This window comes from Microvirga sp. 2YAF29, assembly GCF_052114605.1.
Taxonomy (GTDB): Bacteria; Pseudomonadota; Alphaproteobacteria; order Rhizobiales; family Beijerinckiaceae; genus Microvirga.
The window spans coordinates 1-57,671 of sequence record NZ_JBFRFB010000003.1 but is presented as its reverse complement, the minus strand read 5'-3'; the positions used below and the strand labels follow the sequence as shown (position 1 = coordinate 57,671).

General features: G+C 62.1%; 46 protein-coding genes and 1 other RNA gene (1 of these 47 running past the window's edge). 13 read left to right on the top strand and 34 right to left on the bottom strand.

Going from position 1 to position 57,671, the window contains the following annotated elements; all coding sequences use genetic code 11:
• Both AB4Y85_RS04970 and AB4Y85_RS04965 read right to left on the bottom strand, forming a co-directional pair.
• Nucleotides 1–88, bottom strand: the start of a protein-coding gene (locus tag AB4Y85_RS04970; protein WP_441983759.1) for an AsmA family protein. It extends 3,479 nt beyond the left edge of the window; the window shows 88 of its 3,567 coding nt (coding positions 1–88); the start codon lies at nt 86–88; its stop codon lies off the left edge, out of view.
• Between the two features lie 175 nt (nt 89–263).
• Nucleotides 264–1,679 (bottom strand): FAD-binding oxidoreductase, encoded by a 1,416-nt coding sequence (locus tag AB4Y85_RS04965; RefSeq protein WP_441983758.1) that lies wholly within the window; start codon nt 1,677–1,679, stop codon nt 264–266.
• A gap of 181 nt (nt 1,680–1,860) precedes the next feature.
• Here AB4Y85_RS04965 and AB4Y85_RS04960 point away from each other — a divergent pair, with 181 nt between their 5' ends.
• Entirely contained in the window at nt 1,861–2,403 is a 543-nt protein-coding gene (locus tag AB4Y85_RS04960; protein ID WP_441983757.1) for an acyl-CoA thioesterase, read from the top strand.
• Here the strand turns inward: AB4Y85_RS04960 and AB4Y85_RS04955 are convergent.
• Nucleotides 2,400–2,672 carry a hypothetical protein gene (locus AB4Y85_RS04955; protein WP_441983756.1) on the bottom strand — a complete coding sequence of 91 codons (273 nt, stop codon included), beginning with the start codon at nt 2,670–2,672 and terminating at the stop codon, nt 2,400–2,402. The genes AB4Y85_RS04960 and AB4Y85_RS04955 overlap by 4 nt on opposite strands.
• 148 nt (nt 2,673–2,820) lie before the next feature.
• Between AB4Y85_RS04955 and AB4Y85_RS04950 the strand changes: the two genes are divergently transcribed.
• From AB4Y85_RS04950 to AB4Y85_RS04935, 4 genes are all read left to right on the top strand, one after another.
• Nucleotides 2,821–5,196, top strand: coding sequence for an ATP-dependent helicase (locus AB4Y85_RS04950; protein ID WP_441983755.1), 2,376 nt, complete (start codon nt 2,821–2,823; stop codon nt 5,194–5,196).
• Between the two features lie 228 nt (nt 5,197–5,424).
• A complete protein-coding gene (locus AB4Y85_RS04945; protein WP_441983754.1) occupies nt 5,425–6,699 on the top strand; it encodes a class I SAM-dependent methyltransferase in 1,275 nt (424 codons plus the stop codon).
• A gap of 324 nt (nt 6,700–7,023) precedes the next feature.
• Nucleotides 7,024–8,706 (top strand): sensor domain-containing diguanylate cyclase, encoded by a 1,683-nt coding sequence (locus AB4Y85_RS04940; protein ID WP_441983753.1) that lies wholly within the window; start codon nt 7,024–7,026, stop codon nt 8,704–8,706.
• 48 nt (nt 8,707–8,754) lie between these two features.
• Entirely contained in the window at nt 8,755–9,672 is a 918-nt protein-coding gene (locus tag AB4Y85_RS04935) for a 50S ribosomal protein L11 methyltransferase (protein WP_441983752.1), read from the top strand.
• A 159-nt stretch (nt 9,673–9,831) separates the two neighbouring features.
• On the opposite strand, the gene AB4Y85_RS04930 is transcribed toward AB4Y85_RS04935, so the two are convergent.
• Nucleotides 9,832–10,056 carry a hypothetical protein gene (locus AB4Y85_RS04930; RefSeq protein ID WP_441983751.1) on the bottom strand — a complete coding sequence of 75 codons (225 nt, stop codon included), beginning with the start codon at nt 10,054–10,056 and terminating at the stop codon, nt 9,832–9,834.
• Between the two features lie 299 nt (nt 10,057–10,355).
• Here AB4Y85_RS04930 and AB4Y85_RS04925 point away from each other — a divergent pair, with 299 nt between their 5' ends.
• A complete protein-coding gene (locus tag AB4Y85_RS04925; protein ID WP_441983750.1) occupies nt 10,356–12,176 on the top strand; it encodes an aminopeptidase P family protein in 1,821 nt (606 codons plus the stop codon).
• Here the strand turns inward: AB4Y85_RS04925 and AB4Y85_RS04920 are convergent.
• From AB4Y85_RS04920 to AB4Y85_RS04800, 25 genes are all read right to left on the bottom strand, one after another.
• Nucleotides 12,173–12,472: an AzlD family protein gene (locus AB4Y85_RS04920; protein WP_441983749.1), complete on the bottom strand. Its 300-nt coding sequence runs from the start codon at nt 12,470–12,472 to the stop codon at nt 12,173–12,175. The two genes, AB4Y85_RS04925 and AB4Y85_RS04920, sit on opposite strands and share 4 nt — an antisense overlap.
• Nucleotides 12,469–13,176: an AzlC family ABC transporter permease gene (locus AB4Y85_RS04915; RefSeq protein WP_441983748.1), complete on the bottom strand. Its 708-nt coding sequence runs from the start codon at nt 13,174–13,176 to the stop codon at nt 12,469–12,471. The genes AB4Y85_RS04920 and AB4Y85_RS04915 overlap by 4 nt, the downstream gene beginning before the upstream one ends.
• Entirely contained in the window at nt 13,173–15,338 is a 2,166-nt protein-coding gene (gene ligA, locus AB4Y85_RS04910) for an NAD-dependent DNA ligase LigA (RefSeq protein WP_441983747.1), read from the bottom strand. Before ligA ends, AB4Y85_RS04915 begins: the two co-directional genes overlap by 4 nt.
• 82 nt (nt 15,339–15,420) lie before the next feature.
• Complete coding sequence (locus AB4Y85_RS04905) at nt 15,421–16,626, bottom strand: multidrug effflux MFS transporter (protein WP_441983746.1); 1,206 nt, start codon at nt 16,624–16,626, stop codon at nt 15,421–15,423.
• 269 nt (nt 16,627–16,895) lie between these two features.
• The gene (gene recN, locus AB4Y85_RS04900) at nt 16,896–18,572 is read right to left on the bottom strand and encodes a DNA repair protein RecN (protein WP_441983745.1); all 1,677 of its coding nucleotides are present in this window, start codon (nt 18,570–18,572) and stop codon (nt 16,896–16,898) included.
• Between the two features lie 12 nt (nt 18,573–18,584).
• Nucleotides 18,585–19,481 (bottom strand): outer membrane protein assembly factor BamD, encoded by an 897-nt coding sequence (locus tag AB4Y85_RS04895; protein WP_441983744.1) that lies wholly within the window; start codon nt 19,479–19,481, stop codon nt 18,585–18,587.
• Between the two features lie 224 nt (nt 19,482–19,705).
• Nucleotides 19,706–20,650 (bottom strand): UDP-3-O-acyl-N-acetylglucosamine deacetylase, encoded by a 945-nt coding sequence (gene lpxC, locus AB4Y85_RS04890; RefSeq protein WP_441983743.1) that lies wholly within the window; start codon nt 20,648–20,650, stop codon nt 19,706–19,708.
• Nucleotides 20,651–20,989: 339 nt separating this feature from the next.
• On the bottom strand, nt 20,990–22,660 hold the full coding sequence (gene ftsZ / locus AB4Y85_RS04885) for a cell division protein FtsZ (protein ID WP_441983742.1): 1,671 nt from the start codon (nt 22,658–22,660) through the stop codon (nt 20,990–20,992).
• Nucleotides 22,661–22,763: 103 nt separating this feature from the next.
• A complete protein-coding gene (gene ftsA / locus AB4Y85_RS04880; protein ID WP_441983741.1) occupies nt 22,764–24,086 on the bottom strand; it encodes a cell division protein FtsA in 1,323 nt (440 codons plus the stop codon).
• Complete coding sequence (locus AB4Y85_RS04875; protein ID WP_441983740.1) at nt 24,083–25,051, bottom strand: cell division protein FtsQ/DivIB; 969 nt, start codon at nt 25,049–25,051, stop codon at nt 24,083–24,085. Before AB4Y85_RS04875 ends, ftsA begins: the two co-directional genes overlap by 4 nt.
• The gene (locus AB4Y85_RS04870; protein ID WP_441983739.1) at nt 25,018–25,941 is read right to left on the bottom strand and encodes a D-alanine--D-alanine ligase; all 924 of its coding nucleotides are present in this window, start codon (nt 25,939–25,941) and stop codon (nt 25,018–25,020) included. Before AB4Y85_RS04870 ends, AB4Y85_RS04875 begins: the two co-directional genes overlap by 34 nt.
• A gap of 70 nt (nt 25,942–26,011) precedes the next feature.
• Complete coding sequence (murB, locus tag AB4Y85_RS04865; RefSeq protein ID WP_441983738.1) at nt 26,012–26,932, bottom strand: UDP-N-acetylmuramate dehydrogenase; 921 nt, start codon at nt 26,930–26,932, stop codon at nt 26,012–26,014.
• Nucleotides 26,932–28,347, bottom strand: coding sequence for a UDP-N-acetylmuramate--L-alanine ligase (gene murC / locus AB4Y85_RS04860; protein WP_441983737.1), 1,416 nt, complete (start codon nt 28,345–28,347; stop codon nt 26,932–26,934). Before murC ends, murB begins: the two co-directional genes overlap by 1 nt.
• Nucleotides 28,344–29,462 carry an undecaprenyldiphospho-muramoylpentapeptide beta-N-acetylglucosaminyltransferase gene (gene murG, locus AB4Y85_RS04855; RefSeq protein WP_441983736.1) on the bottom strand — a complete coding sequence of 373 codons (1,119 nt, stop codon included), beginning with the start codon at nt 29,460–29,462 and terminating at the stop codon, nt 28,344–28,346. Before murG ends, murC begins: the two co-directional genes overlap by 4 nt.
• Nucleotides 29,459–30,604, bottom strand: a complete 1,146-nt coding sequence (locus AB4Y85_RS04850) for an FtsW/RodA/SpoVE family cell cycle protein (RefSeq protein ID WP_441983735.1) — start codon at nt 30,602–30,604, stop codon at nt 29,459–29,461. The genes murG and AB4Y85_RS04850 overlap by 4 nt, the downstream gene beginning before the upstream one ends.
• Before the next feature lie 4 nt (nt 30,605–30,608).
• The gene (murD, locus tag AB4Y85_RS04845; protein WP_441983734.1) at nt 30,609–32,000 is read right to left on the bottom strand and encodes a UDP-N-acetylmuramoyl-L-alanine--D-glutamate ligase; all 1,392 of its coding nucleotides are present in this window, start codon (nt 31,998–32,000) and stop codon (nt 30,609–30,611) included.
• 4 nt (nt 32,001–32,004) lie between these two features.
• Complete coding sequence (mraY, locus tag AB4Y85_RS04840) at nt 32,005–33,090, bottom strand: phospho-N-acetylmuramoyl-pentapeptide-transferase (RefSeq protein ID WP_441983733.1); 1,086 nt, start codon at nt 33,088–33,090, stop codon at nt 32,005–32,007.
• Between the two features lie 6 nt (nt 33,091–33,096).
• On the bottom strand, nt 33,097–34,527 hold the full coding sequence (locus tag AB4Y85_RS04835) for a UDP-N-acetylmuramoylalanyl-D-glutamyl-2,6-diaminopimelate--D-alanyl-D-alanine ligase (protein ID WP_441983732.1): 1,431 nt from the start codon (nt 34,525–34,527) through the stop codon (nt 33,097–33,099).
• Nucleotides 34,524–35,987, bottom strand: a complete 1,464-nt coding sequence (locus AB4Y85_RS04830; RefSeq protein WP_441984008.1) for a UDP-N-acetylmuramoyl-L-alanyl-D-glutamate--2,6-diaminopimelate ligase — start codon at nt 35,985–35,987, stop codon at nt 34,524–34,526. The genes AB4Y85_RS04835 and AB4Y85_RS04830 overlap by 4 nt, the downstream gene beginning before the upstream one ends.
• Nucleotides 35,987–37,753: a peptidoglycan D,D-transpeptidase FtsI family protein gene (locus tag AB4Y85_RS04825; RefSeq protein WP_441983731.1), complete on the bottom strand. Its 1,767-nt coding sequence runs from the start codon at nt 37,751–37,753 to the stop codon at nt 35,987–35,989. Before AB4Y85_RS04825 ends, AB4Y85_RS04830 begins: the two co-directional genes overlap by 1 nt.
• 5 nt (nt 37,754–37,758) lie before the next feature.
• Nucleotides 37,759–38,154 carry a cell division protein FtsL gene (gene ftsL / locus AB4Y85_RS04820; protein ID WP_441983730.1) on the bottom strand — a complete coding sequence of 132 codons (396 nt, stop codon included), beginning with the start codon at nt 38,152–38,154 and terminating at the stop codon, nt 37,759–37,761.
• Nucleotides 38,151–39,200, bottom strand: coding sequence for a 16S rRNA (cytosine(1402)-N(4))-methyltransferase RsmH (gene rsmH / locus AB4Y85_RS04815; RefSeq protein ID WP_441983729.1), 1,050 nt, complete (start codon nt 39,198–39,200; stop codon nt 38,151–38,153). Before rsmH ends, ftsL begins: the two co-directional genes overlap by 4 nt.
• Nucleotides 39,197–39,694 (bottom strand): division/cell wall cluster transcriptional repressor MraZ, encoded by a 498-nt coding sequence (gene mraZ, locus AB4Y85_RS04810; protein ID WP_441983728.1) that lies wholly within the window; start codon nt 39,692–39,694, stop codon nt 39,197–39,199. The genes rsmH and mraZ overlap by 4 nt, the downstream gene beginning before the upstream one ends.
• 311 nt (nt 39,695–40,005) lie before the next feature.
• Nucleotides 40,006–40,433: RNase P RNA component class A (gene rnpB / locus AB4Y85_RS04805), an RNA gene on the bottom strand.
• Nucleotides 40,434–40,480: 47 nt separating this feature from the next.
• A complete protein-coding gene (locus AB4Y85_RS04800; RefSeq protein ID WP_441983727.1) occupies nt 40,481–41,275 on the bottom strand; it encodes a transglycosylase SLT domain-containing protein in 795 nt (264 codons plus the stop codon).
• A 291-nt stretch (nt 41,276–41,566) separates the two neighbouring features.
• Between AB4Y85_RS04800 and AB4Y85_RS04795 the strand changes: the two genes are divergently transcribed.
• The 6 genes from AB4Y85_RS04795 (at nt 41,567) to AB4Y85_RS04770 (ending at nt 46,909) form a co-directional block, all read left to right on the top strand.
• On the top strand, nt 41,567–41,845 hold the full coding sequence (locus AB4Y85_RS04795) for a hypothetical protein (RefSeq protein ID WP_441983726.1): 279 nt from the start codon (nt 41,567–41,569) through the stop codon (nt 41,843–41,845).
• Between the two features lie 106 nt (nt 41,846–41,951).
• A complete protein-coding gene (locus AB4Y85_RS04790; RefSeq protein WP_441983725.1) occupies nt 41,952–42,677 on the top strand; it encodes a TerB family tellurite resistance protein in 726 nt (241 codons plus the stop codon).
• Nucleotides 42,678–42,681: 4 nt separating this feature from the next.
• Complete coding sequence (locus AB4Y85_RS04785; RefSeq protein ID WP_441983724.1) at nt 42,682–43,449, top strand: N-acetylmuramoyl-L-alanine amidase; 768 nt, start codon at nt 42,682–42,684, stop codon at nt 43,447–43,449.
• Nucleotides 43,450–43,531: 82 nt separating this feature from the next.
• A complete protein-coding gene (locus tag AB4Y85_RS04780) occupies nt 43,532–44,944 on the top strand; it encodes an efflux RND transporter periplasmic adaptor subunit (protein WP_441983723.1) in 1,413 nt (470 codons plus the stop codon).
• A gap of 10 nt (nt 44,945–44,954) precedes the next feature.
• Nucleotides 44,955–45,680 carry an ABC transporter ATP-binding protein gene (locus AB4Y85_RS04775; RefSeq protein WP_441983722.1) on the top strand — a complete coding sequence of 242 codons (726 nt, stop codon included), beginning with the start codon at nt 44,955–44,957 and terminating at the stop codon, nt 45,678–45,680.
• Complete coding sequence (locus tag AB4Y85_RS04770) at nt 45,677–46,909, top strand: ABC transporter permease (RefSeq protein ID WP_441983721.1); 1,233 nt, start codon at nt 45,677–45,679, stop codon at nt 46,907–46,909. The genes AB4Y85_RS04775 and AB4Y85_RS04770 overlap by 4 nt, the downstream gene beginning before the upstream one ends.
• A gap of 14 nt (nt 46,910–46,923) precedes the next feature.
• On the opposite strand, the gene metH is transcribed toward AB4Y85_RS04770, so the two are convergent.
• The 4 genes from metH to AB4Y85_RS04750 all read right to left on the bottom strand — a co-directional run bounded on the left by metH (nt 46,924) and on the right by AB4Y85_RS04750 (nt 54,329).
• On the bottom strand, nt 46,924–50,679 hold the full coding sequence (metH, locus tag AB4Y85_RS04765) for a methionine synthase (protein WP_441983720.1): 3,756 nt from the start codon (nt 50,677–50,679) through the stop codon (nt 46,924–46,926).
• A gap of 99 nt (nt 50,680–50,778) precedes the next feature.
• The gene (gene metF, locus AB4Y85_RS04760; RefSeq protein WP_441983719.1) at nt 50,779–51,684 is read right to left on the bottom strand and encodes a methylenetetrahydrofolate reductase [NAD(P)H]; all 906 of its coding nucleotides are present in this window, start codon (nt 51,682–51,684) and stop codon (nt 50,779–50,781) included.
• A complete protein-coding gene (locus tag AB4Y85_RS04755; protein ID WP_441983718.1) occupies nt 51,684–52,697 on the bottom strand; it encodes an ArsR/SmtB family transcription factor in 1,014 nt (337 codons plus the stop codon). The genes metF and AB4Y85_RS04755 overlap by 1 nt, the downstream gene beginning before the upstream one ends.
• Nucleotides 52,698–52,850: 153 nt before the next feature.
• Entirely contained in the window at nt 52,851–54,329 is a 1,479-nt protein-coding gene (locus AB4Y85_RS04750; RefSeq protein WP_441983717.1) for an AMP nucleosidase, read from the bottom strand.
• A 238-nt stretch (nt 54,330–54,567) separates the two neighbouring features.
• On the opposite strand from AB4Y85_RS04750, the gene AB4Y85_RS04745 reads away from it, so the two are divergent.
• A complete protein-coding gene (locus AB4Y85_RS04745; protein WP_441983716.1) occupies nt 54,568–55,407 on the top strand; it encodes a restriction endonuclease in 840 nt (279 codons plus the stop codon).
• A 135-nt stretch (nt 55,408–55,542) separates the two neighbouring features.
• On the opposite strand, the gene ettA is transcribed toward AB4Y85_RS04745, so the two are convergent.
• Nucleotides 55,543–57,195, bottom strand: a complete 1,653-nt coding sequence (ettA, locus tag AB4Y85_RS04740) for an energy-dependent translational throttle protein EttA (protein WP_441983715.1) — start codon at nt 57,193–57,195, stop codon at nt 55,543–55,545.
• Nucleotides 57,196–57,671: the final 476 nt, after the last annotated feature.

Genomic DNA, 57,671 nt, shown 5'->3' with positions numbered 1-57,671 from the left:
CCTCCCAGCTGATGAGCGGAGGAGCCGCGACGGCGATCGCCAGGATCAGGATCATGACGGCTGCGATGATCGTCAGGATATCGCGCAAGAGGCTTAACGTCTCCGATTCATTAGAGCCGTTTCCATTGGCATGGAATCAGCTCTCGCTTTTGGTTACCGCATTTTTTGACGGTGAGCCGGATCCACCTCACCGAAAAATGCTCTAAGGGCTCTTTAGACCATGCCATATGCGAGCGGGAGCGTCCCGGGGGATCCTTCCACCGTCAAAGTGCAACGATCTTGCCGGGATTCATGATGTTGTGCGGGTCTATGGCCTGTTTCAAGACGCGCATCAGGCCCAGAGCAGCAGGGCCGTGCTCGAGTTCCAGGTACTTCATCTTCTTCTGGCCCACGCCATGCTCGCCCGTGCAGGTACCCTCCATGGCGACGGCCCGGCGCACCAGCCGGTCCACGAAAGCCTCGCAGGCGGCGATCTCAGCCGGATCGTCCGTGTTCACAAGGGGTTGAACGTGGAAGTTGCCGTCGCCCACATGGCCTACGATGGGAGCGATGAGGCCGCTTTCGAGGATATCCCGCTTGGTCTCGTCCACGCATTCGGCCAGACGCGAGATCGGCACGCACACATCTGTGGCCACCGATTGGGCGCCGGGGCGCAGGCCCTTTGCCGCCCAATAGGCGTCATGCCGGGCCTGCCAGAGGCGCGAGCGCTCCTCGGGCTTGGTCGCCCATTCGAACGGCCCGCCCTCGAACTCGACGGCGATCTCGCCGAAACGCTCCGCCTGCTCCTGAACCCCGGTGTCGGTGCCGTGGAATTCCAGAAGCAGCAGCGGACTTTCCGGCAGGGTGAGCTTGGAGTGCAGGTTGACCGCCCTCACCTGCACCTCGTCGAGCAGCTCTATGCGTGCGACCGGGATGCCGGACTGGATCGTCATGATCACCGCATCGCAGGCGGCCTTGACGCTCGGGAACGGGCAGATCCCGGCGGAGATGGCTTCCGGGATGCCGTTCAGCTTCAGGGTGATCTCGGTGATGATGCCGAGCGTACCCTCGGAGCCGATCATGAGGCGGGTGAGGTCATAGCCCGCCGAGCTTTTCTTGGCGCGGCTCGCGGTTTTCACGATCTCGCCGTTCGGCAGCACCACGGTCAGCGCCAGCACCACGTCCTTCATGGTTCCGTACCGCACCGCATTGGTGCCGGAGGCGCGGGTGGCCACCATGCCGCCGATGGAGGCATCGGCGCCGGGATCGATGGGGAAGAACAGACCCTTATCGCGTAAGGACTCGTTGAGTTCCTTGCGGGTCACACCCGCCTCGACCACGCAGTCCAGATCCTCCTCATGCACGGCGATGATGCGCTTCATAAGGCTCAGATCGATGGAAACACCGCCGTAAGGTGCGTTGATATGACCTTCCAGCGAGGTGCCTGTGCCAAAGGCGATGACCGGCACGTCGTTGCCTGAGCAAAGTTTGACGATCTCGGAGACCTCCTCCGTCGTCCTGGCATAGACTACGAGATCCGGCGGCTGGTTCTTCACCCAGGTCAAGGTGTGGCCGTGCTGCTCGCGGACAGTGGCCGAGGTTGCGACCCTGTCGCCGAAGCGCTGCGACAACTCGGACGAAAGGGCGGCAATAGCGGCTTCCGCGGCCCGGGGACGGCCGGAAGCAAGGGGGGCGTTCATATTGGCTTCAGTTCCGATTGTGATGCTCGTTATCCATACCTACCAAAACCTGCATGAACGCAATACTCTGGATGACACATCAAGCAACAACACGATTTACGAAGCCGATGAACGTGCTAACGTTCATGTCCTGCACAAGGAGGAGAGCCGTCGTGGCCACGGTTGAGGGAAAGAATTGACCATGAGGAAGCGAACTCCGGTGTTCTTTTTCGCTCCCTTCGTGTCGTCCACGATGAGGGTCGAGCCCGCCTGGATCGATTTCAACGGCCATTTGAACATGGCCTACTATCACGTGATCTTCGACCGGGCGATGGCTGAAGCGTTCGACCTTCTCGGCATCGGGCCGGATGATGCAGAGGAGCGGAAGGGCTCCTTCTTCACGGCCGAGGTCCACACCGTCTACAAGCGTGAGCTGAAGCTGAACGACCCGGTCCGCGTGACTTTCCAACTGGTCGATCATGACGAGAAACGCCTGCACTACTATCTGGAAATTCGCCATGCGACTGAGGGGTGGGTATCCGCCACGATGGAAGGCATGTCTCTCCATGTGAACCTGGAAACCCGCAAGGTCACCCCCTTCCCCGACGATATCGGCGCCAATCTCGCCGTCATGAAGGCAGCCCACGGCCGCCTCGCCAAGCCGCAGCCCTTGGGAAGGGTCATCGGCATTCCGGTCAAATCAGAGGCTCATGAAGCCCTGCTCGCCTTAGGCACGCGGCATTAACAGCCGATCGCACCTGCCGGACACCGTGGCCTGAAGGTCGAGGGCGCATTATCGAATGTCCTCTGCCGGTCGATATTCTGGCGGATCTGGTTGTTGTTCGTTTGAATCTGCTGCTCGATCCCGCGCACGCGCTGTTCCTGCTGCAGATTGCGGTTGATGTCCTCGACCTGACGCTCCGAACGGGTCTTGCGCGGCAGACGCGTCTGGGCTTCCGCCATGGAGGCCATGGCGAAGCTGAGGCAGAGGGCGGCGGCTATTGCTCGGCGCATAAGACATTTCCTTTGCGGCTTACAATCCCCATATGGGCGTGACACCCTTTTCCGGCAACGCCGGCGAGTTGAAGCCCTTATCCTCTAGGCCCCTTGGCAGGCATTTCCGGGCTCGACGCCGTTCGCCTTTTGATCCATGGTCGCGCCGATGAATCAGCCTGACAACAGCCCCGACCCGAGCGACGATCTTGCGCACCAGCCCTCCGCCGGTTCCTTGAGCGCCCGCGCGCGGGCCGCTGTAGCGCCTCAAACGCTTTATCTGAACGGCTTGAACCCGGAGCAGCGCGCCGCCGTGGAAGCCACGGAAGGCCCCGTTCTCGTGCTTGCCGGCGCGGGCACGGGCAAGACTCGGGTGCTCACGACCCGCATCGCTCACCTGATCGCCACCGGGAAAGCTTGGCCGTCGCAGATCCTGTCCGTGACCTTCACCAACAAGGCTGCCCGCGAGATGCGCGAGCGCATCGGCCGCGCCATCGGCGAGGTCGCCGAGGGCATGCAATGGCTCGGCACCTTCCACTCCATCGGCACCAAGATCCTGCGCCGACATGCCGAGCTGGTGGGCCTGCGCTCCGACTTCACCATTCTCGGCACCGACGACCAGCTGCGCCTGATGAAGCAGGTGATCGAGGCCGAGGGCATCGACGAGAAGCGCTGGCCCGCCCGCCAGCTCGCCGGTCTCATCGACAGCTGGAAGAACCGTGGCCTCGGCCCTGATCAGGTCGCCGCCGGTGAAGCAGGCGCTTATGCGAACGGCATGGGCGGCAAGCTCTATCGCGCTTATCAGGAGCGCCTGAAGGTTCTGAACGCGGTCGATTTCGGCGACCTGCTGCTCGAATGCCTGCGTCTCTGGCGCGAGCATCCGGACATTCTGGAGAGCTATCAGGAACGATTCCGCTACATGCTCGTGGACGAGTATCAGGACACGAACGTCGCGCAATATCTCTGGCTGCGCCTGCTCGCACAGAAGCGCAAGAACCTGTGCTGCGTCGGCGATGACGATCAGTCGATCTATGGCTGGCGCGGCGCGGAAGTGGACAACATCCTGCGCTTCGAACACGACTTCCCCGGCGCGACTGTGATCCGCCTCGAACGCAATTATCGCTCGACAGGACACATTCTTTCTGCGGCTTCCGTGCTGATCGCGAAGAACCAGGGCCGTCTCGGCAAGACGCTTCGCACCGAGGACGAACTCGGCGAAAAGGTCTCGATCACCGGCGCATGGGATTCCGAGGACGAGGCGCGCCTGATCGGCGAAGAGATCGAGGCACTTCATTCCAAGCAGCACCCGCTCTCGGAGGTTGCGATCCTCGTGCGCATCTCCGCGCAGATGCGCGAGATCGAAGATCGCCTCGTGCAGCTCGGCGTGCCCTATCGCGTCATCGGCGGCCCACGCTTCTACGAGCGCGCGGAAATTCGTGACGCGCTCGCTTATCTGCGCGTCGTCAACCAACCTGCCGACGATCTTGCCTTCGAGCGCATCGTGAATGTGCCCAAGCGCGGCCTCGGCGATGCCACCATCCAGGTGCTGCACAACCATGCGCGCGCAGCCCGCGTGCCGCTGGTGGAAGCCGCGCGCTTCATCGTCGAAACCGATGAGCTGAAACCGAAACCGCGCGCGACGCTGCGTGATCTGCTGATCTCGTTCGGACGCTGGTCGAAGCTGTCCGAGACCATGTCGCAATCTGAAGTCGCCCAGACGGTGCTGGAAGAATCCGGCTATACCGACATGTGGCAGAAGGACAAATCCGCCGATGCGGCGGGGCGCCTCGAAAACCTGAAAGAACTTGTGCGCTCCATGGAGGAGTTCCCGGATCTTCAGAGCTTCCTTGAGCATGTCTCTCTGGTGATGGAAGCCAACGAGAGCGACACGACGGAACGCGTAAGCCTGATGACGCTGCACGCGGCGAAGGGACTTGAGTTCAACACGGTATTCCTGCCCGGTTGGGAGGAGGGCCTGCTCCCCAATCAGCGTGCGCTCGACGAGAGCGGACGCGCAGGCCTGGAGGAAGAACGGCGCCTCGCGCATGTGGGCCTCACCCGCGCGCGCCGCAGCGCGAAGATCTACTTCGCCTCCAACCGCCGCATTCACGGCCTCTGGAACTCGACGGTGCCGAGCCGTTTCATCGACGATCTGCCCGAGGCCAATGTGGAGATCATGGAAGCGCCCGCGAACTTCTCCTATGGCGGCGGCTATGGGGGTTCACGCTTCGACCGCACGCAGCCTTTCAGCGGCTCGTCCTATCAGACGCCCGGCTGGCAGCGCGCGCAGGCTCATCGTGCGAGCACCGATGATGGCGGCTATTCCGCCCGCCGTTCGGGCGAGCGTCGTGGACCGATGATGATCGAAGGCGAGCTTGTGGCAAAATCCACCGGTAGCTCCGGCTTCGCCATCGGAGGCCGCGTGCTGCACACGAAGTTCGGCCCCGGCACGATTGAGGCCGTAGACGGCAACAAACTCACGGTCGAATTCGACAAGGCAGGACGAAAGATGGTGCTCGACAGTTTCGTCGAGGCATTGGGTTAAGATCACTGTTCTCATGGCCGCACTTGTTGCGGTCATCCATGCTTTCAACCGCACCATGGTCCAAAGACGCAGAATTTCACGCCTCCGCCATGGCCCTTCGGGTCCGGGACAAACCCGGGCATGACGCAGGAAATTACCTGGCAATAATCACCTTGTGACGCCCCACTAGCCATATGCCTGCAACTGTGGAACCATCCGCAGCAGATCGCTTAAGCTTGAGAGGCCTCAATGTTTCCCCTGTCCCACATGCTGAAATCCTTCATCCGCGCAGGCACCTTGAAGGTGATCGATGCCGAGGGCGGTGTGCATGTCTTCGGCGGGGAGAAGCCCGGCCCCAGCGTAACAATGCGGCTGACGGACAAATCGCTTTACCACAAGCTCTTCCTGAACCCCGAGCTTCATGCGGGCGAGGCCTATATGGACGGGCGCATGAGCTTCGAGGATGGATCGGGCCTGCGTGACTTTCTCAACCTGTTTTCGATGAACCGCTCGACGCTGGCGAATTATCCGCTGCAGAACGTGCTCAAGCGCATCTCGCGGACCGTGAAGCGCTTTCAGCAGGCCAATCCGGTCGGCAAGGCGCAACAAAATGTGGCGCATCACTATGATCTCGGCAACGACTTCTACAAACTCTTCCTCGACAAGGGCATGCAGTATTCCTGCGCCTATTTTGTCAACGATGACGATACGCTCGAAGAGGCTCAGCAGAACAAGCTTCGTCTCATCGCATCCAAGCTCCAGCTCAAGCCTGGCTTGAAGATCCTCGACATCGGAAGCGGCTGGGGTGATCTCGCGCTCTATCTCGCTTCCATGGAAGACGTAGACGTCACCGGCGTCACGCTTTCCAAGGAGCAATACGAATTGTCGAACGAGAAGGCGCGGCGTGCGGGCCTGTCGGATCGCGTACGCTTCGAATTGCTCGATTACCGCAAGATGGACAGGCGCTTCGACCGCATCGTGTCGGTCGGCATGTTCGAGCATGTGGGCGTTCATCATTACAACGAGTTCTTCGCCAAGGTGAATGCGCTGCTCGACGACGATGGCCTGATGGTGCTGCACTCCATCGGCAAGATGAGCCCGCCCGGCACCGCAAGCCCATGGCTGCGCAAGTACATCTTCCCAGGCGCCTATTCCCCCGCCCTGTCGGAAGTCTTCCCCGTCGTGGAGCAGAACCAGCTTTGGGTGACGGATCTTGAGTTCCTGCGCCTGCACTACGCCAAGACGCTCAACCATTGGCACCGCCGCTTTGAGGCGAACCGCGAGAAGATCGCGGCCATGTACGACGAGCGCTTCTGCCGCATGTTCGAGTTCTATCTCATCAGTGCGGAGACCATGTTCACGACAGGCAGCCAGCTCGTGTTCCACATGCAGCTTGCCCGCAAACGCGATGCCGCTCCCATCGTCCGCGACTACATCACCGATACGCAGCGCGCCTATAAGGACAAGGAAGCCGAGAGGCTAACAAGCCTCAAGGCTGCGGAAGCGGAATTGCAGGCCGGCTGACCGGCCCGCGGCACCACAAAGATGACTGGGTGCAGAACCGGCCCTCTCGAGCGATGCGGTCCTGCTCTCCTGCCCGGCGCGATAGACGGCCTGATGCGAGTATCACGAGCGGATTTCGTGAACCTTGGCCGTCAAGTCGTCATGGGGTCTTGCCGGGAAGACATCGCTCATACGAAACCCCGTGTATGAGCCCCTTCTCAGCGAGAACGTTGTTCTGTAAGAGTTGAGGGAAGGTCGCGATTGCGATCATTCGAGAGAGACGGCTCCCAAGAGAGGATCGCCGCTAAAAGTGAACGGGGCCTTCCAGCGATGAGAAAGATTGGGATGCGGCATCTGTCCTTGCAGAAGCAGATCTCGCTTCTGGTCGGCCTCTTGTGCCTGGGCCTTGTCTGCGGAGCCGCTATTGGTGCTGCCTATATCGCCCAGCAGCGCATCCGCGAGGCCGTGATGTCGGACGCCGCCCGCACGGCGGCGACCATGGCCTCCCTGCTCGACCGCGGCATGTTCGAACGCTTCCGCGAAGCCCGCAACATCGCCGCCATGGAGCCCCTGCGAGACATCTGGACGGGTGATCCTGCTCAGATTCGGCAGGTCATCGAGCAGCTTCAGAAGTCGTTTCCGGACTATGCCTGGATCGGATTCGCCACCAATGACGGAATCGTGAAGGCTGCGACGCAGGGAATGCTCGAAGGCCAATCCGTCCAGTCGCGGCCCTGGTTCCAGCATGGCCTTAAAGGGCCTGCCGTCGAAGACGTGCACGAGGCCAAGCTTCTGGCCGGCCTCCTCGGCGCGACGCCGAACAACGAACCCTTCCGCTTCGTGGATGTGGCGACCCCCGTGCAGGATGCGAGTGGCCGGATCATCGGCGTGCTCGGCGCCCACTTGAGCTGGACCTGGGCCGATGAGGCACGGCAGACCTTGCTCGATCACTCGAACCGGCAGGAAGAGTCGCTTTGGATCCTCGGGAGCGACGGCACCATGCTGCTCGGCCCCCGGGTCGGCCAGAAGCCGTTCTCCGACGAGAGCATCAAGCGGATGCGCGAGGCCAAACAGGGAGCGTTCGAGGACAATACCGGTGCGGACCAGTTCCTCACCGGCTACGCCGTCGCCTCGGGCTACCGGGATTATCCCGGCTTCAACTGGATCATCGTATCCCGCCAGCCGGACAGTGTCGCCTTCGCCGCCGCTTACGGAATCGTGTGGACGATCCTCGGGTTCGGCGTGGCCATGGCGCTCGTCGGTCTCGTCTGTGCCTTCTTCATTGCGCGCGGCATCGCGCGTCCCCTGTGGACGATCACGGAGGCCGCCGACCGGATCGGACGCGATCCGAACATGACCCTTCTTCCACGCGTGGAGGGATCTGCCGAGGTCACGCGCCTTTCGGCGGCCCTGCGCTCGCTTCTGCGCCGCGCGGGCGCAGCGGAGCAACGCGCGATCGATGCCTCCACCCAGCATGAGAAGAGTATCTCCGCCCTGCGCCAGCTGGCGGAAACCGATGCCTTGTCCGGCCTCCTCAACCGGCGCGGCTTCGACGCCATGGGCAATGATGCTTTCCATCAGTTCCACCAATACGGGCGCGGCTTTGCCGTGCTCGTGATCGATATCGACTTCTTCAAGAAGGTGAACGACACCTACGGCCACGCGGCCGGCGACGAGGTGATCCGCGCTGTCGGTGCGACGATGACCAAGGTCCTGCGCTCCACCGACATCATCGCCCGGTTCGGCGGCGAGGAATTCGTCGTTCTCCTGCGCGAGATTGGCCATGACGTGATCATGGGTGTGGCCCAGGATCTCCGCCGAGCGGTGGAGATCGCCGATATCTCCTACCAGGGGCAGCCCTTGTCCGTGACCGTGAGCATCGGCGGCGCCTATGCGCGCGACAGCGACCGGGACATCCAGGATCTGATCGAGCGTTCCGATACGGCGCTTTACAGGGCGAAGTCCTCAGGGCGAAACCGCGCCTCCATCGACGGCCTGCACCTTCAGATGGCAAGCGCTGCCGCCTGATCGACAAGGTGCGTGACCTTCGGCGAAAGCAGTGATAAGGCGATTTCCATGCTTGAAGGTCTGCACCCCAATCGCCCTACTCATGTCTTCCGGATCACCACCGACGAGCGCTCCGCGCGCGTGATGACGGATCTGATCGGAGAAATCTTCGACCCCGCCGAGACGGCCGTCGCCGCTTTCGAGACGGTGGAGGACGGCCCCTGGCTGCTGGAGGCTTATTTCGCCTATGAGCCGGACGAGGACGCAATCCGCGACCTTGTTCGCCCCATTATCGGCGAGGAGGCGGACCGGGGAGTGTTTCTGCCCCTGGAGCAGAAGGATTGGGTGAAGTCTTCGCTGGAAGGCCTCAAGCCGGTCCGCGCGGGCCGCGTTCTCGTGCATGGCTCGCATGATCGGAACGAGCGCCGGATCAACGATATCGCCATCGAGATCGAGGCCGGGCTTGCCTTCGGCACGGGCCATCACGGTACGACGCTGGGGTGCCTGCGCGCTTTCACGGATGAGCTGAAGATCCGCACCCCTCGCCATGTGCTGGATGTGGGCACGGGCACCGGCATCCTGGCCTTTGCCGCGGCAAAGGTTCTGAAGCGTCCGGTGGTTGCGGGAGATATCGACCCCGAGGCCGTCAGGGTGGCGAAGGAGAATGCGCGCCTCAACGGCATCGCACCCTGGATGAAGCTGTATGTCGGCCCCGGCACGCGCCATGCGGATGCCGACCGCCCCGGTCATTTCGACCTGATCTTCGCCAACATTCTGGCAAAGCCCCTAAGGATGCTGGCACCTTCGCTTGTCAGGGTAGCGTCTAACGATGGAACGCTCATTCTGTCAGGCCTTCTGGCCCATGACGTTCCCGGCGTGCTCTCAGCCTATGCGCATCATGGCTGGTATCTCCAGCGCCGCTACGATCTGGAAGGTTGGGCAGCCCTTGTGCTGAAGCAGGGCAGCGTACGTCCGCAACCTCGCTGAACAAAGAGCTTTCGTGAGACTTACTCGGCCATCAGGCCAGGATAGCGCTTTGCCAGTTCACGGCGGAGCTGAACGGCTTCGCCGAAGATGTCGCGGACGGCCTTGAGGGCAACGACGATGATCATGATTTTGGCTTTCTCTTAGCGGTAAAAACAGGTCTCAGACTTTGAAAGGCAGGGCCTCGTCCTGCATCAAGAAGAACGGGGAATGCTCTTGCTTGCGCTGCAGGTCGGCGATGTAAGCCTCGTGGCGGCGCAGCTCGATCGCTGCGGCACGGGTCCGGCTTTCGATCATCGCATCCAGGATTCTCCGCATCAAACCTGCGGGTTTTGACGGGGCCTCACTGGAACCGGCGAAGGCAGAAGCAAAAATGGCTGTGGTCATGGGGTCATCTCCAAAAGCTTGGCGGCGAGACCCTTCAGCTCAGCGTTCCTCTTTATTCTTGTTACGTTGGATATAAGCACTGATCGACTTTAGTAGCAGACAGAATTGTCGCATGCGAGCCATGCATAATTTGCAGCGCATCGCCACCAAGCATTAATGAATAGGCACTCGTTGCATAACACGTGAGCAACAGGGTTTCTTTCTGGGCAAATTTTCGGCCTTTGATTGCAGTTGCAGGCTCTGCCGCTCCAGCATAGCGTGCTGCCTTTCCTCAAACCTGACGATCGGTGCTGCTTCGGATGGCTCAGTTTCAATTCTTCGACGATACGACCTCTCCTGCCCAGGGGCCTGCCCATATCGCCAAGCTGCGGGCAGAGCTGAGCCGCCGGGGCTTCGACGGGTTCATTATCCCCCGCGCCGACGAACACCAGGGCGAGTACGTTCCGAGAAGCGCCGAGCGCCTGTCCTGGCTGACCGGATTCGCCGGCTCGGCCGGCACCGCCGTCATCCTGCAGGACAAGGCGGCTCTCGTAGTGGATGGGCGCTATACGGTTCAGGCTGCCGAGCAGGTGGACACCTCCGTCATCACACCCGTTCAGCTTGCCGACCAAACTCCGGAAGACTGGATTACGGCGAACCTGCCCGAGGGCGGCGTTCTGGCTTACGACCCCTGGCTGCACACGAGTGATGGCCTGAAGCGCCTGGAGAAGGCCGTCCAGCGGGCGGGTGGCAAGCTGGCCCCGGTGGATATGAACCTCGTCGACGTGATCTGGATCGACCGCCCTGCCCCGCCGCAAGCACCCGTGCGGCCCCATCCGCTCGATCATGCGGGCGAGACCTCCGAGGCGAAGCTGGAGCGCATCCGCAGGAAGATGACCGAGGCGAAGCTCGACGCGCTGGTGATCTCGGACCCCCACAACCTGGCCTGGGCTTTCAATCTGCGTGGCGGGGATGTGGGGTACACGCCCCTGCCCCTTGGCTATGCGGTGGTGCCGAAAACCGGCCGCGCAACTCTTTTCTTCGACCCGGCGAAGATCACCAACGAAGCGGGAGACGCAGTCGGCGATCTCGCGGAGTTCGCCCCGATGACTTCATTCCAGAGCGCACTCGATGCGCTGGGCCAGAAGGGCGGCAAGGTCCGCATCGATTCCACGACCGGTGCCGTCGCCCTGATCCGCCGCATAGAAGCGGCAGGAGGAACGGTGGATGTGGGAGCCGATCCTATCGCTCTCATGAAGGCCGTGAAGAACAACGCCGAGATTGCAGGCTCGCGCACGGCTCATCTGCGTGACGGGGTGGCGGTCGCTCGCTTCCTCGCCTGGCTCGACCGCGAAGCTCCGAAGGGCCAATTGACGGAAATCGACGTGGTCGAGGCGCTCGAAGCCAGCCGCGTAGAGACGGGCGCACTCAAGAACATCTCCTTCCCCAGCATCTCGGGCGCGGGCCCCAACGCTGCCCTGCCCCATTACCGGGTCACGAGCTCCAGCAACCGCAAGCTTGAACTCAACCAGATCTTCCTCATCGATTCCGGCGCGCAATACGAGGACGGCACCACCGACATCACACGCACAATCATCGTGGGCGAGCCCAGCCCTGAGATGAAGGACCGTTTCACCCGCGTGCTGCAGGGCCATATCGCCATTGCGCGGGCGGTGTTCCCGAAAGGCACGACAGGCGCGCAGATCGACGCTTTCGCGCGCAAGCCTCTCTGGGAAGCCGGTCTCGATTTCGATCACGGCACCGGCCACGGCATCGGCAGCTATCTCTCCGTCCATGAGGGTCCGCAGCGCATCGCGAAGACGGGGCACACGCCGCTCGAAATCGGCATGATGCTGTCGAATGAGCCGGGCTTCTACAAGGCTGGCGAATACGGCATCCGCATCGAGAACCTGATCCTCGTAGAGCCGCGCACGATCCCCGGCGGCGACCGCGAGATGTTCGGCTTCGAGACCCTCACCTTCACGCCAATCGATCTGCGCCTGGTGGAACCCTCCATCATGAACGCGCACGAGATCGCGTGGCTCAACACCTATCATGCCGCCGTGCGCGAGAAGATCGCGCCGCATCTCGATGCAGAGACGCGGGCGTGGCTGGAGAATGCGACGAAGCCTATCGCCTAGATCAGATTCCGCAACACCACGACCGACACCACACCGACGGCGATTGTCGCGAGCAGCGGCAACCGGAAAGCGACGATAGCAGTGATGGCGGCGGCCAATGCCTCCGCCCATCCCGTCGTCAGCGCAGTCGGCGCGATGACGGAAACGAGCACGGCGGGTGGAATAGCGTCGAATGCTGCTTTCGCGCGGCCCGTCAGCACGAGACGGTCCGCAACGAAGAGGCCGGCGACACGCGTGAAGTAGGTCACCACAGCCATGGCGATGATGGCGAGCAGCGTCGTCATGTCGAGGCTCATGACCGTGGTTCCTTCGGGGCCGCAAGATAGGCCGCCGCAATGCCGGCCAACGCGCCGGATGCCACATGCCATGGCGCGCCGATGAAATAATGCACGAGCGCCGCGACGGCTGCGCTGACCCCGACCGTGATCAATGTCACGCGGCTTCGCCCGAACCCGGCCACGAGCCCGATGAAGAGCGCGGTGAAAGCAAAATCCGCACCGATCCGCGCCGGATCGCCGAGGAATGAGCCGAGCACGGCACCAACGGTCGTGGACAGGGTCCAGTTCGCCCACAATAGGACGGCCATGGCGGCCCAATAAGCGCCTGTCACGGGGCGTTCGAGCGCACGGCGCTCCGACAAAGCCCAGGCCTCGTCGGTCAGGAAGAAGAAAGCGAGAAATTTCTGTGTCCGCGACATCTCCACCTTGGGCGAAAGAGATGCGCCCATCAGCACATGACGCGCATTGATGAGCAGCGTCGCGAAGGCCAATGCCGCAATGAGCGCCGGATGAGCCCAGGCCTCGATAGCCGCGAATTGCGCGCCCCCCGCGAAGACCGTAGCGGACATGATCATGACTTCGAGCCACGATAGGCCCTTGGAAGCAGCCACCGCGCCGAAGAGCAGCCCGATGGGAAGCGCCGCGACCATTATGGGCGCGATGTCGCGCAACCCGGCTTTCAGCTCACGGCGATATGTTTGCGATGGGCTTGACGGATTCACGCGCCATTCCTTCCGACGAGGGCGAACCATCCATCCTCATCCATGACCTGCACGCCAAGCTCTGCCGCTTTCGCGAGCTTCGAGCCTGCCCCCGGTCCCGCCACGACGATATCGGTTTTCTTGGAGACGGAGCCCGCCACCTTGGCGCCGAGCCGCTCGGCCATGGCCTTGGCCTCCTCGCGGGTCATCTGCTCCAGCGAGCCGGTGAAGACCACAATCTTTCCGGCAACGGGCGAATGGGTGATCGTAGGCACTTCCATCGGCTCAGGCTTTACCTGCGCCAGCAATGCATCGAGCATTTCTTCGTTGTGCTCTTCCTTGAAGAACTCGACGACGGCTTCCGCCACGACGGGCCCGATGCCGCCGATGGAGGTAATATCCGCATGCTCTTCCGATGCTGGATCGGCCGCGGCCTTCGCCGCTTCGCGCAAGGCCTCGAACGTGCCGAAATGGCGCGCGAGCAGCCGCGCGGATGTGTCGCCGATATGCGGGATGCCGAGCGCGAAGATGAGGCGGTTGAGTGAGATCGAACGCCGTGCCTCGATGGCGGCGAAAAGGTTTTTGACGCTGGTTTCGCCCCAGCCCTCACGGTTCTCCAGACGCTTGAGGCTGCGCGCATTGCGCTCGGCGAGCGTGAAGATATCCTGAGGACGCTGCACCAATCCTTCTTCGTAGAATTCGTCGATGCGCTGTTCACCCATGCCTTCGATGTCGAAGGCGTTGCGCGACACGAAATGCTTCAAGCGCTCACGCGCCTGTGCCGGACAGATGAGACCGCCCGTGCAGCGGCGCACCGCATCCTCCTTGCCCGTGCGCGGATTGACCTCCCGCACAGCATGGCTGCCGCAGGCCGGACATTGCGTGGGGAATTCGTAGGGTTTCGCATCCGCCGGGCGCTTCTCCAACACCACGTCGAGCACCTTCGGGATCACGTCGCCCGCGCGGTTGATGATGACCGTGTCACCGATGCGGATATCGACGCCGTCGCGAATCTTCTCGCCATTGCCGCCGATGCCCTTGATATAATCTTCGTTGTGCAGGGTCGCGTTCGACACGACGACGCCGCCCACGGTAACGGGCCGCAACCGCGCGATCGGATTGAGCGAACCCGTGCGGCCCACATTGATCTCGATGTCTTCCAGCACCGTCACCGCCTTCTGCGCGGGGAATTTGTGCGCCAGCGCCCAGCGCGGCGAGCGCGAGACGAAGCCTAGGCGTTGCTGAAGACCGAGATCGTCGACCTTGTAGACGACGCCATCGATATCGTAGCCCAGATTGGCGCGGTCCGTTTCGATGGCATGGTAATGTTCGAGCATCTCGGCGATGCTGGCGCAGCGGCGCGTGAGCTTGTTGACCTTGAAGCCGAAACCTCTCAGCGCTTCCATCATGCCGTGCTGAGTACCCGCTGGCATCTCGCTCACCTCGCCCCAGGCATAGGCGAAGAAGCAGAGCGGGCGCGACTTCGTGATATTGGGATCGAGCTGGCGCAGGCTACCCGCCGCCGCATTGCGCGGGTTCGCGAAGAGCGGCTTGCCAGCCGCTTCCTGCCGCTCGTTGATGGCGGCGAAATCCTTGTGCGAGAGATAGACCTCGCCACGCACCTCCAGGACATCGGGAATGTTCGTACCTTTGAGCACATGTGGAATGTCGCCTACGGTGCGGGCATTGCTCGTCACATCTTCGCCTTCCGTCCCATCGCCACGGGTGGCGGCGGTGACGAGCTTACCCTTCTCGTAGCGGATGCTGAGCGAAAGGCCGTCGATCTTGGGCTCGGCGGTAAAATACAACGGCGCCTCGGTCTTCCACTGCAGGAAGCGGCGGATGCGCTCGACGAACTCCTCCACTTCCTCGTCCGCGAAGCCGTTCGCGAGCGAGAGCATGGGCACGCGGTGGCGGACCTTGGCGAATTTTTCCGAAGCCTTGGAGCCCACCTTCTGCGTCAGGCTCTCTGTACTCTTCAGTTCGGGAAACAATCCCTCCAACGCCTCGTAGCGCTTGCGCAAACTGTCGTATTCCGCATCCGAGACGCTCGGCGCATCCTCTTCGTAATACCGCCGGTCATGCTCCGCGATCTCGGCGCTCAGCGCCTCATGCTCGGCACGCGCCTCAGTGGGCGTCATTTCATCGACAGGCTTCAGGGAGGGTGCGTTTTTTGAGGGCATGGTCGAATCGAGGTTGCGGTTGAATGAACCATAGCGCCTTGGCCGCGACTCTCCAGGGGTTCAGCGCCTATATAATTCCCGCCTAGGCCTCAGCGCTTGCTTCGTGCCGCAGAGCGATCCAGAAGGCGGCCTGGCTGATCAGTCCCGCCCCCGCCAGTACAGATGCCGCCGCAAGCGCGGGGTCATGACCCAGGCCGGATAAAGATGTGCAGATGGCCCCGACAGCCATTTGCGCGAACCCATAAAGCCCCGACGCCGAACCGATCAGCCTGGGATTGACGCTGACAGCCTTGGTCAAGGCAGCCGGGCTCGACAGGCCTGCTCCCATCGTGAACAGGACCATCAGCCCGACCGCAGAGAACACATTGACCATCCCCAGCAGAACGAGGCCGAGAAGCACCAAAGCAGCAGAGGTGCTCAGTGCATTGGCACCGATCATGAGCCGTTCCATCCTCACTCTGCCGATGAGTCGGCTGGCAAGGGCACTGCCGATGGAGGCACCCACCGCCAGCAATGCAAGCGCTATCCCGACTTCATGGGCAGGACGGCCCAGCTCCTCGAAGATGAAGGGAGATGCCGCGATAAAGGCATAACCTGAGGTCGTCGCACAACTCCCCCCGATCGTATAGCCAAGGAACCTTCGAGAGCTCAGAAGTCCCTTGTAATTGCGCCCCAGGGAGAGAACGCTGATCGTGCCCGAAGGCTGTCCGGTTTCCGGCAGGAGCCGCCATGCGCACAGGATATTCGCGGAGCCGAGCGCCACGAGCAGCAGGAAGATGGACCGCCAGCCGAAGGTGGTGGCGAGCAATCCACCGAAGAGCGGCGCCAGGGCCGGACCGACGACGACGATCAAATTCATGACGGCAAGCTGCCTGGCGGCAGCCTCCGGACCCGAAATATCCCGCACCATCGCGCGCCCCAGGACCAGGCCGGCACAGCCTCCGAGAGCCTGGAAAAGGCGTGCGGCGATCAAGGCGTAGACGTCAGGAGCCAGGGCCGCGGCGACCCCGGCCGCGGTGTAGAGGACAAGCCCTACCATCAGGATGGGCCTGCGCCCGAAACAATCGGAAAGAGGACCGTAGATCAGCTGGCCGAAGGCCAAGCCCAGAATATAGAGGCTGATCGTCATTTGCATGGCGGCGATGCTGGCGCCAAGATCCTGCGCGGCGACCGGGAGCGCAGGGACGAACATGTGCATCGCTAAGGTGCCGGTAAACGTGATCAACACGAGAAGCCACAGAGCGGGCTTACGCTTCAGACCGACGGCTGGGACAGGTTCGTGCCTCACAAGGATGAAGCCCCGGCATTGGATGGATAAGCTTCAGAAGCGGCATTGCACCGCCTCCGGATTGAAGCGCCTGCATGTGCCCCAATCCTTATTCGGCTAGTTAACCGGCTTTAGCGGATTTCGATAGGGGCCTAACGACATGCCCCCTGCGCGTTCACTACGGCATCGGACCAAAAAGCGGATTTGCCCTTTTTGGATCGCTCCGATGCTTTCTCTGAATTGGAGCGTCGTTCGCGCGCAAAGCTGGATCCGCTTTTGCGTGCGATGCCTTAATGGGCAGCGGCTTCCAGCAGGCGCGCCGCGGCGGCTCTCGCCTCCTCGGTAATTGTGGCACCGGCGAGCATGCGGGCGATTTCCTCGCGGCGCGGCGCGGCTTCCAGAGGCACGACGCGGGTGGCGACGCGGTCTTCGGCATCGCGAACGCCTTCCTTGGCGATGAGGAAGTGAGTCTGAGCGCGGGCGGCCACCTGCGGGGCATGGGTGACGGCCATGACCTGCACACGGCGCGACAGGCGTGCGAGGCGCTGGCCGATGGCATCCGCCACGGCACCGCCGACGCCGGTATCGATTTCATCGAAGACCAGGGTCGGGGCCGAACCCTTGTCCGCCAGCACCACCTTCAGGGCCAGCATGAAGCGGGAAAGCTCGCCGCCGGACGCCACCTTCATGAGGGGGCCGGGACGGGTGCCCGGATTGGTCTGGGCCCAGAACTCGACACGCTCGAAGCCCGCAGGATCGCGGCTGTCCTCATCCGTATTGATCTCGGTGATGAACTTCGCCCGTTCCAGCTTCAGAGGCGGCAGCTCGGCCTGGACGGCGGCATCGAGGGCTTGAGCAGCCTTCTTGCGCCCGGCAGAGAGCTTCTTGGCGGCGGCGAGATAGGCCTGATCGGCGTCCTTGAGGGTCTTTTCCAGCCCGACCAGCTGCTCCTCGCCGGCGTCGATGGCTGTGACGTCCGCCTCGAAACGCTGGCGCAGGGTGGCCAGCTCGTCGGCGGGCACATCATATTTGCGGGCGGCCGCGCGAAGGGCGAACAGGCGCTCCTCGGTCTGCTCCAACTCCCGGGGGTCGTACTCCGTGGCACGGATTGCTTCTTCCAAGGCCGCACGAGCCTCGTCGATGGCAACGAGAGCCGCATCGAGGGCGCGCACGCTGGATTCCACGAGCGTCGGAGCCTGTGCGCTGCGGCGCTCGAGCTTGCGCAAGGCGGCGGAGAGTTCCGGAACGGGCGAGGATGTGCCCGCAACGGCCTCGAAGGCCTCGTTGAGATCCTGGGCCACCTTCTCGGATTGCATCATGACAACGCGGCGTTCGGCGAGGGCTTCCTCCTCGCCCGCCTGAGGGTTGAGCTTCGTCAGCTCCTCGACCGCATGGCGCAGGAAGTCAGCTTCCTTGCGGGCCTTCTCGATACGCTTGCGGTGTTCGTGCAAGGCGGTGCGCGCATCGCGAACCCGGCGCGACGCATCGCCGACAGCCTGCAGCTCGTCACCGAGGCCACCGAAGGCATCGAGAATGGCGCGGTGCGTTACGGGATCGACGAGGGCGCGGTCATCGTGCTGGCCATGGATCTCGACGAGGGTCGAGCCGATAGCCTTGAGCACCTGCACGCTCACGGGCTGATCGTTCACAAAGGCGCGAGTGCGCCCGTCCGCCACCTGAACGCGGCGGAGGATCAGATCCCCGTCGATATCGATGTCGGATTCATACGCGATCCGGCGGGCCGGATGGTCCATGGGGCAGTCGAAGACAGCCGTGACTTGTCCCTGAGACTCACCATGGCGTACGAGGCTACCGTCGCCGCGTCCGCCAAGGGCCAGTGCAAAAGCATCGAGCAGGATGGATTTACCAGCCCCGGTTTCACCCGTGAGGACGCTGAGGCCCTCGTGGAAATGAAGCTCAAGCCTGTCGATGAGGACGATGTCGCGTATCGCCAGCTGGATCAGCATGTGTGGTGAGGCTTACCCCGCCCGCTGACCGACCTGGGGGACGCCACGGAACGCCTTGCTGATCCAGGACTGGGAGTCCTCGCGCGGCTCAACGCCGCCCTTGGTCAGCAGGGCATAGGCGTCCTTGTACCAAGGACTGTCAGGGAAGTTGTGTCCGAGAACGGCTGCCGCGGTCTGCGCCTCGCTGACGATGCCCATAGCCATATAGGCCTCGGTGAGACGCTCGAGAGCCTCTTCCGAATGGCGGGTCGTCTGATAGCGCGAAACCACGGTGCGGAAACGGTTGATGGCGCCGGAATAGTTACGCTTCTGCAGGTAGAAGCGTCCGACTTCCATCTCCTTGCCCGCAAGCTGGTCGCTGGCCACCTGGATCTTCTTCTTGGCATCGGCGACGTATTCGGAGCTGGGATAGCGCTGGATCAGCTCCTGCAGCGCGAGGATGGCGCGCTCGGACTTTTCCTGGTCGCGGGTGATATCCGGGATCTGATCGTAATAGGACGACGCCATCAGATACTGCGCGTAGGCCGCATCCGAGGTATTCGGGTGCTGCTGAAGGTAGCGCTTCGAGGCCGTGATGGATTCCTCATACATGCCGCCCTCGTAGGTGGCATAGGCCTCCATGATCAGCCCTTTGCGCGCCCAGTCCGAATAGGGGTACTGGCGATCCAGGCTGTTGAACTTCTTGGCGGCGCCTTCGAAATCCCGGCTCTGAATGCGGGCAAGGCCGTCATTGTAGATCTGCTCGGCCGGGACGTCGGCGACGACCTCCGGCTTGTAGGTTTCGCTCTTGTCGAAAGGATTGATCGACGAAAGGGTATCGCAGCCGGCGAGCGCCAAGCCGCAGGCGCCGATCAGCAGCGTGCGCCCCGCAGCGGCCCTCAAGCTCAAGTAAAGCTTCGCGAAAGACATGGCTTCGCGGTCCTCCAAAATCCGTGCTTGGTGATTTTTAAACGATGCACCACAGGTTCTTTAACCTATGCGGGGGTCAAGAGCCAACCCCATCGCAACAGCTTTACCCAATGTGATCGATTCAGGCCGCAGGAAAGAGTGCGGCCAATGGGCGCGAAAGCATCGGACCCAAAAGTGTATTTGCACTTTTAGGCTCCATCCGATGCTTCCTTCGATAAGAAGGATTAGTGAATTTCCTGCGCGAAGGCCGTCATGGCCGCGCTGCCGACTTCCGCATATCCCGTCTCGCGGCGGGGGACCGCATCCACAATGGCGTAGTTGGCGCGGCTTGAGAACAGGGCCTCAAGCACCGAGAAGTTCATGCGGTGACCGCCGCAATAGGAGCGGTAGGTCCCGAGCAGCGGCAGGCCCGCGAGGGACAGGTCGCCGACAGCATCCAGAAGCTTATGGCGCACGAACTCGTCGGCATAGCGGAGGCCTTCGGGATTCATGATCCCGTCCTCGCCGATGGCGACGGTGTTATCGAGCGAAGCACCCAGGGCGAAGCCGGCGCTCCACAGCTTTTCCACATCCTTCATGAAGCCGAAGGTGCGGGCGCGGGAGATGTCACGGCGGAACACGGAGGGGCTGAGATCGACGATCTTGCGCTGACGACCGATCACGGCCGTAGGGAAATCGATTTCCACATCGAGGCGGAAGGCGCGCTCGTTGGGGAGAAGCTCGGCGAAAGCCCTGCCCTGCTCGATGCGGACAGGCCTGAGAACTTTGAGATAGCGGCGGGTCGCGCCCTGGACGGCGATGCCGACCTGATCGATCGCATCGATGAAGGGAGCGGAGCTGCCATCGAGAATCGGCACTTCCGGTCCGTCGATCTCGACGAGCACGTTGTCGATGCCGAGACCGCTCAGTGCAGCCATGAGGTGTTCGATGGTGGCCACGGCGCCGCTCTCGCGATCGCCGATCACGGTGCAGAGTTCGGTGGCCGTCACAGCCAGATGGCGGGCATCGATGAGACGGTCCATACCCCCCGGGAGGCCGGTACGCAGGAAGGCAATGCCATGGTTCACCTCCGCAGGGTGGAGGATCATCCTCACCTCATCTCCCGAATGGACGCCGATTCCGACCAGGGTAACGGCTGCGCGGAGCGTGGTTTGATGGCTTTGCTTCATTATCTCTGAACCTCGAACAAGATCGCCACTTGGTGGATGCACCCTCAGGCGGCTACCGGCGTTCGCTGTAGTAAAATCACTGAATTGGCGGACGGGGATTAACACCCCTGCCCTTTTGGATAGGGGCAACATAGTCGGCTGTGCCAGCTAGGCCAAATCACGCTTTCTTACGTTCTGTTACAGAGCGGATAAGTCTTAACCCTTTGTTAAAGAAGGAGTTTAAAAGCGAAGCCCCCGATCGCGGGGCGACCGGGGGCCAAGCTTGTAACAGTTCCGGCTAAGCTGGAGCGCCTGGTGGGCCCAAAAGCGCGAATCTGCTTTTAGGTCCGATGCTCGAACTTAGTTCGCCTGCCGGCGGAGGAAGGCCGGAATCTCCAGCTGGTCATCTTCCATGCCGCGCTGGGCAGGTCCTTGAGCCGGACGCTGCGCCTGGGGAACCGGGCGGCGGGCGTATTCGGCGTGAACCGGAGACATCTGCTGGCGCGGAGCCTCCTGGCGCGGAGCCTGCTCGACCGGGGCATGCTGTGCCTCTTCACGACGTCCGAAGCCCATTGTGGCCAGACGCTGGATCAGGGACGGCTTGTGCTCCTGAACCGGATCGATCTCGCCACGGCTGGCGCGGATCTGGTTCTGGGCCGGGATCGGCAGCTCATCGATCCGGGGCATGCGGGCGGGGCGCATGGCGCGCTCGGCCTGCGGCGGGATGAAGGCATCCTGCTGCATCGGCTCTTCATAGACGGGCTGCTGCGGGGCCGGAGCCTCGTAGGCCATGGTCTGACGCGGCTGGGCGGGGGTGAGGATCACGTCGTCACGAACCACCGGCTGCGGAGCGGGCTCCATGGCAACCGGAGCCGGAGCCAGAACCGGGGTTCCTTCCGTCAGGATCTGAGCGGCCCTCACCGGCTCGGCAAGCTGGGGGTTGGCACGAAAGGTCGGCACGGCCTGGGTGTGCGTGGCACGGGCCCGGGCTTCGGCGCGAAGACGCTCGGCCACCTCGGAAATCCGCTGCTCGGTGGCGGAGATGTCGCCGCCGTTTTCCAGGAGGGCGTGGTCGATGCCGGTGGCCACCACGGACACGCGGATGATGCCTTCCAGACTCTCGTCGAAGGTCGCGCCGAGGATGATGTTGGCATCCTGGTCCACTTCCTCGCGGATGCGGGTGGCGGCTTCGTCGAGTTCGTAGAGGGTGAGGTCATTGCCGCCCGTGATCGAGATCAGCAGGCCGCGAGCCCCCTTCATCGACACGTCGTCGAGGAGCGGGTTCGCGATGGCGGCCTCGGCGGCGCGGATCGCGCGCTTCTCGCCGGAAGCTTCGCCCGTGCCCATCATGGCCTTGCCCATGCCGCGCATGACGGAGCGCACATCGGCGAAGTCGAGGTTGATGAGGCCTTCCTTCACCATCAGGTCGGTGATGCAGGCGACGCCCGAGTAGAGCACCTGGTCGGCCATGGCGAAGGCGTCCGCGAAGGTCGTCTTTTCCGTGGCGACGCGGAAGAGGTTCTGGTTCGGGATGACGATGAGCGTATCGACGGCCTGCTGCAGCTCGGCGATGCCGGCCTCAGCCAACTTCATGCGGCGCACGCCCTCGAACTGGAACGGCTTCGTCACGACGCCAACCGTCAGTATACCGAGCTCGCGGGCCGCGCGGGCCACGACCGGGGCAGCGCCCGTGCCGGTGCCGCCGCCCATGCCGGCGGTGATGAACACCATGTGGGAGCCGGCAAGCTGATCGCGGATCTCGTCGATCACCTCTTCAGCTGCGGCGCGGCCGACTTCCGGCTGCGAGCCGGCACCGAGGCCTTCCGTGACCTGAATGCCCATCTGGATCACGCGGGGAGCCTTGGAGGAGGCCAGGGCCTGCGCATCGGTGTTCGACACCACGAACTCGACGCCCTCAAGACCGGACTCGATCATGTTGTTGACGGCGTTGCCGCCAGCGCCACCGACGCCGAAAACGGTGATGTGCGGCTTGAGTTCCCGGATGTCCGGAGATTGCAGATTGATTGCCATGACCTGTGCCTCTTTGGCCTTTTTCACTGACAGCGTTTGGCCGACGCTTACTTTTGTTGACTTGGAACTCTCGCAATGACCCGCCGCGTCATCGCGTTACGCTTTAAAAACTATCGCGAATCCACCGGCCCACCCGCGAGAAGTAGCCGTCGGTTCCCGTACTCTGAAACAAGCCGCTCGAGCGCGGCTCGAAATACTCGATATGCGCCACCTGGGGGTAAACCAGGAGACCGACCACCGCCGAAAAAGCGGGGCCCTTCGCCGCTTCCGGCAGGCCCTTGATGCCGAGCGGACGCCCGACACGAACCTGGCCCTGCAGGATTCGGCGTGCCGTTTCCGGCAGCCCGACGAGCTGGCTTGCGCCGCCCGTCAGCACCACGCGCCGTCCGGCTTGGGCCGCGAAGCCCGCGCTCTTCAGGCGGTCGCGCACGAGTTCGAGGATTTCCTCGACCCGCGGCTTGATGATGCGAACGAGGTGCGACTTGGGCAGATGGTTCGGAACGTCACGTTCGTCCTCATCGACCTGCGGCACCGCGATCATGTCCCGGTCGTCCGCGCTCGAAGAGATCGCGGAGCCGTAGAGTGTTTTCAGCCGCTCGGCTGCGGACACGCGGGTCGTGAGACCGCGCGCGATGTCCATGGTCACGTGGTGACCGCCGACGGCGACGGCATCGGTATGAACCAGATGCCCGTTGGAGAAGATGCCCACGCTCGTGGTGCCCGCACCCATGTCGACGACCGCGCAGCCCATATCGGCTTCGTCGTCCACGAGCGCCGAGAGACCGGACGCGTAAGGAGAGGAAATCACCGCCTCGACACCCAGATGGCAGCGCTCGACCGCGATCATGAGATTGCGTGCGGCAGCGGCTTCCGAGGTGACGACGTGGAGGTCCACGCCGAGACGTTCGCCGATCATGCCGGCGGGGTCCACGATGTGGTGCTGCTGATCGAGAGAGAAACCCGTCGGCAGCGCGTGAAGAACCGCCCTGCCCCGGCGCAGATCGTAATCGGAAGCGGCATCGAGCACGCGATGCACATCACCTTCGCCCACAGCGCCGCGCACCGGCACTTGGGCATCGAAATGCTCGGAGGCCATACGGCCGCCGGTGAGGTTGACGATCACCGACTGGATCTCGACCTTCGCCATCCGCTCGGCGGCGTGAACCGCCTGACGGATCGCTGTTTCGGCCGCTTCGAGATCCACCACGACGCCGCCCTTGAGGCCCGCCGAGCGCTGATGCCCGATACCGAGAATGCGCGCCACATGAGTGCGGCTGCGCAGCGATTCAACCTCATCCGCCGGCTTCAGCTCGGCGACCACGCAGACCACCTTGCTCGTCCCGATATCGAGAACCGAGAGGATGGCGCTCTTGCGTGCCGAGAGCGGCTTCAAACGCGGTGTCAGCCCGTGACCCGAGAGACTCATGTGTCGATACCCTTGCCGCGCATTGGCTTCTTCTTGAGCGACTCGGCGCGTGCCAGAGCCGCTTCTTCCGACAGACGAACCACGACGCGATCCACTATCCGCAGATCGACCGCCAGAACGTCCTTTTCCAAAATCTTCTGCTCGTTTTCGAGCTTCGCGAGCCGCGCCATGGCCTGGGCAGCACCGAGTTCCGGCAGGCGCACATCCATGCCGTTGTCCATCTTGAGCGTCCAGCGGCGACCGGCGACGAGCGTGCCGGCACGGATGCGGCTCTTGAGCGGACCGGCGGCATCGAGAAGCGCGAAATACTCCTTGCTGCGTGTATTCGCGTTCTCGCCCACCACGAAGGGCAGATCGACGAAGCGCTCGTCCTGCATGAGGTCGATCACGGTGCCGTCGGCGGCGATGATGAACAGCTCGCCGTTGTTCTGCCAGAGAGCATGCGGTTCACGCTCGGTGAGACCGATCACCAGCTCGTTGGGATAGAGCTTGCGCACGGTAGCAGACTTGATCAGCGGCACGCGCTCGAGGCGCTCGCGCAGATCGTTCACGTCGAGGAACGCCAGAGACAGCTTCGAATTGATGCCGGCAGCGGCGAGAACCTCGTTCTCGCGGATCTGCGAGATGCCGGAGATGGTGACCTGCTCCAGCCCAAGGCCGACAGCGCGGGCCAGCGCATGGTGCGGCTGGCCGTTCTCACGGATAAAGCTGTCGAGATGGCCGCCCTGCCAGAGGCCGAGCGTCACGACGCCGGCGAAGAAACCAAGGGCGAGATAGGTGCCGAGGAAGCGCGGAACGCGCTGCTCGATGGGAACGCCGGCGGACCGCCGGCGAACGCTCTTGGAAGAGCCGAAGAATTTCTTGATTCGGGGAGACTGCCTCCGGCCTCCGGAGGCAGCATGCGCAACCGTACGTCCGGCCGGGTAGGCCGTCATCGGTTGCAGGTAGCGTCCTCCACCATCCATTGCACAAGCTCGCCAAACGAATAGCCCGCGTGGGCTGCCAATTCTGGCACCAAGCTCGTCTCGGTCATGCCGGGTTGGGTGTTAACCTCCAGGACAACGAGTTCCCCCGTCCCCCCGGAAGTATCATCGTACCGTAAGTCGGCACGGCTGATTCCCCGACAGCCGAGCGCTTGATGCGCCGTTAACGCCAACTCTTGGACCTTTTGGTAAATATTCGGTTTAATTTCTGCCGGGAGGACGTGAATGGAGCCGCCCTTCACATACTTTGCGTCATAATCGTAGAAGACACCGGTGGCGGGCCTGATATCGATGACGCCCAGGGCCTTGTCACCCATGACCGCGCAGGTCAGCTCACGGCCCGCAACATATGATTCTACAAGGACTTTATCCCCGAAAGCCCAGTCCTCACGGAGCAGTTCCTGAGGGGGATGGGAGCGGTCCTCGCGCACGATGATGACACCCTTCGAGGAGCCCTCGTTCACCGGTTTAATCACATAGGGGGCTGGCAGAACGTGACTTTTCGCCGCCTCCATTCTGTTAACAACCAAGCCTTTCGGAACCGACACCCCAGCAGCTGCCATGATGAGCTTCGCCTTGTCCTTCTGCATGGCAAGGGCCGAGGCCAGAACGCCCGAATGGGTGTAGGGAATCCTTAAAACCTCAAGCAAACCCTGGATCGTGCCGTCTTCACCCACCGGGCCATGGAGCGCATTGAACACCACTTCCGGCGCGGTCGCCTGGAGCACGGTGGCAATATCGGGCTGCACGTCGATGGGAGTGACCTTATAGCCCTGCTCTTCCAAGGCCTTGCAACAGGAATGGCCAGTGCTGAGGCTGACTTCGCGCTCCGCCGACCAGCCGCCATAGAGGACGGCAACGTGCTTGGCCATGATCTGCTCCTTGGATTGGCACCCCGCTCACTGAAGCAGGCGGGCGTTAACAAAGTGATTCGGGGTAGGCTTACGCCTGAACGCGACCGACGCGCTTGATTTCCCATTCGAGCTCGACGCCCGACATCTCACGGACCCGGCGGCGGACTTCCTCGCCAAGGCCCTCGATCTCGGCAGCCGTTGCGGAGCCATGGTTGATCAGGAAGTTGCAATGCATCTCGGAGACCTGCGCATCACCGATTCGCAGGCCCCGGCATCCGGCCGCATCGACCAGCTCCCAGGCCTTCTTGGCCGGCGGGTTCTTGAAGGTGGAGCCGCCCGTGCGGGTGTTGACGGGCTGCGTGGAGGAGCGCGCCTCGGTGATGGCATTCATCTCGGCGAGGATTTCTTCGGGGTTGCCGGGACGGCCTTCGAACAGGGCTTCGGTAAAGATCACATCATCCGGCACGTTTGAGTGCCGATACGTAAACCCCATCTGCGCATTGGTGAAGGACACCGCTTCCCCCGTGCGGGTAATGCCCTTGGCCTCGACGAGCACATCCTTCGTCTCGCCGCCATAAGCGCCGCCATTCATGCGAAGCGCGCCGCCGATGGCGCCCGGAATGCCGCGCAGGAACGACAGGCCGGCGATGCCAGCCTCCGCCGCGGCGCGCGCTACCTTCACATCGGGAGCGCCCGCACCCGCGCGAACGCGCAGGCCCGGCTCGACGGAGACTTCCGCGAAACCTTTGCCCAACCGAATGATCACGCCTTCCCATCCGCCGTCGCGGATGAGCAGGTTGGAGCCGAGACCGACCACGAGAACGGGAATGCCCCGGTCCAGGTGCTGCAGGAAGTATGCGAGATCATCCGCATCGGCCGGCGTGAACAGCACCTGCGCGGGCCCGCCCGTGCGGAACCACGACAGCGGCGCCGTCGGCGCGTTCGCCTCCAGCTTGCCGCGCAGCTCCGGCATGGCGGCTTTGAGGGCGGGCGTCAGGTCGGCGAACATCAAGCCGCCTTCTCGCCAAGCGCCTCAAGCTCACCCGGAAGCGCATAAGCCCACTGGGTGATGTTGCCGGCGCCAAGGCAGATCACATAATCGCCGGGTTTGGCGACGCCCTTGATGAGACCGGCCAGATCTTCCGATTTTTCTAGTGCCATCACATTGCGATGCCCGCGCGCCTTCAGGCCCGACACGAGGCCATCGCGGTCGGCACCCGGGATCGGCTGTTCGCCTGCGGCGTAAACCGGCGCGACGATCACCGCATCCGCATCGTTGAAGCAGGTGCAAAATTGATCGAACAGGGAGTTCAGGCGCGAATAGCGGTGCGGCTGCACCACGGCGATCACCTGCCCATCGGTCGAGGCGCGCGCTGCTTTCAGCACCGCCGCGATCTCGATGGGGTGGTGGCCGTAATCGTCGAACACGGTGACGCCGTTCCACTCGCCAGTGCGGGTGAAGCGGCGCTTCACGCCGCCGAAGCCGGCGAGCGCCTTGCGGATCGCATCCGGCGACACGCCGAGCTCATGCGCAACCGCAATCGCCGCCGTGGCATTGAGCGCGTTGTGTGCACCGGGCATCGGCAGAACAAGATCCTCGAGTTCAAGGCGGAAGCCGGGACGGCGGTCGCGAATCATGACGCGGAACTTGGTCTGCCCGCCGCGCGGGTCGATATCCATGATGCGCACATCGGCCTGCGGGTTCTCGCCATAGGTGATGATGCGGCGATCCTCGATGCGGCCTACAAGATCCTGCACCGTCGGATGGTCGATGCACATCACCGCGAAACCGTAGAATGGGATCGAGTTGATGAAGGAATGGAAGGCTTCCTTTATCGCATCGAACGTGCCGAAATGATCGAGGTGCTCGGCGTCGATATTGGTGACGATGGCAACGTCGGCGGGAAGCTTCAGGAACGTGCCGTCGGACTCATCCGCCTCCACCACCATCCACTGGCCATCACCCATGCGGGCATTGGTGCCATAGGCATTGATGATGCCGCCATTGATGACGGTCGGATCGAGGCCGCCTGCATCGAGCAGCGTCGCGACGAGCGATGTGGTCGTCGTCTTGCCGTGCGTGCCGGCCACCGCGACGCAGGATTTGAAGCGCATGAGCTCGGCAAGCATCTCGGCGCGGCGCACGACCGGCAGGCGCTTCTCGCGGGCGACGATCAGTTCCGGGTTGTCGCGCTTGATGGCGGTGGAGACCACGACGATCTCGGCATTCTCCACGTTCTCGGCCTTGTGGCCGATGAAGGTCTTGATACCCTTCTCTTCGAGGCGCTTGACGTTGTAATTGTCGGCGGCGTCAGAGCCCTGAACGGTGTAGCCCAGATTGTGCATGACTTCGGCGATGCCAGACATGCCAATGCCGCCGATACCGATGAAATGAATGGGACCAAGCTTCGGCGGCAGTTTCATGAAATCATTCCGTTCTTGTTAGTTTGTATCAGTTGGAGCACGGCCCGAGCGAGTCGCTCGGCCGCATCCGTGATGCTGGCGCTATGTGCAGCGGCAGCGGCTTTGGTCAAGCGCTCAGGCTCTTGAAAAGTGGCGCGGATTTCCGCCGCCAGGCGCTCAGGAGTGAACTCGGATTGCGGGAGAACGATGGCAGCGCCAAGATCTCCAAGGGTTTTCGCATTCGCCGCCTGGTCCTGATCGAGCGATCCCGGCAGGGGCACGAGGATCGAAGGACGACCGATAACCGCCAGTTCCGCCACCGTCGAAGCACCTGAACGCGATACGACCAGATGCGCTTTGGCAAGGCGCTGCGGCAGATCCTTGAAGAAGGGCTCCGCCTCAAACTCGACCCCAAGATGCTGATATTGCGCGCGCACGCGCTCCAGATCCTCTCCCCTCGCCTGCTGGGTGATGGAGAGACGGGCGCGCAATTCTTGCGGCAGGTTCTCGACGGCAGGCGGCACCACATCGCTCATGACGCGGGCGCCCTGGCTGCCGCCGACAACGAGAAGATGCAGCTTCCCGTCGCCAGTCAGCGGCGTATAGGGCTGCCTTGCCGCTTCCAAAACAGAAGGACGGATCGGATTTCCAGTCTGGAAGACCTTCCCCGGGACATTGGCCGGTATGCCCTTGGTATCGGCAAATCCCGTGGCAATGACGGAAGCACGGCGGGCGAGCAGCCGGTTCGCGCGGCCCATCACGCCATTCGCCTCATGAATGACTGTAGGCACCTTCATAAGCGAGGCTGCGATCACCGGCGGCACGGTGGGATAGCCGCCGAAGCCCACGACGACGGCGGGCTTCATGCGGCGGATCACTGAAGTGGCTCTCAAGGTGCCTTGCGCGAGCAGCAGAGCCGCCTTCACGATCTGCGGCACTGAGCGGCCGGACGGAGTGGCGGACGGGATCTCCACGATTTCATCCGCCGGGAAGGAGCCGGCATAGGCATTGGCGCGCTTGTCGGTGGCAAGCGCCACGCGAAGGCCTTGCGCCTTCAGCGCATTCGCCAAGGCCTCGGCGGGAAACAGATGCCCGCCCGTTCCGCCGGCGGTCAGGAGGATGAGGGGAGCACTCATCCGCGCGGCCAATCCTGGTTGAAGTTCTCCATCATCTCGGCGCGCGGGCGGCGGCGCGTGAGCGCGATGAGGAAGCCCATGGCGAGCGCCAGCGACATCAGCGAGGAGCCACCATAGGAGATGAACGGCAGCGTCATGCCTTTCGCCGGCATGAGATGGACGTTCACCATCATGTTGATGCAGGCCTGCAGCCCGAACATGAGGACGAGGCCCGTCGCAGCGAGGCGGCAGAACGTGTCCTCGCTGCGCTTGGCGAGCATGAGGCCACGCAGCACGATGAAGGCGAAGAGCATCAGCAGGCACAGGCACACGACGATGCCGAACTCTTCCGCCGTGACGGCGAAGATGAAGTCGGTATGCGCGTCGGGCAGGATACGCTTGACTGTGCCCTCGCCGGGGCCACGCCCGAGCCAGCCGCCGCGCGAGAAGGATTCCATCGCGGTGTCGACCTGGAACGTATCGCCGGAATCCTTGTCGAGGAAGCGCTCGAAACGTGCCCGCACGTGCGGCAGAAATTCAACGGCCGCAACAATGCCGAGCAGGCCCGCGCCACCGAGCCCCATCACCCAGAACCAGTGCAGGCCGGCCACGAAGAAGAGGCCGCACCACACGATGGTGACGAGCATGGTCTGGCCGAAATCCGGCTGCATGATGAGCGGGATGATCGTAGCGGGCAGGAGCAGCAGCGCCATCAGTGCCCCCGGCATGTCCTTGCGCCGCGCGCCTTCCGAGAAGGCCCAGGCAGCGAGCACAACGAAGGCTGGCTTCACGAACTCCGACGGCTGGATACCGAGCGGGCCGATGACGATCCAGCGATGTGCGCCCTTGATCTCGGGACCGAACTGGAAGGCCAGCATGATCAGCGCCATGCCGCCGATATAAACCAGCAGCGCCAGACGCCGGATATGGCGCAAGGACAGGAACGAGACCGGCAACATGATGAGCAACGCAGGCAGAAGGAACATCGCCTGGCGGTTCACGAAGTGGAAGGTCGAGAGCCCCAGCCGCTCCGCGACGGGCGGGCCGCCTGCCATGAGAAAGACGAGACCGGCGAGCACGAGGATCGCAAGCGCCGCCAGAAGCAGCCGGTCGACGGTCCACCACCAATCGCTGAAAGCCGAGCGTTCCGCGCGCGACACCATCTCTTTAGGCCCCCTTGGCCTCAATACCGGGCAAGGCCCGAACCAATTCGCGGAAGCGATTTCCGCGCACTTCGAAATTAGGAAACTGATCGTAGGACGCGCAGGCAGGAGAGAGCAGAACGACCGACGGACCGTTCATGACTGCTGCATCCGAGGCCGCCTGTTCGACAGCCTTGTCGAGCGTTTCGCTGCGCACATAAGGCACGTCGTCACCGAGCGTCCCGGCAAAATCCTCCGCAGACGCACCGATCAGGTACGCCTTGCGGATTTTCGGAAAATAGTCACGCAGCGGCTCGATGCCGCCTTCCTTGGCCTTGCCGCCGAGAATCCAGAGGATGTTGTCGAAGGACTTGAGCGCCTTCTCCGTAGAATCGGCGTTGGTGGCTTTGGAATCGTTGATGAAGAGCGCATTCCCGCGACTACCAACCTCTTCCATGCGATGAGGAAGACCTGGGAATGAGCGCACAGCCTCGGCAATTATCTTTTCGCTCAAGCCAAGTTGCAAGACCACGGCAACCGCGGCTGCTGCATTCTGCGCATTATGCTGCCCTCTCAGGGAAGCGATACCTTCTAGGTCGACAACTTCCTCGAACTCGCCGTGTTGGTAAGCCGTCACGATTCCATTGAGTGCATTGATGGTGACTAATTCATCGGACTCAGCGCTGATGCCAACCACTTTCTTGCCAGCCTCTGACAAGCGCAAGAAAACCGCCATGCTCAGTTCATCGTCAACCCCAATGATAGCAATCTGAGAGGCAGCAACCAGCCGCTCCTTGATTGCCGCGTAATCCTCCATCGTCCCATGCCGGTCGAGGTGATCCGGCGAGATATTGAGAAGAACGCCGACGCTCGGGCTGAGCGAGGGTGCGAGATCGATCTGGAACGATGAGCACTCGATTACGTGGATGCGATTTTCAGCAGGCGGATCGAGCAAAAGGATCGCCGTGCCGATATTGCCGCCCATCTGCACGTCCAGGCCAGCTTCGCGGAGGATATGCGCGATTAGAGCCGTCGTAGTGGACTTGCCGTTGGTTCCGGTGATCGCGACGAAGGGCGCGTTCGGCGCGATTTTCGCGCGCTCACGGCAGAACAGTTCGATATCGCCGATGATCTCGACGCCGGCTTCCTTCGCCAGCTTCGCGGACCAATGCGGCTCGGGATGGGTGAGCGGGACGCCGGGCGACAGAACCAGCGCTGCGACCTTCGACCAGTCAATGAGGCGCAGATCGCCTGTCTCAATGCCCTTCCCTTCAGCCTCCGCCATCTTCGCCGGATTATCGTCGCAGGCGATCACATGCGCCCCGCCCTCTTTCAGGGCAAGCGTTGTCGCAAGCCCCGAACCGCCGAGGCCGAAGAGCGCAACTGTTTTACCTGAGAGGATCGTGACGGGCGTCATCGGCTTACCGCAGCTTGAGGGTCGAGAGGCCGACGAGAGCCAGCACCACGGCGATGATCCAGAAGCGGATGACCACCTGCGGCTCGGTCCAGCCGAGTTGCTCAAAGTGGTGATGGATCGGCGCCATCTTGAAGACGCGCTTGCCGGTGAGCTTGAAGGACGCAACCTGGATGATCACGGACATGATCTCCAGCACGAAGAGACCGCCGACGATGGCGAGCACGATCTCGTGCTTCGTGGCGACAGCAATCGTGCCGAGAAGTCCACCGAGAGCGAGCGAGCCCGTATCGCCCATGAAGATCTGGGCCGGAGGCGCGTTGAACCAGAGGAAGCCGATGCCCGCGCCGATCAGCGCGCCACAGATCACCGCGAGTTCGCCGGTGCCGGGCACGAAATGGATCTGCAGGTAATTGGCGAAGACGGCGTTGCCCGCGAGATAGGCGATGAAGCCGAAGGTTCCAGCTGCGATCATCACCGGCACGATGGCAAGACCGTCGAGACCATCGGTGATGTTCACCGCATTGCCTGCGCCGACGATCACGAAGCCCGCGAAGACGATGTAGAACCAGCCGAGATTGAAGATCAGTTCCTTCGAGAACGGCAGGACCAGTTTGTTGGCGAGGCCGGGCGCTTCGACATAGGAAATCGCGATACAGGCAATCGCCGCAATCGCCGCCTCGATGGCGAGGCGCGAGCGGCCGGAAAAGCCTTTGTGCGACTGCTTCGTAACTTTGAGATAGTCGTCATAGAAGCCGATGCCGCCAAAGCCCACTGTGACGAAAATCACGATCCAGACATAAGGATTAGCGAGGTTCGCCCAGAGCAACGCCGAGACAAGTACGCCCGCCATGATCATCAACCCGCCCATGGTCGGCGTGCCGCGTTTAGTGAGAAGATGCGATTGCGGACCGTCCTCGCGGATCGGCTGCCCCTTGCCCTGCTTCAGGCGAAGGAGCGAAATGATCGCCGGTCCGAACAGGAACACGAAGAGCAGAGCCGTTGCCGTCGCGCCGCCGGTGCGGAACGTGATGTAGCGGAAGATATTGAGGGGGCTGAAGTAAGGGCTGAACTCAGCCAACCAAGTCAACATGGGGACTTATCCTTTGAGCGCGTGCGCTGTTTCGCTCGCGCTGTGACGTTCTTTCAGAACCTTGACGATCAAGGCCATTTTCATGCTGAGCGACCCCTTCACCATCACCGCATCACCGGGGCGGACAGCGGCACGAACCGCATCCACCAGCTCGGCGGAGGTCTCGGTGTGGAGCGCAACTTTTGCTTTCGGGAGCTCGCCCACGAGGCTCTTCATGAGAGGGCCAGCCGCAAAAACCAGATCGATGGCATTGGCCTCAATGGCCTCCGCCAAACCCTCATGCAGGCCAGGGCCTTTTTCTCCGAGTTCCTTCATGTCGCCGAGCACAGCGATGCGCCGACCCTGAGGGTCGAGCTCGACCGCGCCGAGATTGGAAAGAGCCGCGCGCATGGAAGCGGGGTTGGCGTTGTAGCTCTCGTCGATCAACAACGCTTCGCCGTCACCAATGGAGAGCATGGTGCGCTCGCCACGCCCGAGAGGGGGCTTCAGCTCGGCAAAGGAGAGCGCGACCAGCGCGAGATCGGCGCCAAGGGCGTGGGAGGCCGCAAGCACACTCAAGGAATTCAGCGCGATATGACGGCCGGCTGTGCCGATCTTGTAGGTCAGCGGCTTACCGAACACGGTTGCCTCGACGATGGATTGATCGGGCGTCACGAGAACTCGCTCGGCTCGAATGTCGGCACTCTCATGCTCACCGAAAGTCACGACACGGCCAGCCGCGGATGCGAGAGCGTGGGCCTTCATGCGCTCGAAGTACGGGCTGTCGCGATTGATCACCGCGGTGCTACCCGGCTCAAGGCTTGAGAAAATTTCCCCCTTGGCATCCGCGATGCCCCACAACGAGGGAAAAAATTCAATATGCACCGGCTCGATAGTGGTGATCACGGCCACATGCGGACGGACCATGCCGGTGAGCGGCAGGATCTCATAGGCATGGTTCATGCCGATTTCGAACACGCCATATTCGGTTTCACGCGGCATGCGCGCGAGGGTGAGCGGAACGCCCCAGTGATTGTTGTAAGAAGCAACCGACGCATGGGTTCTACCCTGGCGCGAGAGCGCAACGCGCATGGCTTCCTTCGTGCCAGTCTTGCCGACGGAACCGGTGATGGCGACGATGCGGGCATTCGTGCGCTTGCGGGCGAACTCGCCCATCCGGCGCATGGCGTCGAGCACGTCCGGCACGACGATGAGCCTATCCGAAGCGAAGGAGGAAGCCTTCTCTTCGGACACGACAGCAGAGGACGCACCCTTCTCCAGCGCAGCTCGCACGAAGTCGTGTCCGTCATGGACATCGCCCTTGATGGCGAAATAGAGATCGCCGGGCTCCAGCGTGCGGGTGTCGATGGAAGCACCGGTCGCGTGCGTGAAGCCACTGCCGATGCGGGCACCGGTGGCGGCAGCGATCTCATCCTTGGTCCAAAGGGGCGAACTCATCCCTGCCTCTCCGCAATCGCCGCCCGGACTTCGTCGTGATCCGAGAACGGCAGGGTCCGGTCGCCGATGATTTGGCCCGTTTCATGACCTTTACCGGCCACAACCAGAATATCGCCCTTCCGAAGCTCTTTCACAGCCGTGCGGATGGCGAGCGACCGGTCGCCGATCTCGCGGGCACCCACGGCGCCCTGCATGACCTCGGCGCGGATTGCCGATGGATCTTCCGAGCGAGGATTATCGTCCGTGACGATGACTCCATCCGCCTTCTCGACGGCGATGCGGCCCATGAGCGGACGCTTGCCTTTGTCTCGATCCCCGCCGCAACCGACGATGCAGACGAGTTTGCCCTTGGCGAAGGGACGCAAGGCATCGAGCACATGGGCCAGGGCGTCGGGCTTATGCGCGTAATCGACGATGCAGATGGCACCATAGACCTCGCCCACCTGCTCCAGGCGGCCGGAGACGCCTTTGAGATTCCTGAAACCATCGAGGATCGCAGCGAGTTTCTCCTCGCCTTCGACGGCAAGAACGAGGCCTGCGGCAACGAGCGCGTTCTCGACCTGGAACGCACCGAGAAGCGGCAACGTGGTCCGGAAAGTTTTCCCGAAGGCTTCTATAGTCAGCGCCTGAGAGAAACCCTCCGGCTTCACGTCGACGAGGCGCAGCGTCTCGCCCATGCTGCCTGTGGTGATGAGCGGCAGGCCACGGCCTTCCACGCCGTGCAGGAACACATCCGCATAGGGCCCATCGGCATTGATGATCGCAGGCGCATCGCCCGGCAGAAGCGTATCGAACAAGCGCAGCTTCGCAGCGGCATAAGCTTCCGTGGTATTGTGGTAGTCGAGATGATCGCGACCGAGATTGGTGAAGCCTGCGGCGCTTAAGGATACGCCGTCAAGCCGCCTCTGATCGATGCCGTGGGACGAGGCTTCCATCGCAAGGCGCGTGACACCGTCGCCGGCAAGGCGATCAAGAGTTTTATGCAAAGAAATTGGATCGGGCGTTGTCAACGAGCCATAAGCTGCGCCATCCGATGTGATGACGCCGAGCGTGCCGAGGCTTGCCGATTTGTGACCGAGATGAGCGAAGAGCTGACGCGTGAAATCCGCCACGGAACTTTTGCCACTGGTGCCGGTGACGGCAACCGTCTTCTCCGGTTGGCGCGAATAGAAGCGCGCCGCTGCCAGGGAAAGAGACTGCCGCACATCGCCGACGCGAATATAGGCCACGTTCGCGGCAAGATCGGACGGACGCTCCCCTTCTCCCACAATGACCGTGGCACCGGCTGCCACAGCCTGCGGCACGAAGCTCATGCCGTCCACCTTCGTACCGGGCACAGCAAAGAAGACCGTACCGTGCTCAATTTTGCGGCTATCTGAGGCGAGCTTGGAAATGGAGAGAGACGCCTGCGGATTCGCTTGCGCCTCATTGAGCAGATCTCCGAGCTTCATGGTTTTCATCATGGCTTGCTGCCCCATGCGCCGAGGCGCGACATCAGCGGGAACGGCTGCGTCGGGGCTTCGAAGCGTGGAGGCACGCCGAGAAGCGGCGCGACGCGCTCGATAATATTGCCTGTCGTCGGCGCAGCATTCCAGCCTGCGGTCGAGAAGCCATAGGTGCCCTCGACTGCCTGCGGCTCATCCATGATGGTCAGGAACACGTATTTCGGCTTGTCGGAAGGCAGGACCGCCGTGAAGGTCGTGAAGTTCTTGTTCTTGGCGTAGCGGCCGTTGATGACCTTTTCCGCCGTGCCGGTCTTGCCGCCCACGAAGAAGCCGGCAATCGCCGCGTTGGAAGCGGAGCCGTCCGGGTGCGTCGCATTCAGACGCATGACATAGCGCATCGCCTCGCTGGTCTCGGGCTTGAGCACCTGCATCGCATTCTTGCGGGCTTCCGCCTCATCGCGCTTCAGGAAAGTCGGCTTGATCATCACACCGCCATTGACAAGCGAGCCCACTGCCATCAGCGCCTGAAGCGGCGCGACGGCGAGGCCGTGGCCGAAGGCGATGGTCATGGTGTTGAGTTCACCCCAGCGCGGCGGAACTATGGGCGCTGCATTCTCGGGCAGTTCCGTCTCGAGGCGCGTGAGCTGGCCCATCTTACGCAGGAAGGCCTTGTGACCTTCCACGCCGATGCCGAGACCCATGCGCGCCGTGCCAATGTTGGAAGAGTGCACGAAAACTTCCGGCGTCGTGAGAACACGCCGCGTCGGGTGATAATCGCCAATGGTGAAGCGGCCGTAGCGCAGGCCCGAGCGCGCATCGAAAGTAGAGTTGATGTTGTACTTGCCGGAATCGAGCGCCATGGCCACCGTGAGGGCCTTGAAGGTCGATCCCATCTCGAAAACGCCGACATTGATGCGGTTGATATTATCGTCTTTCAGCGCATCGACCGGGTTGTTGGGGTCATAATCGGGCAGAGACACGAGCGCAATGAGCTCGCCCGTGTTCACATCAAGGATCGCGCCCGCCGTGGCCTTGGCCTTGAACTTGGCCATGCCCTTCGCAAGCTCATCGCGAAGCGCATGCTGTACACGCAGGTCAATGGAGAGCTGAATGGGCTTGAGGTCGGCTGCGGAAATGTTGAAGCCTGCGCCGTTGAGATCCTGCAGACCCATGCTATCGATGTATTTCTCGATACCGGCGATACCCACATTGTCCACGTTGGCGAAACCGAGCACGTGGGCGGCGGCTTCCGCATTCGGATAGACGCGCTTGTTCTCGGGCAGGAAGCCGACACCGGGAATGCCGAGGCGATGCACTTCCGCCTGCTGGCGCGGTGTGATCTCGCGCTTGACCCACACGAAGCCCTTCTTGGTGCCGAGCTTGTTGCGCAGGTCCGTGGCGTCGAGATCGGGCAGGACGGCGGTGAGCAGTTCCACCGCTTCGTCCTTATCGATGATGTTGCGCGGTTCCGCGAAAACGGAGACCATCTTCACGTCGGTCGCCAGGACCTCGCCGTTGCGGTCGATGATGTCCGGGCGTGCAGCCGAAATTTCGGAGGATGCGGCACGGCGCACTTCGCTCGTGTTCTCGCTCGTGAGCGCCAGATGCACGAGGCGTCCGCCGATCACGGTGAAAAGTCCTACGAAGCAGAAGGCTGCAAGCCCGACGCGAGACGTGCTCTTGTCGAGACGCAACCGAAACAGCTCGCGGGCATGCGAAAGGATGCCCCGCTTCTGAAGAAGGCTTTTACCCTGCGGTTCGATATGATGCTCTTGCAACACGGGCGTTACCGTCTTGGAGTTTGGGTCGAGGGAGTTTGCGCAACGCTGGTCCTGTCCTTCGGCGTCGCCGTCGGTTCAAACAGGCCAAGCGCTTCGAGCTTGCGACCGATCTCGTCGCCGCGATCAGGCCGGTTCGGCAGATCGGAGAGACGGGCAAGCTGCTGAATCTTCAGCGCCTGAAGGTCGAGATGCTGGTCGGCGGCTGCCTGAAGGCGGTCAGGACGGTCGAGATATTGCCATTCCGCCTGCAGCACGGCGATGGCTTCGCGCTCGCGCTGCGCCTTCGACTTCAGCTTCGCTACCTGTTCGGAATAGAACAGCGTGTCGTACTTGATGGAATAGGCATAGCCCGCCGATCCGATAAGCGCGGAAATCGCTACGATGTGGAGCAGCTTGCTCATCGCCGCCCTCCCCTCTTCTCCGCCGTTTGCGGCAGTTCGGCCAACATGGTGATGGCGCTCAGCGGTTCCTGTGCCGGCGTCTCGGTGCGCGCGCCTGCCCGCAGCTTTGCGGAACGGGCACGCGGATTGCGCGCCATCTCCTGCTCGCTCGGCCCGACAGGTCCACGTGTGATCGCGTCGAATGTCGACTCTGCAACAGCCTGCATCGGCATGTGACGCGAACCGCTTGGTGTGCGTCCCGTGCGGGCGGCGAAGAACTGCTTCACGATCCGGTCTTCGAGCGAATGGAATGTCACGACGACGAGGCGTCCACCGGGCTTCAGAATGCGCTCGGCCGCATGCAGCGCGCGCACCAATTCGCCCAGCTCGTCGTTGACGGCGATTCGCAAGCCCTGGAATACGCGCGTTGCCGGATGAATGCCACCCGGCTCCTGGCGGATAAGCGATGCCACGAGATCGGCCAGCTGACGCGTCGTCGCGAAAGGCTCGCGGCGGCGCATCTCGATGACGGCGCGCGCAACCGCGCGGGCGCGGCGCTCCTCGCCGTAATGGTAGAAGATATCCGCGAGTTCGGCCTCGGACGATTCATTGATGAGATCGGCGGCGCTGGGTCCGTTCTGTTCCATGCGCATGTCGAGCGGACCATCATTGCGGAACGAAAATCCGCGCTCGGCCTGGTCGAGCTGCATGGAGGACACACCGATATCGAGAACGACACCATCGACGCTCTCGAAGCCTTGCTCGCGCGCAAGCTCATCGAGATCGCCGAAGCGTCCCGGCACGAGCATCAGGCGTTTCTTGAATTTCGCCGTGAGCGATGCGCCGCTCGCAATCGCATCAGGATCGCGATCGATGGCAATCACTTTGTTCTGGGGATGAGCATCGAGAACGGCACGCGTATATCCGCCCGCGCCGAAGGTGCCATCAATGAAGATGCCACCGCTCTTCACATCGAGCGCATCGCACACCTCCGCCAGAAGCACAGGAACGTGACGGGTCGGTCCGCCAGCGGCTCCGGCTCCTGGGCCGTCGCCGCGTCCCATCATTGCTCCCGCACTCCTGGTGAGGTGTTCTGTATCATACGCGGCTCCACGATCCGGTTTCCGAGAGATTTCTTCAGGTCCCTGACCTTCGTGCGCGCCTCCTCCAAGTGCGCACGGAAACGCTCCGGCTCCCAAATCTGGAACTTGTGACCGAGTCCGACGAACGTCACCGTATCGCCAATCCCGGCATGTACTTTCACTGAGTCCGTCAGGATGACACGCCCCTCCGGATCGACTTTCAGAATTTCGCTGGTACCGAACAACGCGGTCGACAGCTGATCCCGTTCGTCCGAATAGGGCGACAGCGTCGACAAGAACGCATCGATCTCGTTCAGAAGCGTGTTGCCACCTGCGTCCAAGGCCTGCGCGTCGAGCGCGGGATGAACGTAGAGACCCTCGAATCCATCCCTGGCCAATACGGCCCGGAAGGATGCGGGGATCGAGACGCGACCCTTCGAATCCAACTTGTTGGTGAAATTGGAAACGAAGCGGTTCATTGGCCGCAGCTCGCAAGCTCCCGATAGTCAGCCCCCCGACAGGCCATACAGACCTGCCACCCGTTGTCGGCGAAAACGCTACTGTCCGAGGTGAGATGTCAGCGCAGTCTGAGCGCTTAACGTCCCCTTCGGAGAACACCGTCGACGGGATGATTTGGGATAACATGGGATAATATGGGCGTCAACGGAACGGAACTGGGACGCGGACATTCTGGCCCGCATCTCCCATCAGACGCATTTAGGGTTAATGAATCGTAAGCAGCCCAAAGGTTTGGGCCGCTTTGACGCAGATTTCATGCCTGTGGAAAGATGGGGTCAGCTGGCCTGTAAGCCGGGTTCTGTAGGGCCCAAAGTCGTAAGACTTCGCAAAGTCTCAGACCTCAAACGTGGCGGCCATTCCTCTGGGACGGTCATTGCTGACCGCCTCAAGCAACCAACCCGGACGACCAGCCTGGAAGCGGGCCTGGCGCGAACGCCTGTCGTCCCTATTCGGTTTTGCTCCTGGTGGGGTTTACCGTGCCGTCCGCATTACTGCGTCCGCGGTGCGCTCTTACCGCACCCTTTCACCCTTACCCCGGGGATCCGAAGATCCAGAGATCCAAGGACCCTTGCGGGGCGGTCTGCTCTCTGTGGCACTTTCCCTAGGGTCACCCCCGCCGGACGTTATCCGGCACCTTGCTTCCATGGAGCCCGGACTTTCCTCCCCGAGCGAACTCGAAGCGGCCGCCCGGCCAGCTGACGGATGGGATGTGGTGCGAAAGACGGGTCCGCGTCAAGGCCGTCCGTTCACTCGGCGGCGGCGGTGAGTACTTTCACCTTTGCGCAATAGACACGCGAAGCGCCGGTCATGGTGGTGGTGCGGTGGCCGAACTGATAGCGCAGGATCGTGCCGCAAGTATCGCCGCCGGCGAGCTTGTAAGCCTGGGCAAGGTACTTCAGGCCATAGCGCAGATTGGTCTCGGCATCGAAGAGTCCAGCCGCATCGCCTTTGTAACCAAGGGATTGGGCCGTGCGGAAGTTGATTTGGGTCAGGCCCAGATTCGGGCCGTTTCGGGCACCCGCATTGTAACGGCTCTCGAGACGCACCACGGCATCGGCCAGCTCATACGGAATTCCATGCTCGGCCGCATATTGCGCGATCATCGGCTTCAGGGCGTCGGAGCGGGCCTCGTCGGCTTTGCCGCGCGGTATCGCGAGTTTCTGAACCGCAGGGAGCGATGCAGTCTCCTCGGCTTTTTCCTCGACCACCTTGGCCTCAGTCGCAGGCTTTGCAGCCTCAGGGGCGATGATTGTGGCGGCAGCCGCCTCTTTCGTCTTTTTCTTATCCGTAGACTTGGTCTTATCAGCAGACTTGGCGGACTTGCCTTTTTTCTCGGCGTCATCCGCCTTGGCGATTTCGGCTTCCTGAGCCGCGAGTTCCGCCTCGAAAGCCGCTTTTTCCTCGGCTTGCGCCTTCACGAGGGCCTCAGCTTCCTGGGGAGAAATGAGATTACTTTCCGCACGCGCATGAGAAGCGAGAGCCAGGGCCGAAGCTCCGATGAGAGCAACTATCAGGGTCCTCAGAAAATGCTGCCAAGTCATTATCGAACTCCTGATGGCATCCGCTACGGGGTTGCGGTCGGTGACTGCCAAATAAGGCGAAGATGTGACAAGGCAAGTAGAAACTTTGTTCCATCAATGCTGTCACTACACAGTGATTTGCTCAGAAAATAAGGCAATTTTGGTTATTTTTAGCCTAAACCCGTCCAAGATTTTTCGACAGGTTATATGGGCTACAAGGAACTTCTTCTTTGGCCGGGAGTTGGCGACAGCGTAAGGTCAAGCTAAGTAGGGCTGGGTAGCCTACAGCCCGATAGAAACAGGGAAGCCTCCATGAAGAAGATCATTACAGCGATTGCCGCGGGTGCTCTCACCCTCTCGATGGCAGCTTGCAACACTCCCGGTGAGCGTGCCGTTGGCGGCGCTGCCATCGGCGGCCTTGCTGGTGCTGCTATCGGTGGCGCGGCAACCGGGACTGCGGGCGGTGCCCTGGCCGGTGCAGCAATCGGTGGCGCGGGTGGTGCAATCGTCGGTGCCGGCACGGCTCCGCGCGGCCCGGCATGTCCTTACGGTACCTATCAGGACGTGTACGGCAACGTTTACTGCCGCTAATTGCGATCCTCACATTGAATTTAAGGGGCCGAGACCATCTCGGCCCCTTTTCTTTTATCCGGACCCTTTTCTTTTTTAAGGACTTGAGCGTACCACTGATACCAAGATGATTCAGTCGATTTGGGGTAAGCTGGGTGGCGCCGGCCTCGGCCTTGCGCTTGGAGGACCGATTGGGGCTCTCCTGGGCGGCGTTGCCGGACACATGCTCATTGATCGTGAAGGCGCCCCGTTCGGGAAGCCGCCGCGCGATGTCCTTTTCACCATGGGCCTCGTGGCCCTGGCCGCGAAGATGGCAAAGGCCGACGGCGTCGTAGTCGACGTGGAAGTCAGGGCCTTCGAGCAGATCATCGAGGTGCCGGAAGGCGAGCACAGCAAGGTCCAGCGCCTGTTCGAGCTTGCCATGCAAACCTCGGACGGCTTCGAGGCCTATGCCCGGCAGATCGGCGAAGCCTTCAAGGATGAGCCTGCCCTTCTCGAGGACGTGATCGACGGCCTGTTCCACATCGCCAAGGCCGACGAGGCGGTGCACGAAGCCGAGTATGCCTATCTGCGCGACGTGGCGACGATCTTTTCGTTCTCGGAGACGGATTTCGAGCGCATCGCCGCGCGCCATGTCAGCCGTGCTGACGATCCTTACTTCATCCTCAAGGCCGACCGCAGCATGGGCGATGACGAGTTGAAGCGGCATTACCGCAAGCTCGTGGCCGAGAACCATCCTGACAGGGAGATCGCCCGCGGCCTGCCGCCGGAGGCCATCAAGATCGCAACCGAGCGCGTGGCCACCATCAATGCCGCCTGGGAGCGCATTGCCGCCGAGCGGAACCTCAGGTGACACCATGAGCGCGCCCCTGTCCCCCGAGAGCCCCGCTGCCGCGAAAGTCTTTCCTTCGCCCAATCATGGGGAACGCAAGGACGGGCAGCGCCCGAGCATGGTGATCCTCCACTACACGGGGATGCCCGATGAGGGCGAAGCCCTGATGTGGCTGTGCAACCCGGTCTCGCAGGTTTCAGCCCATTATTTCGTCTTCGGCGACGGGCGTGTGCTGCAGCTCGTGCCTGAATCACGCCGCGCCTGGCATGCGGGCGCCTCCTCCTGGGACGGCGAGTCGGACATCAATTCCTGCTCCATTGGGATCGAGATCGCCAATCCAGGCCATCCCGGCGGACTTCCGCCCTTTCCCGACGCCCAAATCGAGAGCGTCGCGGCACTCACCAAGGATATCGCCACCCGCTGGCGCATTCCCGCCACCCGCGTGCTCGGACATTCGGATGTAGCGCCCGGCCGCAAGGTCGATCCCGGCGAGATCTTTCCCTGGAAACGCCTGCATCAAGCAGGAGTCGGCCATTGGGTGCCATCCGCCTCGATGAGCGACGGCCGCTTCTTCTCGCGAGGCGATCAGGGCATGCCCATCGAAGCTTTGCAGGCGATGCTGGCCATGTACGGCTACAGCCTCAAGATCAACGGTGTATTCGACGAGGACACGGAGAAGGTGGTCACCGCCTTCCAGCGCCATTTTCGCCCGGAGCGCGTGGACGGCGTGGCCGATGCCTCCACCATCATGACCCTGCGCGACCTGATCGCCAAGCGGCCTACCGGCGCATGACAAAGAGTTAACTCGAAACATTTTGGCAAATCGGCCACAATCGCCGCTCATGGACATCTTCGTCGTGAAGAGGGTTTTAGACGTGCGGCGTTTTCGAGTCTGGTTGATCATTGCCCTGCTTGCAGCAGGCTTGGGCGGCTTTGCCTTATGGGGCACCGGCGGCGGCAAGGCGTCGGACCAGGCCTATCGTCTCGGCACCGCGGAGCGCGGCTCCATCACCGCCAGCGTTCGCGCGACCGGGACTCTCAATCCCGTCACTACGGTTCTCGTGGGCTCTCAGCTCTCGGGCCAAGTGGTCGAGATCCTGGCCGATTACAACACACCGGTGCAGGAAGGCCAGGTCGTCGCCCGGCTGTATTCCGAACAGATCAAATCCCGCCGCGATGCCGCGCTGGCCGATCTCGCCCAGGCGAAGGCCGATCTCGACACCAAGCGCGCGCAGATCGACAAGGCCCGCTCGACCTTGCAGCGGGCTGAAGCGCAGGCCACTGACCTGAACGCGCAACGCGATCGCACCCAGGCCCAGCTGGACGATGCTCAGCGCACCCTTGAGCGCCAGCAGGAGCTGACCACGCGCGCGGTCGGCACCCAGACCGCGCTGGATCAGGCCCGCACCCAGGTCGATATCCAGAAAGCAAACCTCGCATCGGCAATGGCGCAGATCGCTTCCAACCGCGCGGAACTGGACGGCTTCAAAGCGGATATCGCTCTGGCCGATGCAGGCCTGCAATCCGCGAATGCGGTGATCCTTCAGCGTCAGGCCAAGCTGCGCGATATCGAGATCGACTTGGCGCGGACTGATATCAAATCGCCGGTCGAAGGTGTCGTCGTAAAGCGCGACATCGAACTCGGCCAGACAGTCGCGGCTTCGCTCTCCGCGCCGACCCTGTTCACCATCGCCCAGGACCTGCGCGAGATCGACATCTACGCCAATATCGACGAAGCCGACGTGGGACAACTCAAGGCTGGGCAGAAGGTGTCCTTCACCGTCAACGCCTATCCGAACCGCACTTTTGAGGGCAGCGTGCGCATGGTGCGGCTCAGCGCGCAGACCGTGCAGAACGTGGTGACCTATACCGCCGTGATCAGCGTGCAGAACCAGGATCAATCGCTTTTACCCGGCATGACGGCAAATCTGCAGATCATCACGGATGAGAAGGAAGATGTGCTACGCATTCCGAATGCGGCCCTGCGCTTCCGTCCGACCGTAACGGCAGCAGCAGCTCAAACACAGTCGCGCCAGCGTCGCCCACGCGGCGAGATGCAGGATCAGGACGAGGGCAGCTTCGGGCGCATCTACCGCATCGGTCCCGATGGAATTCCGCAACCCGTCCCCGTGCGCCTCGGCGTGACGGATGGCAGCTACACGGAAATCCTTCGTGGCGATTTGCAGGAAGGTGCAGCCGTTATTGTCGGCGCACAACGCAGCGGTAATGCGGATGAGGCAAGTGGCCCCGCCACGAACCGTCGTCCGCGTCCCCCGCGTATGTTCTAAGGGGACAGCCATGGCGCTGATCGAAACGCGCGACCTCAGACGAGTCTACGATCTCGATGCAGGCCGTGTCGTGGCGCTCGACGGGGTCTCTCTCGACATCGACAAGGGCGATTTCGTCGCCGTTATGGGCCCGTCGGGCTCGGGCAAATCGACCTTCATGAATCTCATCGGCTGTCTCGACAAACCGACGAACGGGCAATACCGGCTGGCCGAGACCGAGGTCGAAACGCTGGATGCCGATGGCCTTGCGCACCTGCGCAACCGCGAAATCGGTTTCGTGTTCCAACAGTTCAACCTGCTGCCTCGCATCGATGCCCTCAGCAATGTGGAACTCCCGATGGTCTATGCGGGCGTAGACCGCAAGGCGCGGCGCGAGCGCGCCTTGCATGCCCTCGGCCGGGTGGGACTGGCCGAGCGTGCCCATCACCGCCCCATGCAGCTCTCCGGCGGCCAGCAGCAGCGCGTTGCGATTGCGCGAGCGCTAGTGAACAGCCCGAGCCTGCTTCTCGCAGATGAGCCGACAGGCGCACTCGACAGCCGCACGGCCAATGAGATCCTGAGCTTGTTCCAGGAACTGAATCATGAGGGCGTCACCATCGTTCTCGTGACGCATGACGCCGAGGTAGGCCGCCATGCCCGCCGCCTCGTGCGCTTCCGGGATGGCAGGGTCATCGAGGATCACAGGCAGGAGCCTGTCGATGCAAGGCGCGAACTCGCCGAGGAGATTGCGCGATGAGATTGATGGAAGCCATCCGCTCCGCCCTCTCCGCGATCATGGCGAATGCCCTGCGCAGCCTTCTCACCATGCTAGGCATCGTGATCGGCGTCGCCGCCGTCATCGCCATGGTGGCCATCGGTTCCGGCGCGCGCAATCTCGTCGACCAGCAGATCCGCTCGCTCGGCGCAAACCTCGCCATCGTCACCCCGGGCAATGTCACGCAGGGCGGAGCTCGTCTCGGCGCAGGCGCTGCCTCCTCTCTCACGGATGAGGACGCTCATGCCATCCGCAGCGAGGTCGACGGCGTGGCCGCCGCAGCTCCCTTCGTACAAGGAGCGACCCAGGTCGTCGCAGGCGGCAGCAATTGGGCTACGCGCATCTACGGCATCGACCTCGACTGGTTCGCCGCACGTGAATGGGATGTCGCAACTGGACGCAGCTTCGATCCGGAAGAGGTGCGGCGCGGTGACATAGTCATCCTTCTCGGACAGACGGTCGCCCGCAACCTCTTCGGTGGCGATGATCCGATCGACCAGGTCGTGCGCGTGCGCAACGTGCCGTTTCGAGTGATCGGAGTGATGGCGCCGAAAGGTCAATCCGCGTTCGGCCAGGACCAGGATGACGTCGTCTTCGTTCCGCTCGATGCAGGCCGTCGCCGCGTGATCGGCCGCAATTATGCCAAGGATGGTTCCGTCGGCTCGATTTTCGTAAAGTTCGCGAACGAGGAGGATATCGTTCCCGGCATCGAGACTATGACCGATCTTCTACGCCAGCGTCACCGCATCACCGGCGATCAGGAGGATGATTTTTCCATCCGCAACCTGACGGAAATCGCCAACACGGCGTCCGCCTCCGCCAACACCCTCTCCATGCTGCTCGCCGCCGTCGCCGCCGTATCGCTGCTCGTCGGCGGGATCGGCATCATGAATATCATGCTTGTGTCTGTCACCGAGCGCACACGGGAGATCGGCCTGCGCCTGGCCGTTGGCGCAAGGCCACGTGACATCCTCAGTCAGTTCCTGATCGAGGCGACGACCCTATCCACCATAGGTGGCGCCATCGGCATCGCGCTCGGAGCGGGAACAGCTTATGCGGTCGCTCAACTCGCCGGCTGGCCCTCGCTCATATCCACCAACGCCATCTTCATCGCGGTCGGTTTCTCGGCGCTGGTCGGCATCTTCTTCGGGTTCTATCCGGCGCAGAGGGCGGCGAAGCTCGATCCCATCGAGGCGTTGCGGCGGGAATGACAGTTCATGCCTGATTACTCCGCCGCCATCGGCCGGTAATTCGCCGGGTCGTAATTGAGGATCGGCGCGAGCCAGCGCTCGACTTCCATGACGCTCATGCCCTTGCGCTCGGCGTAATCTTCCGCCTGATCGCGCTCGACTTTGGCGACGCCGAAGTAATAGGCTTCCGGATGCGCCAGATAGAGGCCCGACACGGAAGAGCCCGGCCACATGGCGTAGGATTCCGTGAGCGTCACGCCGATGCTCTTCTCTGCGTTAAGCAGGCTGAACAGCGTCGCCTTCTCCGTGTGGTCGGGCTGCGCCGGGTATCCAGGAGCAGGACGGATGCCGTTATATGTTTCGCGGATCAGATCTTCATTCGTGAGATTCTCATCCGGCGCATAGGCCCAGAACTCCTTGCGGACGCGCTCATGCATGCGCTCGGCAAAGGCTTCCGCCAAGCGGTCGGCAAGCGCCTTCACGAGAATGGAGCGGTAATCGTCGTTCGCGCGCTCGAACTTCTCCGCAATGCGCACTTCCTCGATGCCAGAGGTTACCACGAAGGCGCCGATCCAGTCGGGCTTGCCGCTCTCGGCGGGTGCGACGAAATCGGAGATGCAGAGGTTGGGCTTGCCGTCGCGCTTCGAGAGCTGCTGACGTAGGCCATGGAAGGTAGCGAGTGTCTCGCTGCGGCTCTCGCCCGTGTAGAGACGAATGTCGTCTCCAACCGCGTTCGCCGGCCAGAAGCCGATGACCGCTTTCGGATTGAACCAGCGCTCCTCGACCAGCTGCTTGAGCATTCCTTGAGCGTCTTCCCAGAGCTGGCGCGCAGCTGCGCCCTGCTTCTCGTCTTCGAGGATCGCAGGATAGCGACCCTTGAGCTCCCAGGTCTGGAAGAAAGGCGTCCAATCGATATAGGGCACGAGTTCGCCCACGTCGTAACTGCGGAACACCCGCGCGCCGGTGAAGGTGGGCTTCGGTGTCGAGTAAGCATCCCAATCGAGCTTCATGCCATTGGCGCGGGCCCTCTCGATCGGCAGGCGCTGCTTGTCAGCTTCGGAGCGCGCGTGAGCATCCGCCACCTTACGGTATTCGCTGCGCAGAGTCTCCACGTACTTGTCACGCATGTCCGGCGACAGGAGCGAAGAGACAACACCGACCGCGCGGCTCGCATCCGTCACGTAGACGGCCTGGCCCTTGTTGTAGTTCGGATGGATCTTCACCGCCGTATGCACCCGGCTCGTGGTGGCGCCGCCGATGAGCAGCGGAATCTCGAAGCCTTCTCGCTCCATCTCGCTTGCCACATGCACCATCTCGTCCAGTGAGGGCGTAATGAGGCCGGACAGACCGATCACATCCACGTTCTCGTTACGCGCGGTCTCCAGGATCTTCTGGGCCGAGACCATGACGCCGAGATCGATGACCTCGTAATTGTTGCAGGCCAGAACCACGCCGACGATGTTCTTGCCGATATCGTGGACATCGCCCTTTACGGTCGCCATCAGCACCTTACCAGCGGTTGATCTCTCCTCGACGCCCGATATCCGCTTCTCTTCTTCCATGAACGGCATTAGATAGGCCACGGCCTGTTTCATGACGCGGGCGGATTTCACCACCTGCGGCAGGAACATCTTGCCTGCGCCGAAGAGATCGCCGACCACATTCATGCCAGCCATGAGCGGGCCTTCGATGACGTGCAACGGGCGCTCGACAGCCTGGCGTGCCTCTTCTGTATCCTGCCCGATATATTCCGTGATGCCGTTGACCAGGGCGTGCTCGATGCGCTTCTCGACGGTCCAGGACCGCCATTCGAGGTCGGCCGCCTTCACGGCTCCCGCGCCATCGCCCTTGAAACGGGACGCCGCTTCCAGCAGGCGCTCAGTTGCATCGGGACGACGATTGAGAACGACATCCTCGCACAGCTCGCGCAGCTCGGGATCGATCTGCTCATAGACCGCAAGCTGGCCTGCATTCACGATGCCCATATCCATGCCGACCTTGATGGCATGGAAAAGGAACACGGAGTGCATGGCCTCGCGCACGGGCTCGTTGCCGCGGAAGGAAAACGACAGGTTCGACACGCCGCCCGAGATATGAGCATGAGGCAGCGTCTCGCGGATGATGCGGGTCGCCTCGATGAAATCGACGCCGTAGCCGTTATGCTCTTCGATGCCGGTAGCCACCGCAAACACGTTCGGATCGAAGATGATGTCTTCCGGCGGGAAGCCAACCTGTTCGGTCAGGATCTTGTAGGCGCGGGTACAGATCTCGACCTTGCGATCCTGTGTGTCGGCCTGTCCCTGCTCATCGAAAGCCATGACCACGACGGCGGCGCCATAGGAGCGGCAGATCCGCGCGTGCTCGATAAACGCCTCGACGCCCTCCTTCATGGAGATCGAGTTGACGATGGCCTTGCCTTGGATGCATTTGAGGCCAGCCTCGATCACGTGAAATTTCGAGGAATCCACCATCACCGGAACGCGGGAAATATCCGGCTCGGCGGCGACGAGATTGAGGAATTCCACCATCGCCTTCTCGGAATCGAGCAGGCCCTCGTCCATGTTGATATCGATCACCTGCGCACCGTTTACCACCTGATCGCGCGCCACATCGAGCGCGGCAGCATAATCACCATTGGTGATGAGCTTGCGGAACTTGGCGGAGCCGGTGACGTTCGTGCGCTCGCCTACGTTCACGAAAGGAATGTCGGAGGTGAGCGTGAAGGGCTCGAGGCCTGAAAGGTGCATGAACGGAGCCAGCTTCGGCACCTTACGCGGCGCCTTTCCGGCAACCGCTTCTGCAATAGCGCGAATATGAGCAGGAATAGTGCCGCAGCAGCCGCCAACCACGTTGACGAGGCCAGCATCCGCAAATTCCGCAATCATGCGAGCCGTCGCCTCGGGGCTTTCGTCATACAGGCCGAACTCGTTCGGCAGGCCGGCATTGGGATAGGCGCAGACGAATGTGTCGGCGACCTTGCCGATCTCTTGAATATGCGCGCGCATCTCGCGCGCGCCGAGCGCGCAGTTGAGACCGATGGACAAAGGCTCGGCATGTCGCACGGAGTACCAGAAGGCGGAGGGCGTCTGCCCCGAGAGTGTGCGGCCGGAGAGATCCGTGATCGTTCCCGAAATCATGACGGGCAGCTTCACGCCTTTCTCGGCGAAGACCTGATGTGTAGCCACGATCGCGGCCTTGGCGTTGAGCGTGTCGAAGATCGTCTCGATAAGAATGATTTCGGACCCGCCGTCGATAAGGCCTCGCACCTGATCGGCATAGGCATCACGCACCTGATCGAAGGTCACGGCGCGGTATCCGGGATTGTTCACGTCCGGCGATATGGAAAGCGTACGGTTTAGCGGCCCGACAGCGCCGGCCACGAAACGGCGGCGTCCATCTTCCTTTTGCACGATCAGCGCGGCCTCTCGGGCGAGGCGCGATCCGTGGAAGTTAAGATCGTAGACGATCTCCTCCATGCCGTAATCGGCCTGAGCAATGGAGGTGCCGGAGAATGTGTTGGTCTCGACGATGTCCGCGCCTGCGCGGAAATAGTCGAGATGGACGTTGCGCACCGCATCGGGCTGCGTGAGGATGAGAAGGTCGTTGTTGCCCCTGACGTCTTGGCCCCAGTCCTTGAACCGCTCTCCGCGAAAATCTTCCTCCGAGAAGCGCGAGCGCTGGAGTTCTGTTCCCATCGCGCCGTCGAGCACGAGAATGCGCTTGGAGGCGGCTTCGCGCAGCGCCTTCAGGACTTCAGCGCCGTTGGCGGGAACGGGAGTAAACGCGGTCATTGTTCTGTTCTCTTCTCATCCAGCCGAATCCGCTTCGGCCATTCGTGTTTTGCGACACGTCAGACAGGCGAATGCCCGGCCGAGCCGAGCATGAAAGTATCAAGCAGCCGCCTTCACGCTCTGATCGCGCAGGCCAAGCAGGTGGCAGATCGCATAGACGAGATCAGCGCGGTTCATTGTGTAGAAATGAAACTCGCTCACGCCGCGATCGACGAGATCGATGACCTGCTCGGCGGCAACGGCTGCGGCAACGAGCTTGCGGGTGTCCACATCCTTGTCCAGACCATCGAAACGGGCGGCCAGCCATTCGGGAACACTGGCGCCTGTCTTGGCGGCAAAATTCGCGGTCTGCTTGAAGTTCTGCACAGGCACGATGCCGGGCACGATCGGGATGTCGATGCCGCGCGCACGGACGCGGTCGAGATAACGGAAATAATGATCGTTATCGAAGAAGAACTGCGTGATCGCGCGATCAGCGCCGCAATCGACCTTCGCTTTCAGTGCGTCAATATCGGCATCGAGCGACGCGGCTTCCGGGTGCTTCTCCGGATAAGCGGAAACGGAGACCTCGAAGTCGCGGATAGCCTTGATGCCGGCGACGAGATCACAGGTTTGCTGATAGCCGCCGGGATGGGCCTCGTAAGTCGTGCCGATTCCGGCGACGGGATCGCCACGCAGAGCCACAATGTGACGTACGCCTGCATCCCAATAGGAACGCACGACGTCGTCGACCTCTTCCTTGGTGGCAGCCACACAGGTCAGGTGAGCGGCGGGCTTCAGGTGCGTTTCCTGCACGATGCGCGACACGGTGGAATGCGTGCGCTCGCGCGTGGAGCCTCCCGCGCCATAGGTCACGGACACGAATTGTGGATTGAGCGGCGCAAGGCGCTGGATCGAGGACCACAGGGTCGCTTCCATCTCCTCGGACTTCGGAGGAAAGAACTCGAAGGACACCTTGATCGGCTGAGCCGGCTGCCGGCTGGGGCGCAGGGTGAGCGGGGACATCAGGCGACCTCTCTATCGGGTTCACTCAAAGGCCAATCCGTCACGACACGGCGATCCTGGCCAAGCCAAAGGGAAACGGTCAGTTGCTCCTCGCCACTTTTGGGCGGTGCTATCTCGCGCGTCAGGGTGCAGTCGAGACCGGCCTCGTCGAGCCAACCTGCGACCTGTGACGGCGCGAAGCCGAGGCGGCGATGCGCCTGTGCCTCGCGCAGGAATTCCAGTTTGTGAGGTGCGAAATCCACCACGAGGATGCGCCCGCCCGGGGCCACGAGGCGCGCGGCTTCGCGGATCGCGCGAGCGGGATCATCGAGGTAATGCAACACCTGATGGATGATCACGAGGTCGAAGGTGTCTCGTGTGAAGGGCGGTGCGTAGATATCTCCCTGCCGCAGCTCGATGCCGCGCAGGCCAGCCTTCTCCAGGTTCGCGCGGGCGACGGAGAGCATCGCATGGCTGGCATCCAGCCCAACGGTGCGGTTGGCACGCGGCGCGAGCAATTGCACCATGCGGCCGGTGCCGGTGCCGAGATCCACGAGATTGCGGATCGGTTTCGACCCGAGCGCCTCCAACACTGCCGCTTCGACCACCGTCTCCGGCGCATGGAGAGAGCGTATGCGGTCCCAATCGGGAGCGAGGCGTGAGAAATAGGCTTGCGCTGCCTGGGAACGCTGGGCCCGCACGCCCTCAAGCCGTGTGCGGTCTTCCAGCAGCTGCGGATCGGAGCGGTCGAGGCTGTCCAGGGTCGGGCGGATGATCTGCAGGGCCACGCCGCGATCGGTCAGTCGGAAGAATGCCCAAGCCCCTTCCCGGTGCCGCTCCACGAGGCCCGCCTCGACCAGCAGCTTGAGGTGGCGGGAGATGCGGGGTTGGGACTGGCCAAGGATATCCGTGAGGTCGGAGACCGATAGTTCTCCCTCGGCCAGGAGAGCCAGGATGCGCAGGCGCGTCTCTTCGGCTGCCGCCCGAAGGACGTCCAGCGTCAGGTCCAGCGATGGAGCTTCTCTATCAGCCACGAAACCAACTCGATCTTACATATAAACATATATTTATATGTATTTTGGACAGAGGGCAAGCGGCGGGTTAGGTTATTCCGACCGGAAAAGCTGGGCTTTCCAGGTCGGGATCACGACACGGGGCCGGGAAGAAGGCTCGCTGGGTGCCAACGCCTACCGGAACGGTGGCTCATCGAAGCTGCGCAGCTTGCGTGAATGCAGCGACGAACGCTGTTCGCGCAGGATGTCGATGGCGGACAGGCCGATCATGAGGTGTTCGCTCACGGCCCGCTCATAGAAGGCGTTGGCGGCGCCGGGCAGCTTGATCTCGCCATGGAGCGGCTTATCGGAGACGCAGAGGAGCGTGCCGTAGGGGACGCGCAGGCGGTAGCCCTGCGCGGCGATGGTGCCGCTTTCCATGTCCACCGCGATGGCGCGGGAGAGGTTGATCTGGCGGCGCTCCTGGCTCCAGCGGAGCTCCCAGTTGCGGTCGTCATAGGTCACGACCGTGCCGGTGCGCAGGCGGCGCTTGAGCTCCTCACCCCGCTCGCCCGTGACCTTGACCGCCGCATCCTGGAGGGCGACCTGGATTTCGGCGAGAGCCGGTATCGGAATTTCCGGCGGCACCGCCGCATCGAGAATATGGTCGCGGCGCAGATAGCCGTGGGCGAGCACATAATCGCCGATGGATTGCGACTGACGAAGGCCGCCGCAATGGCCGACCATGAGCCAGCAATGGGGGCGCAGCACCGCGAGGTGATCGGTGATGTTCTTGGCGTTCGACGGACCGACGCCGATATTCACCAGCGTGATGCCCTGCCCGTCCTTGCGGCACAGGTGATAGGCCGGCATCTGGAACCGGTGCCAGGGCGAGGAGGCGATCAGCTCCTCGACGGCGGCCTCATCGAGGCCGCGCTCGATAGTGATGCCGCCGGGGAGAACCAGCTTGCTGAAGGGGCTGCTCTCGTTGGCCAGTTCACTCAAGGCCCAGCGGACGAACTGATCCACGTAGCGGTGATAGTTGGTGAGAAGGATCCAGGGTTGGGCCGAGCGCCAGTCGCTGCCGGTGTAATGAACCAGGCGGCGAAGCGAATAATCCACCCGTGCCGCATCGAAGAGGGAGAGCGGACGCGGCTCGTTCTCGTGAAACTCCCAGGTGCCGTCGGCGATCTCGTCGCCGACCTTGGCGAGAAGCGGTGTCGGGAAATGCTGCGCCAGCTCGGCGGCGGAATGGGCGCCGCGTCCCAGCTCGTCGCCGCGCTCGAAGATATAGGGATAGGGAATTTCCTGGTCGCTCACGCCTACTTGGAGGGTCGCGCCGTAATCGCGTACGAGGTAGTTGAGCTGTTCCAGCAGGTAGTTCTTGAAGAAGGCCGGCTGGGTGATGGTGGTCGCGTAGACGCCTGGTCCCTGGAACTTGGCATAGGCCCGCTGCTTCACCGGCGGCACCGAGGTCGCCCGGTAATCGAGCCTCAGCTCCGGATAGCGGAAGCGGGATCGTTCGAGAGGCGTGGGAGGCGTGCCGGTGGCGAAGAAATGCTCCAGGGCATGGCGCTGCGCCTCGATGGCGCTGTCGTGGAGCTTGATAAGCCGTTCAACGGCTTCTTCAGGCGTTGCAACGGATTCGAAGGCGAGGGAATGATCGGCTGGCACGTGATTTTCTCTTCTTATGTTCTCGTGCCTCAAGGGTCATACACTGTTTCACGAAAGAACCCAAGTATCTTGGATTGCTAAATAACAACTTAGTCTCAAACGTCTTCTATTAATCGCTTGGATAACGCCCCAAGTCGCTTGCTGCCATATACCTGTCCCGCTACCACTACTTGCAACAAAGTTGAGGTGCGCAATGGCCTATGGCTACTACAAAACTATCCCTAATTGGGAAGGAGTAATGCCGACAGTTCTTAAGTTGATGTCGCAAGGAAACTTCTCAACTGAAGAGCTTACGAATAGCGTGGCCGACCAGTTTGGTCTCGACGATGAACAGCGTAGCCGTCTACTTCCATCAGGGAGAGAACGCACGATCACAAATCGTATACGTTGGGCAAGGTTCAGCCTCCTACGAGCTGGCCTCATTTCTCGTCCTTCTCGTGGAAGGTACGTCATCAATGCTTCTGGAAGAGAACTTTTGGAAAGCGGGAAGCCCATTACCGATCAAACACTCCGGGAAATCAGCGAGGAGTATCGTGATTGGGCAGAGCGAGGCGCAGACAGTGATGCGAGCAACAGCCACACTTCGAGTTCGGCGGAAACAAGTTCCGATACACTAACACCAGATGAACAGATCGATAGTTCCGTCAGGGAGCTAGAGCTTGCTGTTCGCACTGAATTACTCGAGCGTATCAAAACTCAAAGCCCTCAGTTCTTTGAGCAGCTTGTTATCAAGCTGATGTTGGCTATGGGATACGGCGCATCCTATACAAATGTCATACAGCAAGTTGGTCGTACGGGTGATGGTGGGATCGATGGAGTGATTGATGTCGATATTCTTGGTCGCGATCGCCTCTACCTTCAAGCAAAGAGGTATACAACCGGATCTGTAGGTAGGCCGGAGCTACAAATGTTTATTGGTGCTTTAACAGGTAATGCAGCCAGAGATGGTGTCTTCGTCACCACATCAAAGTTTGCGCCGACCGCAATATCTTACTTGAATACTGTGCCCTTTAGGGTTGCTCTCATTGATGGTGAGCGGCTTGCGGATCTTATGCTTAAGTATGGAGTAGGTGTATGAACTGAGCGAGTTGTTGAGGTCAAGCGTATCGATGAAGATTTTTTCACAGTTGAAGAGTAGGCCTCCAGTTCACGCCTTACGAGAAGCTGACTAGCAGCGAAATGAAAGGCGCCCTTTAAGGGCGCCTTTATAGGCTTACCGCGAGAACTTCTTGTACTTGATCCGGTGCGGGATCGTGGAATCCGTGCCCAGGCGGCGCTTCTTGTCCTCTTCATAATCGGCGAAGTTGCCCTCGAACCATTCCACATGGCTGTCGCCTTCGAAGGCGAGGATGTGCGTGGCGATGCGGTCGAGGAACCAGCGATCGTGCGAGATGATGACGGCGCAGCCCGCGTAATCCTCCAGCGCCTCTTCGAGCGCGCGGAGCGTATCCACGTCGAGGTCGTTGGTCGGCTCGTCGAGGAGCAGGACGTTCGCGCCCGACTTCAGGATCTTGGCGAGGTGCACGCGGTTGCGTTCACCGCCCGAGAGCACGCCCACCTTCTTCTGCTGGTCGGAGCCCTTGAAGTTGAACGCGCCGCAATAGGCGCGGGCATTGATCTCGCGCTTGCCGAGATAGAGGATCTCGTTGCCGCCGGAGATTTCCTCGTAGAGCGTCTTGTTGGGATCGAGCGAGTCGCGGCTCTGGTCCACGTATCCGAGCTTCACGCTCTCGCCGATGGTGATCTTGCCCTCGTCCGGCTGCTCCTGACCGGTGATCATGCGGAAGAGCGTGGTCTTACCGGCGCCGTTCGGGCCGATGATGCCGACGATGCCGCCGGGCGGCAGCCTGAACGACAGGCCATCGATGAGCAGCTTGTCTTCGAAGGCCTTCTTCAGGCCGTCGAACTCGATGACGTTGTTGCCGAGACGCTCGGCAATCGGAATGATGATCTGAGCCGTCGTCGGGCCCTTCTCGTTGGCCTTCGCCACCAGATCCTCGTAGCGCTGGATACGCGCCTTCGACTTGGCCTGACGGGCCTTCGGCGAGGCTGACACCCATTCGCGCTCGCGCTCGATGGTGCGCTGGTGAGCCGCGTCCTCGCGGCCCTCCTGCTCGAGACGCTTCTGCTTCTGCTCGAGCCAGGACGAGTAATTGCCCTCGTAGGGAATGCCGCGACCACGGTCGAGTTCGAGAATCCAGCCCGTCACATTGTCCAGGAAGTAGCGGTCGTGGGTCACGATCAGGATCGCGCCCGGATAATTGCGCAGGTGGCCTTCGAGCCAGCCGGTCGTCTCGGCGTCCAGGTGGTTGGTCGGCTCGTCAAGCAGCAGCAGTTCCGGCTGCTCCAGAAGCAGCTTGCAGAGCGCCACGCGGCGGCGCTCACCGCCGGAGAGCGTGTCCACCGCCCAATCGTCCGGCGGGCAGCGCAGCGCGTCCATGGCCTGATCGACCTGGGAATCGAGATCCCACAGGCCCTTGGCCTCGATCTCGTCCTGCAGGCGGGTCATCTCGTCCGCCGTCTCGTCCGAGTAATTCATGGCGATCTCGTTATAGCGGTCGAGCAGCGCCTTCTTGGCGGCTACGCCCTCCATCACGTTCTCGCGGACATTCTTCGACGGATCGAGCTGCGGCTCCTGCGGCAGGTAGCCCACGCGGGCGCCCTCGGCCACCCAGCCCTCGCCATTCCAGTCGGTATCGGTGCCGGCCATGATGCGCAGCAGGGTTGACTTACCGGCGCCGTTGACGCCGAGCACGCCGATCTTGGCATCCGGGTAGAAAGACAGGTGGATATTGTCCAGGACCTTCTTGCCGCCCGAATAGGTCTTGGTGAGGCCACGCATGTGGTAGATGAATTGACGGGACACGGGAAAAACCCTGTTGCTGAAGATCGGTTGAATGGGATTGGCTGTCAGTTAGCAGGGGCAGCCTGCCGGGGCAAGGCGAAGGAGCTGGGCCCGGTGCAACCCTGACGGCAAGTGCAGCTTTGTTCTCACGAGTTGTGACGGATGAGAGTGTCCCTCGCAGTACTATTGCCGGAAAGACGCGCAGCTGATGGGACGGGAATCCAGAGCGCTGTGCTTGTGGGTGGATCCCCTTTCCAGCCCTGCGGGCTGCAGGGGATGACACGGGGTTTGTCTATCTAAGAGCAAGCGGGAACGGCCTCGCGGCGTGGTTCGCCCGAGGGTGTTGGATCGAGGGAGGGCGCGAGGAGGCGTCCGGCTCGTGTGTGTGTTTGTGTTGAGAACCTGACGGCTCCCCGCGCACGGCTTTTTTAGGCGTACACCGCGTCTTTCAGCGGAGGGCCTCCTGTCAACGGGCTTGCGACACCCACAGCAGGACC

Coding starts and splice junctions, on each gene's coding strand:
- AB4Y85_RS04965 (WP_441983758.1), bottom strand. CDS start 1,679: ATGAACGCCCCCCTTGCTTCCGGCCGTCCCCGGGCCGCGGAAGCCGCT.
- AB4Y85_RS04960 (WP_441983757.1), top strand. CDS start 1,861: ATGAGGAAGCGAACTCCGGTGTTCTTTTTCGCTCCCTTCGTGTCGTCC.
- AB4Y85_RS04955 (WP_441983756.1), bottom strand. CDS start 2,672: ATGCGCCGAGCAATAGCCGCCGCCCTCTGCCTCAGCTTCGCCATGGCC.
- AB4Y85_RS04950 (WP_441983755.1), top strand. CDS start 2,821: ATGAATCAGCCTGACAACAGCCCCGACCCGAGCGACGATCTTGCGCAC.
- AB4Y85_RS04945 (WP_441983754.1), top strand. CDS start 5,425: ATGTTTCCCCTGTCCCACATGCTGAAATCCTTCATCCGCGCAGGCACC.
- AB4Y85_RS04940 (WP_441983753.1), top strand. CDS start 7,024: ATGCGGCATCTGTCCTTGCAGAAGCAGATCTCGCTTCTGGTCGGCCTC.
- AB4Y85_RS04935 (WP_441983752.1), top strand. CDS start 8,755: ATGCTTGAAGGTCTGCACCCCAATCGCCCTACTCATGTCTTCCGGATC.
- AB4Y85_RS04930 (WP_441983751.1), bottom strand. CDS start 10,056: ATGACCACAGCCATTTTTGCTTCTGCCTTCGCCGGTTCCAGTGAGGCC.
- AB4Y85_RS04925 (WP_441983750.1), top strand. CDS start 10,356: ATGGCTCAGTTTCAATTCTTCGACGATACGACCTCTCCTGCCCAGGGG.
- AB4Y85_RS04920 (WP_441983749.1), bottom strand. CDS start 12,472: ATGAGCCTCGACATGACGACGCTGCTCGCCATCATCGCCATGGCTGTG.
- ligA (WP_441983747.1), bottom strand. CDS start 15,338: ATGCCCTCAAAAAACGCACCCTCCCTGAAGCCTGTCGATGAAATGACG.
- recN (WP_441983745.1), bottom strand. CDS start 18,572: ATGCTGATCCAGCTGGCGATACGCGACATCGTCCTCATCGACAGGCTT.
- AB4Y85_RS04895 (WP_441983744.1), bottom strand. CDS start 19,481: ATGTCTTTCGCGAAGCTTTACTTGAGCTTGAGGGCCGCTGCGGGGCGC.
- lpxC (WP_441983743.1), bottom strand. CDS start 20,650: ATGAAGCAAAGCCATCAAACCACGCTCCGCGCAGCCGTTACCCTGGTC.
- ftsZ (WP_441983742.1), bottom strand. CDS start 22,660: ATGGCAATCAATCTGCAATCTCCGGACATCCGGGAACTCAAGCCGCAC.
- ftsA (WP_441983741.1), bottom strand. CDS start 24,086: ATGAGTCTCTCGGGTCACGGGCTGACACCGCGTTTGAAGCCGCTCTCG.
- AB4Y85_RS04875 (WP_441983740.1), bottom strand. CDS start 25,051: ATGGATGGTGGAGGACGCTACCTGCAACCGATGACGGCCTACCCGGCC.
- AB4Y85_RS04870 (WP_441983739.1), bottom strand. CDS start 25,941: ATGGCCAAGCACGTTGCCGTCCTCTATGGCGGCTGGTCGGCGGAGCGC.
- murB (WP_441983738.1), bottom strand. CDS start 26,932: ATGTTCGCCGACCTGACGCCCGCCCTCAAAGCCGCCATGCCGGAGCTG.
- murC (WP_441983737.1), bottom strand. CDS start 28,347: ATGAAACTGCCGCCGAAGCTTGGTCCCATTCATTTCATCGGTATCGGC.
- murG (WP_441983736.1), bottom strand. CDS start 29,462: ATGAGTGCTCCCCTCATCCTCCTGACCGCCGGCGGAACGGGCGGGCAT.
- AB4Y85_RS04850 (WP_441983735.1), bottom strand. CDS start 30,604: ATGGTGTCGCGCGCGGAACGCTCGGCTTTCAGCGATTGGTGGTGGACC.
- murD (WP_441983734.1), bottom strand. CDS start 32,000: ATGACGCCCGTCACGATCCTCTCAGGTAAAACAGTTGCGCTCTTCGGC.
- mraY (WP_441983733.1), bottom strand. CDS start 33,090: ATGTTGACTTGGTTGGCTGAGTTCAGCCCTTACTTCAGCCCCCTCAAT.
- AB4Y85_RS04835 (WP_441983732.1), bottom strand. CDS start 34,527: ATGAGTTCGCCCCTTTGGACCAAGGATGAGATCGCTGCCGCCACCGGT.
- AB4Y85_RS04830 (WP_441984008.1), bottom strand. CDS start 35,987: ATGAAAACCATGAAGCTCGGAGATCTGCTCAATGAGGCGCAAGCGAAT.
- ftsL (WP_441983730.1), bottom strand. CDS start 38,154: ATGAGCAAGCTGCTCCACATCGTAGCGATTTCCGCGCTTATCGGATCG.
- rsmH (WP_441983729.1), bottom strand. CDS start 39,200: ATGATGGGACGCGGCGACGGCCCAGGAGCCGGAGCCGCTGGCGGACCG.
- mraZ (WP_441983728.1), bottom strand. CDS start 39,694: ATGAACCGCTTCGTTTCCAATTTCACCAACAAGTTGGATTCGAAGGGT.
- AB4Y85_RS04800 (WP_441983727.1), bottom strand. CDS start 41,275: ATGACTTGGCAGCATTTTCTGAGGACCCTGATAGTTGCTCTCATCGGA.
- AB4Y85_RS04795 (WP_441983726.1), top strand. CDS start 41,567: ATGAAGAAGATCATTACAGCGATTGCCGCGGGTGCTCTCACCCTCTCG.
- AB4Y85_RS04790 (WP_441983725.1), top strand. CDS start 41,952: ATGATTCAGTCGATTTGGGGTAAGCTGGGTGGCGCCGGCCTCGGCCTT.
- AB4Y85_RS04785 (WP_441983724.1), top strand. CDS start 42,682: ATGAGCGCGCCCCTGTCCCCCGAGAGCCCCGCTGCCGCGAAAGTCTTT.
- AB4Y85_RS04775 (WP_441983722.1), top strand. CDS start 44,955: ATGGCGCTGATCGAAACGCGCGACCTCAGACGAGTCTACGATCTCGAT.
- AB4Y85_RS04770 (WP_441983721.1), top strand. CDS start 45,677: ATGAGATTGATGGAAGCCATCCGCTCCGCCCTCTCCGCGATCATGGCG.
- metH (WP_441983720.1), bottom strand. CDS start 50,679: ATGACCGCGTTTACTCCCGTTCCCGCCAACGGCGCTGAAGTCCTGAAG.
- metF (WP_441983719.1), bottom strand. CDS start 51,684: ATGTCCCCGCTCACCCTGCGCCCCAGCCGGCAGCCGGCTCAGCCGATC.
- AB4Y85_RS04745 (WP_441983716.1), top strand. CDS start 54,568: ATGCCGACAGTTCTTAAGTTGATGTCGCAAGGAAACTTCTCAACTGAA.